Here is a 57,671-nt window from a genome sequence, read left to right as displayed (position 1 = left end):
ATATCTGTTTGGTTGGTACCTGTTGGTAATCAAACCTTAATCCGGGGGTAAATCTAAACTTATCGGTTACCTGTATCTCATCCTGTATATAGGTGCTATAAAAGTTCACATTGAATACCGCCCCAGGGTTGGCTAATATGTAATTCCGGCTGTTATTGGTATAATTATAGCTGCCTTGCACCCGCTCCGGGTCACTATTTAAAAAGTCATCTATACTCTGATAAGTCACCCTTCCGTTCCATGCATTCACAAAGCCGTAATTAATCTTGTAGAATTCATTATGCGTACCTACGGTAAGGGTATGCTTGCCCAAATTCCAAACCAGGTTATCCGTCAATTCAAAAGTACTTTGCTTCATATTGAAGATAGAGGCTTCACGATCTGTACCAAAGAAGATAGTGGCCCCCGGTGTATTACCCACGATCTGTACCTGCGGGAATGAAGGATCACTTGTTGGTGTGCGGTAATCATGAATATTAGTATAACCCACCACTGCACTGTTGGAAAAGTTATTGCTGAACCTGGTCTTCAGCTCGGCAACCGTAGAGTTTTGATTATTGTTTTGTTTGTAGGCGATGCTGCCGAAACGAAAGTCAAACTGATCTCTTTCCATGTTTAAGGCATCCGAAAGAATATAATTATTCCGGATTGTAAACTGGCTTTTATCATCAATATTCCAGTCCAGGCGATTGAAAAACTTGGTAGAGTTGGAATAAGTATTGAATTGCCCGGCCGTACCTGGATCGAAGTTGTAATTTTTGATGGAGTAATCAATGATCTTTTGCGCATCTGCTGCACTCAGGATACCAGCGGTTGCCGGGCTGCCTGCAACTTCCAGCACGGGATCCTGTCGCCTCGTGATCTCTTCATTGGTAAAAAAGAACAATTTATTTTTGATCAGCGGAAAACCCAAACGAAAACCGGTCTGGTAATTATAATAAGCCGAAGGCAGCTTGCTGTTCAGTTCAGTTCCGGTATTATCCGGGCCCACCAGCGCAGCAGCACTTCCAAAGCTATAAACCGAACCTTGCACCTCGTTGGTGCCCGAACGGGTTACAGCGTTGATACTTCCACCGGTAAAGTTGCCAATCTTTACATCATAGGGGGCGATATAAACCTGGATGTCCTGAATGGCATCCAGTGAAATAGGATTGGTGCGGGTAGAAGAACCCGGCATACCCGATGAACCTGTTTGGCCACCTGCCGATGGACTGAAACCAATTGCATCGTTGTTGATGGCGCCATCAATAGTTACGTTATTGTACCGGAAATTAGTACCGGCAAATGAATTATCCTTTGAGCCCTGCGGCACCATTTTGGTTATATCTGTTATGCTCCGGTTAATCGTAGGCTGGTTATTTATCTGATTATTGGAGATGTTTTGGCCGGTTCCGTAGTTGTTGGCCTTGGGACCGCTTTTTGAGCTTTTGACCACTACCTCGTTTAGAGTTTTTGTATTATCTGTGAGCACGAAGTTCAGCGTTAACGGCTCACCCAAACTGATCTGCTGGATCATTCTTGTTTCTGTGTTCATACTCAAGAACTTTACTTCTATAGTATAGGGTCCGCCTACCCTTAAACCCGGCAGGTTATAACGGCCATCGTTACCTGTCGCCGTAGCGTATTTGGTACCGGAAGCCGTGTGCACTGCCGTTACCGTTACCCCTGGTAATGGCTGGTTCGTGGCATCCAGCACCTGCCCGCGCAAGCCGCCACTTGTTTCCTGGGCGCTTGTTTTTTGGCCCGCAAAACAAATTATCAGGCAAAGGCCAGCCAGTATGAAGTATTTCATAGCGTATATCTTTTTCATCTCTATTTGGTTTTAGCAATATTGCTATCTGACTTTTTCTATTATTTTAACAACTTGTAAGCATTGATTAATTAAGTGTACTTCCTAATGGGATACGATTACCTGATCGACAATATGGATTACACCATTGGTCGCCACTATGTCCGGGTGTATAATATGAGTAAGTCCTACATTTCCAATGGCAAAAATTGAGAAACCATCAGCCTGTACATAATAGTTAGCTCCAGCAAGTGCATATCCACCAATAAAAGCTGAAGTAAAAACCTTACCGGGAATAATATAGGTGTCTATATAGTATTGCAAATTAGAGGGGGCATCTGCATAGATTGCCGCAATATCAGGGTAGCCGAATTTTTTGTAGGCTTCATTAGTAGGGGCAAAAAGTGTATAATAAAGTGCAGCATCACCGGTAATATAGGGATTGGGAGGTGGCGGTACCGAAAACATGGCATCATAACCAATATGCTTAAGAGCTGCTGCGAAAAAGGTAAGATCAGGCGACTTGTTGATCAGATCAAATATGTCAGTCGTCGGCGGGAACGGCATTCTTTTTAATTCATGTAAAGCACCATCACCCAAATCCATACTTGAACCGGCTACCAACGGGATACCATCAAAAAAGATCCCGTAATAGTTTTTAGTAATTCTTGGTTTAAACGTTGGGTTTTGGGATTGTACATCCTCCGCATAAAATCCTACCAAGCTGGCAGCGCTGATTTTGCCAAAAGTTATATCATATTTAAGCACCAATGCTAATGCCTGAGGATCATACTTATTGATGCTATCCAGTGTAAGGCCGGCATTGATAAATGCTGAATCCACCGGGGCAAATACCGTAAATGGGCCACCAGTACTAAACGTTTCCGCATTATACATTCCTGCTCTTTTTAGCGCTGCCTGATAAAGGCCTAGACTTTTACTGGTACTGATGTATTGAAAAACCGTTTGTTTTGCCTGATTAAATTGATTCGCATTTTCTTTCTTACAGGATATTAAGAAGAAAAGAGGCAGAAACAACGAAACAATGATGATACGGCATCGGTTGTTTATTTTCATTTTTTTTTGATATTTATATTTTGTTCCCATATAAAAAGCATTTAAGGAATAAGTACCTGGTTAATAATATGGATCACCCCGTTGCCACACGGAATATCAGCGTAATTAATAGTTCCATCATAAAATACTGGGGTAGGAATCTGAGATGGGATGCCATTATTACCACTCCCTAAAAAAGTGATAGCGTGAAAACCGCTTGGATATCCTCCGATAACTACCTTTCCCCCGTCCAGCATGACGATGCCTGTTGGATCTGCTTGCATATTCCGGTACAGATCACCTTCGAAATACCGACCCTTAATGATGTGATATTTTAAAAATGCGGTCAGCTTTACAGGATCAGCGGTAAGGATACTATCCAATGTGCTTATTCCCAAATCCTTGCCGAGTTGACCTGACTTATAAAAAGCTGTATTTGAAGGGGCCAGCAGTGTATACTCATCACTGCCGGATAATAGTGAAACATCAAGCTTGCAGCGCTGTAAAGCAGCGGAAAACATGGTGAGCGTTGTATCGTTATGGATATGATCAACCAGCTTCTGATATATTTCCGGGTTCATGACTTGTGGCAGCACCTGGATCAGCCCATTGGATGCCCGATTGTCTATACTGCTCAATATTAATCCATTAACGGTAACTATAGTATCGCTGCCATTCAAATATTTGGTAACATAAACATTTCCACCTCCATGTGTTAAAAAGGGTTTGTTTTGAACCAATGGAAGACTTTTAAACGAAATGTTTCCGTTCAGGATGCAGTAACGCATAATATTTTGAACACGACCCACGCTACCAAAATAGTAAAAGCCATACTGGGTAACACCCTCCATTAAAAAAGCATTATTATCAGAGGCCAGGAAAGTATATGGGCCGGGCTTGGCAAGCGTATCAATCAAACCGGCATATTGCAATCCGGCATACACAACATTTAAACTAAAGTTATCATTCAATACAAAATCTATCGTGCTTCCGCTTCCCGCATCCGGGGTTTTAACAATCTGATTATCTTTTTTGCAGCCGTTTATAGCCAAAATAAATAACACCGCGCAAATCCCCTGTTTAAAGAATTTACATCGATTATTGTTCCTATGTTTTATATTCATCATTAGTATGATTATTTCACTATGGGGTAAAAAAGTTTATCAATCTTATATAAAGCCCCGTTCGAGGCAATAAAATTATTCACAGGATGTAGCGCGGAGACATCAAGGGGCAATACAACAAGTGGTGATGCCGGGTCGCTGTTCCATTTAATATTTACCGCGCCGTTGCTGGCTGAAAAAGTTAAGGGCGTTGCATACCCCAAACCCGGCCCCAAGTAATTATTGTAAACACCATTGTTAATAGCAGGATCGAGCAGGTCATTATAAAATATCCTTATAATACCTACAAATGTGCTTGGATCGCCTTGAGCAACGTTATAGTTATAAAGGATATGATGTTTCAATACGCTATCTACCGGCGAAAAATTAAATGCTGGATAATCAGCACCGTAGCCTGTTTGTGAGCGCAGTGCAAACTGCCTGATATCATTTACCGTATAAAAGCCGGCATCGTTAAATGCCTTATTTGTAGGTGCCAGTACGGTTGGATAAAAGCTTGCATAATTATTTCCGTAAATCGAGAACTTTATTGGATTACTAAAAGTAGCTACATCGTCTAAAAAAGGGTCTGGAAAACCGGTCGCGACATCACGTATACTGTCAGCAATGATCAGGGCCTGGTTATATAAGGTTAAATCCGGGTCCGACTTAATAACATCATATAAGGTTCTTGATGGAATACCGGTAATCAGGCTATTGATCGGATATATATACCCGTTCGATGTCTGAATTGCAGGCTTGCTTTTTACAACGGCTATGCCATTTAAATACAATACCTTATCTTCTTTAATAAATAAGGGCGGCACAACTACCGACCCAAATCCGTGTATGTCGGATACGGTGTCTTGCTGTAAGGTTGTTACCTGTTTGCTGGTTATACTGCTTGTAAGCGCGTTATCATCATAAACCCCGTTTGCAATATGATACATGATCAGCTTACGCAGGGAATCTATAGGAAGCTTCGTAATACCCGCAGCATCTAGCCCTGCTGCCTTCATGGCTGAATCTGTAGGTGCAAATATGGTAAACCCGGTATTTGGCGTTATAACCGAAGCAAGCGCCAGCCTGTTAAATGCCTGGTAAAATAAGGTTAAAGAGCTTTCTCCAGCCAGCGTTTTCGCCATATTCTGTCCTTTAAAGGGGAGAGGGACAGCTTTTACAATTTCACCGTCTGATGGCTTTAAACACCCGCCGAGCAGCATGGAAAAGCTTAACCCGAAAATTGCAAGCAATATATTTGTTTGTAATAATTTCTTTTTCATAAAATCAGTTTGAATATTATCGATGAATTTTAGCGCTATCAGGCAAGACGGGTAAATCGCTTGTCCCGTGTACAACTCCATTTACAGCCAGATGGTCAGGGTCGCTGAAGCCTATTGGCGCATAGGTTGCGTCATAAAGATATGGGTCTCCATAATCAGGGGGGAAAGGATTAGCTTGAATAGCTATATAATTATATGGCACTACTCCATAGCTAACACCGTTATAACGGTCGGCGGTAAACAGCAGCAAAACGTCGGGAGTTACATAAGCAGGAAAAGTTGGCTGAAGGGGTGCATCAAAAAAATCGCTTAAAAAAAATAATTGCGGCGATAATATATCTGCACTGAATAAGAATTTTTTATAGGTAAGTGTATCTAAATTTGCAATTGCCGCCTGATCTATCCCATTCTGTATAAAATCATTGTTGGTAGGAGCCAATACAACAAAAGGCCCCGGCTTGTCAAGCATGTTAAACAGTCCGAATTGCTTGAGCGCCTGCACAAAATAGCTGTATTGTGGTGTGCTCTCCAAATACGCCTTTACAGATGCTGCGGGATAGTTTAATACCTTACTGAGATCCATGATATATCCATTGCTGGCTGCTATATCCAATTTATTAACCGTTACACCATTAATATGTAGAATTTGGTTGCCTACATATTGGGTTTGCTGAGGCCCAGGAATGGGTACTGAAAAATAAACCAGCTGACCGGCCAGGCTTTTATAAGCAAAGTCAATAGTTTGCGGAATGGACGCGTATGAGATACTTGCCGGTATAATATGATAACTGATTATTTTTTTTAATGTGGCAGTATCAATACGGGAAAGGCTGTCAGCATTAATCCCCGACAAAGTAAAGGCATCGTTGTCAGGTGCCAATACAGTAAACGGGCCTTTGCCCCCCAGTGTTTTATCCAATCCAGTACGTTCCAGCGCCGTATAAAACATACTGTAAGAGAAGTTATTCTTTAAAATGGTTAGCAGCGGCCGGCTGCCTGTTGCCTGTGATGATATGGCTTCTGGTTCTTTAACACAGGCCGCCTGCATACCTAATAATAATACGCCGGCAATTAATAAATAGCTATTTTTCATTGATCGTTTAATTTTTAGGTATCTCATTAAAGCCCCGTTGGACCTGCATCAGGTACACCCGGTCATAAACTATCTCCATAATATTCAATGTGCCGTATACATGGTAAGTGTTACCTGTATTTACAACCAGGTTAAGATTAGGCGTATAGTTTGTCACGGAAGAATTTCTCGTATCATAATTATTGATGGTATTCGGATCTGCACTACAGTCTAGTCGAAACGTTTCGACAGGAAATGTATTTGGATTAGAAACCGGGGAATCAGCATTACTCAGCGCGAAACTGAAATAGGGAAGCGAGCCCTGATAATTAGCTGGGTTATTTAAAGGAACGGGACTGTAGGTGCGAATCAGGGCCTGGTAAAAAAATGAACTTTCAGGTAGCAAAGGCAGGGTCAGGTATGGGATGTCAGTATCCATTTTAGTATTTAAAGTGGTATAATAATTATTATCGTATCCCAGATATGGGTTATATGAAAAATACGTGGCGTTGGAGATAGCATCATTTAAGATATTGTAAGAATAGTTGATGTTTATTTTATCCCAAAAGAAAAACCCTGAACCATATTGCCCCGCTATAGGTGTTTTGCCTGAAAGATTGGTAAAACCGACATAGACCTTATCAGCCTGAAATGACTGATGAATAAATTGTTCCTGACGGATGTATAAGCCGTATTTATTATTGTCCAGGTCCCGGGAAATTACTTCCAGTGTGTAAACTTCTCCTTTCTCAAAATTTACGGTGGTGTCCAATAAAATATTCCCTCGTTGGGCCGTTGAGAGATCTTTAAAACCAACAGCATTCTGGGGCCTTACCACAAACATGATACGGTGTTTACCGGATGGCGCTTGCGCCCATGCAGAAAGATCAAAACCATTTATAAACGAAGCGGAAAGTACCGGCGCATTGCCGGGATACTCATGATTTACGGGATATAACACCGGTGGCTCAAGGATATAGCTACCATTTACATACCCTATAAGCTGGCCGCCTGTAGAACTGTTAGCTTCATTTATGGGATACGATAAACTGAATAATTGCCTGGTGCCTAAAGCATCGCCAATAACGGCTGCATCATTGGGGATACCGGCGCCGTCGGTTTTTGGGTCCATTAAAAAAGTTAAGAACGGTGCCGCCTGCTGACTATGAAAAACATCAACCGGGTTATTTAAGTCATTAAATACCCGGATATACGCGGGGTCTTTTAATGAAGGAATTATAGCATACTTCTTGCATCCAGCGATAAAAGCCATAAAAGACAGTAAAAGAAAACTTAGTTTATATATTTTCATAAGATGCTTACTTATTATGTTTAATGACGATCAGTTTGGCTTTGTCAGTTGTTCCCGATGCATTGATCGCCCCTACCAGTGCCACCGTATAGATTCCCGTTTCTGCCGTTTTAAATTGGGGAGCTGTATACAAAGCAGGATTGGCTATAAAGGCCTGCAATACATTAATTGGCGCAACGGTAGTTAATAATAACCCTGGCACCTCCGGTTTATCCCCGGGTTTTGATTGATATACCCGGATTAATTGAGGGACTATGCCTTTTTCCGAATTGCCGAACGGGACACCGGTAGCAGCAGGTGAAACAAATGGTAATGAATATAAGATGGATGAATTATTGGGAGGCATGGCGCCGGGCGCCAGGTTTACATATGCACTGAAAAAACGGATCGTATCTCCCTGATATATCCCTGAAGTTGCTACAGCCGGTAAAAACAATTGATTATCATTGGTAAAGGTAGCATAGGGAAGATCAGGGTTTAGGTTAAGGAACCGGCTTTCTAAGGCATAATTATATTGCCCCCTGCGCAGGGTACCGTTGGTGCCATCGTCGGGTGCAACATATCCGCTCTGACTGGATTGGCTTAAATAAAGGGTACCCGTCATATCGTTCGCTTCAAATAACAGGGCGGGTTTGCCATCAGGCTGATCATAGGCCCAAATGGTATAATTGTCATAAGGAAAAAGCTGTATATCTTTCTCCGCCAACACATTGCCACTTTGATCTTTTGCCTGGATATGATGGGTTCCCTGTACATAGATCTGGTATGGAGCTTGTTGCGCGGTATTAGAGGCAACCGAACCGGCGTATGGAAGCGGCCCGCCCAAAGGCTGGCCATCTACATTGATGGTTAACTGTTTACCGGGTATTGCGTTAACCGCCTGCATTGCGGCATAAGTGCTGTTAACACCCGGGTCAAGTTCAGTAATTACCCGGTATGAATTTATAGGCATCCCTGAAGTAAATCTATTAACATCTCTGTACAAAGGCTGAATATTTTCAGATACAATGATGCTGTAAACCCCACCTGGTTTAAATGTGCGCACCCTTGGTATAAGGCCTTCCTGTGGCAGCGGCCCAAAATTGCCCGGTATGTAATAAGCCGAACTGGGAATTTCAGCTAACTGCCTGGTCACGTCTATTGCGCCGTTGGCAATAAACAGCTTAAACTGGTATGCCCTGTATGGCAATTCCACATAACCCGACGCTGCACCCTGGGCCACATTATTTAATGCCGGGCTAACCGGGCTGCCATCGGCATACGTGAGAGAAACAGGGCCCTTTATATTCAAGCCCGACGGGTCGCCATAAACGTTACTCCCTAGATTAATGACCCTTATTTTAAAGTTCTGGGAGTTGGTTGGGGGCACATTGTCGCGGTTAACAACTTTAAAATGGCCATTCGGCATCAAATAATAATCTTGCGGTTGCGCTGCATTATTCATGATTGTTGTGTCTATTGTTGATTGCTCACCTACAGAACCAGATGTAATAGTAGATTGAATCAGCATAGTAAAGTGAGCTTTCCCATCCTTATCTAACAAGCTGTTAGGCACAACGAAAGGACTTCCATCATCCCCGTTTGTCCAGATCCCGGTAGGGAAAATTGATAAGCCCAGTGCTGTACCTGTTGTAGGCGTATTAGGATTTGCATAAGCAGTAAGCGGGATGCTGTTTACGGTCACATCAGTGGGGTCATCAAAATTATATAACCGGATGGCAGATGCAGATTTATCGGCAACGTTCAATAATGGAATGGTGCCATATAGGTTCTCTTTTTTACAGCTATTTGTAAGTATGGTAAATAACAGCAACAAAAACATGCTGCAATAAGCTGGTTTATGAGTTAATGTTCTTTTCATATCTTTTTAGAATAATTTATAGGTAAGCCCCAGTGAAAATTCAGCGCCTTTATGGTACATGCTGTAGATATATTCATTGCCGTAATATTTGCCATCATTACCTGGGTTGGTATATACCTCCTTGTAGGGTGGGTCCAAAATATTTTTAGCAAAACCTTTCACTATCCATTTTTTGCCTAATTTCTGGCTGAACACCAGGTCAAGTGTAGGTGTTGGCCGGTCATAAAGATCAGGGGTCCCATCCAACTGTACCTGGATCAGTCTTGCGCCAACCATGTTAAAGCTTGTGGTTATATCCGTACCAGTGGCGGTGTTCGCATAATCCAGGTAAGCATTAATGGAATAAGGCGCTTGCTCAAATACGGGGCTTGTAGCTGGTGAGTGCCTGTCATTAATGCGCGAAGCAGCTAAACGTGCAGGATTTTTATCTATCGTACTCTCATCCAATAATAAATTAGAACCAATAAACAGATATTTAAGCGGGTCCCACGTTTTACCCAAATCCTTACGGGCTTCCAGCTCCACACCATATACCCTACCCACATTTGGATCATTTTCATAGATTATCAGCGGGAATTCAGGCGCTGTAGATTGATTACCCTGTGATGTATAGGTAAATACTTTTTCTAATGAATTATCAATGGTTTTAGTGAATGCTGATGCCGATAAAACTTCACCTGGCCCTGTAAACCATTCCCACCTGAAATCTGCACTTTTGGTTAGTTGGTTAACCAGATTAGGGTTACCACCAACAACAGCAAATTGGAAAGGATCAAATTCGTAAATATTGGTAAGTTCCCGTAATTCAGGCCGGGCCAGTGAAGTACTGTAGGCCAGCCTGAAATTCATGTCCTTTATTTTCGAGTAGGTTAAGTTTACTGAATAATAAGGCTTGTAATTTTGCACATAGCTGGTATTGGGCTGGCTGGTGCTGTATTTTACGGATTGATTGGGCAGCCCGCTGAGTGCATTTAAATTAGGTGGAACGTATACACCTGTTGTATCTACATGCGCTCTTATATCAGTGGACTCAAAACGCACGCCACCGGTAATTCGGAGCGTTTCAGTAATATGAGCATCCAGCATTCCATAAAAGGCACGCGTTTCATAAGAGCCGGTATAATTATTAGGCGACTTCTGTATCTGGTATAAAAAGCCACCAACTCTCGACTGTCCTGCATTATCATACTGTGACGGATCCTGTAAACCTATATTGCTTGGCGAAACCAATTGGTTAAGGTTGCCATTTGCGCTGTTTAGTAGCTGGGCACCACCTCCGCCTAAATTAGAACCGGGTAAACCCAGGATCTGTTCCGTATAATCCCTGCTTCTTTTTAAATAGTTGAAACCAAATTTAAACAGCTGGCTTAATTTCCCGATTTTAAATGGCTGGCTCAGATCGGCCTTGGCATTATAATTGGTTTCATCTAAATTTCGGTACTGACGACCGTTAGGATCGGCAACAATAATACTGCTATAATCATTTCCTACTCCATGCACTAAACCGCTGACAAAGCTGTAAGTATCTGACCCTATACCTACCCCGTTCGGGTCGACGAACCGCTGTGTACGATAATCGGCCAGATCGGTAGAGCGAAAGTCAGGGTCATTCTGGGTACTTTTTGAAGTACTTAAATTGTAGCTAAGTTTCGGCGACCAATCTTTATCCAAAAACTTGTGTTCTCCTTGTATATTGTAAGTATTAAATGTCCGGTAGGTAGTCCGAAGCTGATTAATGGTGTTATAGACCGGAAAGTTCAGGCCTGTATTTTGCCAGGAACCGTTAAGGTTGCTACCTTGTGATTCAGCACCGCGGCTGCCTAAAAACTGCGCCTGAATTTCATTGCGACTATTGAACTGATAAGTAAGACCGATCAAGCCTCCATAATTTATAGTTTCTGTTCCCGTATTTTCTTTATAGCTCAAGTAATTGTCCAAACGGGGAGCAGCTGGCGATATAAAGTTAGGAATGTGGAGTGGGTTAAATATTGTCGGCGAACCGGTAACCACTCCCTGAAACAGGCTGTACTGGTTTCGTTCTCCATTATAAATATCTGTTGTGCGCTGGTAATAATTGGCACTGACAATCACACCTAAGGTATGACCATGAAATATTTTGTAAGAGTTACCAAAAGATAGGGTATAAACCTGGTTTGGATCAGCTTGTTTATTCTGGGTCGTAAGTATAGGGTCAAAACTCTGCATGATCTTGCTGACCCTTAATGCTTCAATAGTTTGTTCCGGACTATTACGGCTTTGGATAAACAGGTTTTGGATTTCCGTTAATCCCCCCGGATATTGTTTTGCCAGGTTAATAAAATCAGGGCTAAGGTCATGCTTACTTACGTTTTGACCAAAAAAGCCAAGGTCGCTGTTGTAAAAGCTATTATAATTGCCACCTAATCCAACAGTAGAGTTAAAACCGGATTGCGCGGTAAATTCCAGCACCAATGATTCGGGTACCGATTTGGTTTTAAGCTCGATCATCCCTGCCGATGCGTCGGCGGGCCTATCAGGGCTCAATGTTTTATAAACGGTTATGTTATCCAATAATGCTGCCGGTACAAGATCGAGCGGTACTGCACTGCGTTCCGGGTTTGCAGATGATAAACGGGCACCATTCAATTCGGCAATTACACTACGGTCGCCCAGTCCCCTTATCGCCACATATTTATCATCCGTAATGGTAACACCGGTAACCCTTTGCAATGCCTGTGTGGTAGTGATACTAGCTGTTTTCTCAATATTCTGTGCCGATATCGCATCTGAAACAACAGCGGAGTTCTTACGGTCATTCAATAGTATAGTTTCATTGGCTGCTCTTCTTCTTGCCTCTACCCTCACCTCATTCAGTGAGGTGGCTGAAGCTTGTAAGAAGATGTCTAGTGTAGTTGTTGTTGATTGCTTTACCGTTACGTCAGGTATCTTTTTTGATTCATACCCGATATATCTTATTTCCAGGTCATACAATCCTGGTTGCAGGGATATTCTGTAATGCCCATTAACATCTGTCGGATAAGACCTGCCAGCTACAATAATCACCGCACTTATTAGGGTTTCCTTTGTTTTGGCATCATAGACGACCCCTTCTATGATGCCGGGCGGCGGGGGGATGGGCTTCGTTTCAATGACTATAAAATCATTTACTAACTTATATCTTAAGGTAGTGTTAGTCAAAATCTGTTTTACCGCCTCTTCTAATGAAATTTCATTAAAATCCACGTTAATCCTTTTAGGATTACTTTCTACAAGATTTTCACCAAATGAAAAACGGATGCCGCTTTTTTGTTGTAATGCTAAAAAGCTTTGTTTCAGATCGGCATTATCGAGGCGAAGCGTAATTTTGATTCTTGATATGTCCTGACTGCGGGCAGTTGTGGCATAGAGCATCCCTGTTAAGGTGAGTTGTACCATAAGCAGGATAAGGGATACTTTCATAATAAATCGAATACAAGAATGCAGGTGTAAACCTTTTTGCATATTTTTGGATGTTTAACGGTTGGTCCTCTTTCAGAGGAATTATTCTGTTAGCTGCCTGAATAATTTTATTCAGGTATTTTCCTTAAGCACACCGCGTCGAAAACTGTAGGCTTATTGGAACCAAATTTTAAGTTTCGCCCTGTTTCCGCAGGGCGTTTCTTTTTACTTGCTTTTTATACTTTTTTATTTCATTTATCTCCTTTTTATTGTAATCTGTTTACCTTGAATATTATAGTTGAAGTTTGCTGTGGCGCTTAATATCTGTAACACTTTGCCCACTGATTCATCCGCCTTAAAAGATGTATTAACCCGATATGCGTTTATTTCCTTACTTGAAATTTGTATGCTGACATCATAATACCGTTCAAGAACTGCGGCGACTTCATCCATCCTTTCCTTATTGAAAACCAAGTTACCCAACTTCCATTGCTGAAGATCATCTATTGAAACTGTGCTTGTACTTGCTTTATTCGTAACCGCATTATAGGTTACTTTCTGACCGGGTATAAGTACAGCAAGGGAATTAAGGTGCTTTGTTGGTAATGCAACGTTTTGATCAACCCTCACTTTGCCAGTTGCAACGCTTACGGTAAATAAATGCCCTTTGAATGCTTCTATTTTAAAGGATGTGCCTAAAACTTTGGTTTGAATGGAACCGGTATGAATAATAAAGGGATGTTTATGATCTTTCTTTACCTGGAAAAAAGCTTCACCCTCCAAGGCTATTTCCCTCGTATTTCCTGTAAAACTCTCAGGAAATTTAAGTTTACTGCCTGCGCCTAAGTAAACAATTGTGCTGTCCGGTAACGTAACAATAGAACGTTGTCCATTAGGGTTTTTACTTTCCAAAAACACCACTTTATTGGTCTGACTATTATGATTCCGCAATATTGAATAAGAGCCAAAACCAGTGGCTAATAAGAATATTGCCGCATATTTTAGCCAATGTTTCCTCCAAAGAGGGTTGATCTTTTTGGGGTTAAGTTTCTCATTCCGCTCGGCTAAAAAACGCAGGCGATAATTAGCAAGCTCTTTTTCATCCAATTTGGGCGTTTCAAATGTGGCCCATTCCTCATCAAGCACCTCTTGTATAATCTTTCCTGATTCCGGGTGGCTAAGAAAATAATTTACCTCTTCTAATTCTTCAGGAGAACAGGTATTTTGAAAATATCTTTTTAACAGTTCTTTATTCACCTTATGGCAAGCACTAAATGGCTTTCATAAGAGAATACGCAAAAATTGAAAAGCACCCTGAATAGAAAATGAAATATTTTAAAAAAAGTAAATAAGCGGAATAATTACTAAAAGAACATCAGTATAAATGTTCAAGCTTTTACGTAGATGGACCAGAGAGGCTGATATATGACTTTCAACTGTTTTAACAGATAGGTTTAGGTGTCTGGCAATTTCAGGATAGGTCATATTTTCATGACGGCTCATCTCAAACACCCGGCGTCGTTGCGGACTAAGTTTCTCTAAATTTGTGTGATAGATTTTGTGTAATTCCTCAAAAGCAAGGTTGTTTTCGGCCGAATTGCTCATCGATAGCTTTTCATGGGATTGTTCTAAAAGAACAGTTTTAAAGCCTTTTTTTCGATAATGATCAACAATTGCATTTTTCATGGACCTGAAAAGATAAGGCCCGATGGATACTTCAGTTGTAAAAGCTTCCTTTTTTTCCCAAAGTTTAACCATTATATCCATAACCATTTCTTCAGCTAAAGCGCGATCTTTTAGATATTTTAGAGAAAAGAAATGTAGCTTATTAAAATAGCGCTCAAATAGTATATCAAAGGCTTTGGCATTACCAATCCGGCATTCATGAATAAGAATATGGTCTGGTAAATTTTTAAATTCCATAAGGAATATCCTTTGCTGCAAAAGTAGGGGCGAGAAAACATAAATACATTAAGAGCGTATTAATCAATTGTTAACAACCCGATAATTTTGTTACAGACATTTAAAAAAGGCTCCTGCAAGTCTCCTTAATTTTTAACTATGAACTGATCTTATCTACTGAATAAAGAATGTTTTGCAAGTTCAATAAATAAGATGCAAATGTGCTTTGTTTAGATTAGTGTTAGATCAACCTATTATTACTTTATTTTACAGCTCGTTAATTTGGCATATTGGCTTATATATTTGTTAATCAATAACTTAGCGTTTTACCAATCATTAACTACTTATGGCAAAAATTACCGAGCAGGACATTGTTGAATTTTTAGAAGATAAAATTGAACAACTGAAAAAAGAACTTCGCAAAACCCAAATCGCGCTGGAAACCTTAAAAGGTATACATGAAATTGATGAGGTAAAGCTGAAAAAGAAGGAAAGGAAGATTATAAAATCAACAATTGCCCAAGCGGATAAAAAGGAAAAGACTTCCCGCAAGTCTGCCGGTAAATCTACTGCTAAGGCTAAAAAAACTGCACCCATTCAAGTCAGTTTGGAAGATAAGATCAATACTGCTTTGACGCAAGGGGCGGCCTTTCGTGAGGACATAGTAAAGAAAATATTGGAACAGGAACTTAATGCGGATGCTAAAAAGGTAGATAAAGCGGTAGCGAATAAATTGAGTGCATTGCTAAAAGATAAAAAGATACATGCTGTGAAAGAGGGCGCGAAATATAAGTATAATAAATAGCTTGCCCGCTGAAACGGGTAATAACTAACGGGCTATATTCATAAAATTGTCAGTTCAACTTTTTGTCGGAAATCGCCCCAGCCTAATTTTCCTTTTCTTTCTTAACTGGCTGATATACTTTAAAGCACTAAGCCTGTCCAGTTCTTCTTGGTATAATCTGCGTTCTTCGTCAGTTTGCGGGCTGTTATGCAATTTGAGCCGAATAGATGCCCGTGATATTTCTTCCTCCAATATCTCCGGTAGGCTGTTTTTGAAATGATTAAATGTGTTTATGGGAAACATATCACATTACCTCCTAAAGCACAAAAATGCTCTCGATAATCTATAACGGCCCCTTTCTTTACCTCACTCGAAACCTGATAATCGGCGTTTATTTAGATGAACTTAAACTGACGCTCGTGGATTAAATGCTGAAGGCATTTTATTAAAATCCTCTCGCGACATTATTTTTAACACATCTGAAATACATATTAAGGAATTAAAATGAAGCTATGGCGTATATTCCTAAATGGAAAAAAGAAAAGTTACCCCAGAAGAAGTGGTCGAACTAATGAAAAAAGATGGCGAAATCATTACTATCGAACAAGCACAAATAGTGCTCGATTTCATGTATAAGTTCGCTAGGATTACGCTGGATGTATTTTTTGATAAATCAAAAGATGAATAGTTGACAGAATGATTTAAACTTTGTATGTTTTAAAAATATATATTTTTTTTTGTTTTGTCATTTAACATTGAACCATTATAACCTCTCTCAACACACAGATATACAGCTATTTATATTGATAATTAATTTGATTCAAAATTCTTGCACCATTAAGTGGGGTTATGGGGCTCGAACCGAATAAAATATCTAAAACATTGATATATAAAGCTTTAGTAAATTTCAATAAAAATAACAAGTTGACTTACCTTGTTATAACTAAATTCTTAACCAACTGATTATCAGACAATAAAAAAGCCTCCCATAAAAATGGAAGGCTTTGGGGTAAATGATGGGGCTCGAACCCACGACCCTCGGTACCACAAACCGATGCTCTAACCAACTGAGCTACATCTACCGTTTTGGAGATTGCAAAAGTATAAATCTTCGGCTTAATTGCAAAGCATTTTTTAATATTACAATTAGCTTACCTGTTAAATTGATCCTGATAGGTAGATTTGTGGTATGGCAGAGCAACTGATAGAGCTGAATGTTAAGGGAATGCATTGCAATAATTGTGCAATATCCGTCCATAATTTATTAGAAAAAAAAGGGCTAAAAAATATTTTGGTCGATTTTGCGGGCGAAGAAGTGAAATTTTCGAACGATAAAGGGGCCAATGTTCCGGAAATTATCAAGGGCATTGAGCAGCTCGGCTTCAAAGTTGTTGACGATATTGCCACGCATCAGCCTAAATTTTATGAAAAAGTAGAAAATAAATTTTTCTTCTGCGCCATTTTCACCGCTCCCCTGTTACTACACATGATACTGCCTTGGCATTTTTTACATATGCCGATAGTACAATTGCTGTTATGCCTGCCGGTTTTTATAGTAGGCTGCCTTCATTTTGGTAAAAGCGCTTATGGTTCGGTAAGAAACGGCCTGCCGAACATGGATGTGCTGATATTTGTTGGATCGACCGCAGCGTTTGTATACAGCCTGATCGGTACCATTGAAAACATGGGCGAAAAATATGAATTTTATGAAACCTGCGCCACTATCATCACATTGGTTTTACTGGGTAATGTTTTCGAAAAACGTTCGGTTACACAAACCACATCAGCAGTAAAGGACCTGGTAAAAATTCAGCAGGTTACTGCCAACAGGATAATTAACGGCAGTATCGAAGTGATCAGCGCGAAGGATGTGTTAGCGGGTGACACTTTGCTCGTTAACCAGGGCGATAAAATACCTGTGGATGGTGATGTGTTATCAGGCAATGCTTCGGTTGATGAATCTATGCTTACCGGTGAAAGTCTGCCCGTTGAGAAAGGAAAATACGATAAGGTTATCGGCGGTACCATCATTCAGCATGGTAATATCCATATGATTGCCACCAAGGTAGGCACACATACAGTCCTGGCACAAATCATCGACCTGATGAGAAAGGCGCAGGCGGCAAAACCTCCCGTACAAAAACTGGGCGATAAGGTGGCATCTATATTTGTACCTGCTGTAATGCTTATCTCATTACTAACATTCGCTATAACTTATTTTGTGGGCCACGCGCCTGCGCAAACCGCGTTAATGAGTGCTATTGCCGTTTTGGTGATATCGTGCCCCTGCGCCATGGGTTTGGCCACGCCTACCGCTGTAATGGTAGGTTTAGGCAGGGCCGCGAAGAATGGGATATTAATTAAAGGGGGCGATACTATTGAAGCTGTGGCCAACACCAAATATGTGGTATTTGATAAAACAGGCACATTAACTACCGGTAAGTTCCGAATTAATGATATAAAGGCTGAGGTTGGTAATGATATAGAGAAAATCCGGGGTATAATTATGGCCATTGAGGAAAGATCAAACCACCCGATAGCTAAATCACTGGTTAGTGAATTAAAAACGTTGCCGCAACAAAAGGTGATATTGAGCAAAGCCATTGAAGAAAAAGGCCTGGGTATGCGTGCCGGAGATATTGAGGGCAATAATTATTTTTTAGGTACTGCAAAAGTTGAAGGCAGCAGTAATTTTAATCTATCACTTTATAAAAACCAAATATTACTCGCACAAATAGCTATTGACGATGAAATAAAACCTGATGCCGCCGCACTGATCGCTCAATTAAAAAAAATGGATATCATTCCGGTTTTATTAAGTGGCGACAAGAAAAGCAGGTGCCAAAGGGTTGCTAACGCGATAGGCATTACCGATATACACGCGGAAAAACTACCTGATGAAAAACTCGCTGTTATCGACATCTATAAGCAAAAAGGCAAAACCATTATGATTGGCGACGGCATTAATGATGCCCCTGCCCTAACGCAGGCCGACGTGGGCGTATCTATGAATGATGCCAGCCAGATAGCCATACAATCAGCAAGGGTAATATTATTGAATACTGATCTACAATCCGTTGTGAAATTCCTGCAGATCAGCAAGCATACTTTGCTTACCATTAAGCAAAACCTTTTTTGGGCATTTGCCTATAACATAGTAGCTATCCCGATTGCCGCTTTAGGCTTTTTAAACCCGATGGTAGGTGCATTTGCCATGGCATTTTCGGATGTGGTGGTGATCGGTAACTCCCTCCGCCTCAAGGCAAAACGCCTTAGTTGATAGTTCATGGATCATAGTTCATAGAGTTTTTCTATTTTTGGGGCTTTGATGACCATGAACCATCAACTAAGAACTATCAACTAAAATGATCGAAATTTTTACAGACGGTGCATCAAGCGGGAACCCGGGACCGGGTGGATATGGGGTAATATTACGCTCAGGGAAGCATTATAAGGAGCTTTCGGAAGGTTTTCGTAAAACTACCAACAACCGCATGGAGCTGATGGCTGTAATAAAAGGACTAGAAGCTATAAAAACCCTGAATCAGGATGTTATGATTTTCTCTGATTCCAAATATGTTATAGATTCCATTGAAAAGAAATGGGTGAATGGCTGGGTAAAAAAGGGGTTTGAAGGCAAAAAAAACAAAGATCTTTGGATGCGTTACCTGGACGTAAGCAAACGACATAATATAAAATTCAACTGGGTACGCGGCCATAACGGGCACCCCGAAAATGAGCGCTGCGACCAGCTGGCAGTAGCTGCCGGCAAACAGAAAGACCTGCTTATTGATTCCGTTTTTGAAATGGAAAATGCGAAGGTGAATTTGATGTAGGTTGATTTAAGTTAATTATGTTTAGGGCGTTGCCTCCGGCCGTGCTTTCCGCTCATACGGCACAAGGCCTTAGCCACGGGCCTGCACTGAGGCCCTCGAAGTGGCCGGTATCCGCTTCAATCACTAACGCAAACACCCGTTGTCATGCTGAGGTACGAAGAATCTATTATACAAGCGGACGATCTACGCGCGAAGATTGAACGCGAATAGGTTCTTCGCTATCGCTCAGTATGACAAGTGGGAAGAAAACAACTACTCACCTAATCAACTCAATCAACAACTCACTAACCTATACAGCCAATTCAATCACCTGCAGATCCTGTATCTTATCACCATCAATAGCAAACCGCATAAGCGTGCGTACTTTTTGCCAGCCCTGCTTACCGGCAGCGCCGGGATTAAGATGCAAGCAGTTGATCTTTTTATCGAACATCACCTTTAAAATATGCGAATGCCCGGTAATGAACAACTGAGGTGAGTTAGCAAAGATCTCGGGTCGTACTGCTTGAGCGTATTTGCCCGGGTAACCGCCAATGTGGGTCATCCATACATCCACATCCTCGCATTTAAAGCGCAAGTTTAAGGGATAGGCTCTACGTATGTCCTGCCCGTCGATATTGCCGTACACGCCTTTTAATGGCTTAAACGCGGCCAGTTTATCGGCGAGTTCTATATTACCAAAATCACCGGCATGCCAAATCTCGTCGCAGTTTTCAAAGTGTTTGAATACGGCCTCGTCAAGGAAGCTATGGGTATCGGAAATCAGGCCTATTCGGGTCATATTATATGATGAAGGAAAGGGATAATGAAATACACAATGACCATTATACCGCAAAGTGAAACATTCATTAAATATCTTTTTTTCCAATTGAAAAAAAGCGAAATAGCTACTGCAACCAGGTATACCAAGGCTATATTGATAAATGGTGCTTGAGACCTAATAAACATGCTGCTCTTAACCCCAAATGCACTTAATCCTAAATAATTGGCATGTATCAGTAGAATAGTATTTACTAATACTAAGGCTAATATTATCGTTAATATAATTGATACTATCTTCATTCTAAAAACTATAATCAGGCCTGTTTGGGTCATTTAAAACTAACTATAAAATTAATAAGTATAAGATGTAATGCTATTGCAATTGACATCAAAACAATATTGATGGTGTATTTCTTTTGTTTGATCAAAAGAAAAGAAACACATAGAAACAATAAAATTAAAGAACCAAGCCATATATAAGGCTTAGCAATACTCATCAAAATTGAGTGTTCAATTATAGGATTATTGTAAACGTAAAAGGTTTGAAATATCCCCAATAAACATCCTATAAAGAATATAGATAATACTACTGTTAAACAAGTTGATAAAATCTTCATATCAAAAAGCGATAAAGTAAGGATGTAGCAACTTTTTGTATTCTTCAGAATACTTATTTACTGCTTCATAAATTACCATTTTACTTTTTACTTCTGAAATTTCATTCAACCCAAAACGCACAACCTCCCTATGGGGCGCAGATTCTTCAAATGAATGTATCGCAATAACTTTCTGTAAATATAATCGATACTGTTGTACCAATGCTTTCACCAAAGCTGATGTTTCCAACGGCAAAACTAGCCAGCATAAGCCATTTTCAGTTAAATGTTCAGCTATATACTTTATCAGGATCTCAAAAAAATCTCCATCGGCATGTTTCGCTAGTGTTTTTTTAGCCTTTGGCGATTCCAGTGAATTGATATGAAACGGTGGGTTTGATATAATCAGATCATATTTCTTTTCGGGATGATCCTCAAAAAAGCTTTCAAAGCTAACCGGGAATACTGTTAAACGATCAGCAACAAAAGGTGAGTTTTTAAAGTTGTTCCCGGCAGTTTCCGCGGCTATTGCATCAATCTCAACCGCATCTATTTGGGCATCGGTAAATCGTTGGGCAAGCATTAATGCGATAACGCCTGTGCCGGTACCAATATCCAATATACTTTGAGGATTTTCAGCTTGAGCAAGCGCGCCGAGGAGCACACCATCGGTATTGATCTTCATGGCGCAGCCGCTCTGGTCAACGCCGAATTGTTTGAAGCGAAAGATATCCGCCATGGCTACTTTTCTACAAACTCAATCGGCAATCCATCCGGATCGGCGAAGAAAGTAAAGCGCTTGTCGGTAAATTCATCTATACGGATGGGTTCTACTTCAATACCGTATTCTTTAATATGAAATACAGCCTCATCAATATCATCAACCTCAAAAGCTAAATGGCGCAGGCCGGCTGATTCAGGTCGGGATGGGCGCGCGGGTGGGTTGGGAAATGAAAAAAGCTCAATCTGGTACAGTCCTGCAACTTCCAGATCGAGCTTATATGAATCTCTTTGTTCGCGGTAAACTTCGCGCACAACTTTTAAACCCAACACCTCTGTATAAAAGTACTTCGACTTTGCATAGTCGGTACAAATAATGGCAACGTGGTGTATGTGGTTCAGTTTAAGCATTAGGCGCCTAAAATGTTGTGCAATACGTTATCGTAAACCATTTTAATATCGGTGATATGGCCGAATGCTTCCTCATCTACATTAAGGAAACCGTTATTAACAGCACCCAGCAGACTAAATTCTACTTCGCTGGTTGCCATTATCTCTATAAAGCGCTCCTGGTCGGCAGGGGCAACACTTACCACTACCCTGCCCTGAGCCTCGCCAAACAAAAATGCGTCCTTACGGATAGCGCCATCGGTATCTATATCAAAACCTAAACCGTTCGGCAATGCCGATTCTGTTAAGGCAATATATAAACCACCATCAGCCACATCATGGGCCGACTGGATCACTTTATGTTTGATGAGTTGTTTTACAACCTGGTGCATATCATATTCCTTATTCATATCAAAATATGGCGCCGGGGCAGCCAGTACTTTATGCCATGAAGCCAGGTATTGTGACGATGCGATATCATTTACTGATTCACCGATCAAATAGATAAGGTCATCCGGTTGTTTAAAATCAGATGTCATGATATTGGTAATATCATCCATTACGCCCAACATGCCAATAGTTGGCGTTGGGAAAACAGAACCACCATCAGGCGATTGGTTGTAAAAACTCACGTTACCACCTGTTACCGGGGTTTCAAACTTGGTACAAGCGGCGCTCATACCTTTTATAGCACTCACAAACTGCCAGTAAACCTCCGGATTGTATGGGTTACCAAAGTTTAAGCAATTGGTTATAGCAACCGGCTCGCCGCCTGCGCAGGTAATGTTACGTGCTGCTTCAGCAACGGCAATCTCACAGCCTTTTTGCGGGTCGGCATATACATAACGTGAGTTACAATCAACGGTAATAACAATGGCCTTATCAGTACCCAAAACTGCAACAACAGCAGCGTCGCTTGGACGGTTGGTAGTCATGGTTTGTACACCTACCATTGAATCATACTGATCGGTTACCCAACGTTTTGACGCTATATTTGGATGTGATATTAAATGTTCGGCAACAGCTACCAGGTCGGCAGGTTCTTCTACATCTTCTGTTTTAAATTTTTGATTTTCTTTAAAGTAAGCAGGCTCTTTGTATTCGCGCTGATAAACCGGGGCACCTCCGCCTAAAACTAAATCGTCGGCAGGCACATCAGCAACTAATACTCCTTTAGCATAATATTCAAGGCGTTTGGTATCGGTTACTTCACCAATAATGGCGCAGTTCAGGTCCCATTTATCAAAAACAGCTTCAACTTCTGCTTCGCGGCCTTTGTGCACCACGATCAGCATACGTTCCTGAGATTCTGATAACAGGATCTCGAAAGGTTTCATATTTGCCTGGCGGGTTGGTACTTTATCCAAATCGATACGCATACCGTGCTCACCTTTTGCCGACATCTCGGAGTTTGAGCAGATGATACCTGCCGCGCCCATATCCTGCATACCTACAACCGCGCCTGTTTTTATAACTTCAAGCGTAGCTTCCAGCAATAATTTTTCCTGGAATGGGTCGCCCACCTGTACGGCTGGCAAATCATTCACAGAGTCTTTTGTTATATCTTTTGATGCGAATGCCGCACCGTGTATACCATCTTTACCGGTAGCTGAACCTACTATGTAAACCGGGTTACCCACACCATATGATGTTGCGGATACAGTTTCGCCAGCCTTAACAATACCTGCCGAGAATGCGTTAACCAGTGGGTTTACGTTATAACACTCATCAAAAAATAGCTCACCGCCAACGGTTGGAATACCGAAAGCATTACCATAATGACTAATACCTTTAACAACACCCTTAACCAACCATTTAGTACGATCGAGCGCCAGATCACCGAAACGCAGTGAGTTTAGCTGCGCGATAGGCCTTGCACCCATGGTAAATATGTCCCGGTTTATACCGCCCACACCTGTTGCTGCACCTTGATAAGGCTCTAAAGCTGATGGGTGATTATGTGATTCTATTTTAAACGCGCATCCTATGCCATCGCCCAGATCAACCAAACCGGCATTTTCTTCACCGGCTTTGGCCAGCATGCGCGGACCATCTTTTGGTAAAGTTTTTAGCCAGGTGATTGAGTTTTTATACGAACAATGCTCGCTCCACATTACCGAGAAGATTGATAGTTCGGTAAAATTGGGAACGCGCCCTAATATTTCATTTATGCGGTCAAATTCTTCGGGTAGTAAGCCTAAATCTTTGGCGGTTTCAACAGTGGTTAATTGCAGCTGCTCCAATGTGTTTTTATTTATTTTGAAAGGATGCGCAAAATTAGGAAAAAAGGGTGAAAGCTGAAAGCATAAAGCGAAAAGGTGAAAGGTTGAAAGCTAAAAGAGGAAAGCTAAAGGCTGAAAGGTAAAACTCGGTTTAAAACACAAAGGACAAAAATGAAAGATCGATACTCTTCCATTTTTGTCCCTCAGCAACAGCTTAATTACCTTTCTCCTTTATGCTTTCACCTTTAAGCTGTGGTTATATATTGTCCCGGTTGCTTAATTACCATCATCGCCCAACTGAAAATTGATGGGGATATTATATTTCACTCGTACCGGCTGGCCATTTTGCATACCTGGTTTCCATGCTGGTGCCAGTTTTAAAACGCGCAGGGCTTCTTCATCTAAGCCATAACCGGGGCCACGGTCAACCGTAATATTCGACAGATGGCCATCTCTTTCAATAATAAAACTTAACCAAACTTTACCTTGTATATGATCGTTCACAGCACCATCAGGGTATCTTAAATGCTTCTGCAAAAATTTCGACCATGCTGACGCTCCACCAAAGGGCTGAGGCATTACATCAAGGCCACCTACATTTACCGGTTCGTTACTAACAGTACCTGGGTCTATACCCGGGCCACCTTTCCCCGGCACGTCAACAGGGCCAGTAGTGGTAGTTGTACCCTTAACATCAACCGGGCCAATATTACCGGGCAGTGTACTCACTTTTGGCGGTTCGGTGATTGCCGGTTTGGGCGATACCACAAACGGAATATACGCCTTTGTTGGTACCGTTAATGCTCTCGGAGCAGCCGGTTGGTGTATATGCGTTATTGGTTTGGGCGGATGTACTACAGCCTGGTGTACATAATCCTTCAAGGTAACCGGGATTATTGTTTCTGTAGGTACAATAGCCTTAGCTACCGGCTTAATAAGCACACCAATTAAAAGCGCGATACCCGTAATTGTTAAAAAGGCAATCGCCATTGATTTTAACATGGTACGGGAGTAATGTTGCCTTAATTCGTAAGCACCATAAGCTTTGTTACGGTCGTCAAATACAAGTTCGAGCCACTCAGACTTGTACAAATCAAATTTTGAGATAAGCATGTTTAGTGAAATTTAATTTCACATATAACGTTTTTAAATTGCTCATGTTTCGTGCAAAGCACCAAACACATCCTATTTTAACATTATTTAACAATTGCAACGTTGTTGCAACTACTTTTTTAAAACTATCATTTTCAATAAATCTCATATTTGATTAACTTTATTAAAATTATACATCATTATTAATAAAATAATCACAACATTATTTTACAAAATCGATAATTTTCGTATTTTTAAATATGTTTAAAAATATTTTTAAACTTCCTGTAATAATCCTCTTATTCCTTAGCGGATATGTCATTTTTGCTAAGGCCAATCCACCAGTTTCCAATAATTCACACCCGCATAAACAAGCTTCATTTGCCAGGGCAATATGCCACAGTCCGGGGCAGGAATTTGCAAATATCAATAGTACTCCACTGCAGATCGCAAGTCTTCAGCGACACAAGACCGTTCACTCTATAAAATGTATCGACAGCCTGTTTAACGTAGCTGTTATACAGATCAAGTACATCCATTTTATTTGCGGAACCTACAGCAGTGAACTCTCACGCTTCCGCAAGCTCATCTTATTCCCTTTTCATGCATTCTGGTAATTAATAAAACAACATCAACCACTTGCTTTTAGTAAAGGCAAGCGGATTTATTGTTTATTAAATTTAATTTATGACACTGCCTGGTGTTTTTGATTGCTATACCAGGCAGTGTTATTTTGTTATATCCCTCCAACCCAAACTCATGAAAAAATTTATTCCATTTTCTGCGCTTATTATTATAGTAATACTGGCACTTGTTTTTCCCTCGGTTGAAACCGTAACCGTTGCCGATGGTAAAATTGATTCGGGCGATACTGCATGGTTATTGGTTAGTACCGCACTTGTTTTGATCATGACACCGGGCCTGGCATTTTTTTATGGCGGCATGGTGAGTAAAAAGAACGTATTATCAACCATGATGCAAAGCTTTGTTTGCATGGGTGTGATAACTATTATATGGGTCATCTTCGGATTCAGCCTTGCCTTTGGCGATTCAATAGGTGGTTTTATTGGCGACCCGCGAACATTTTTTATGATGAAAGGCATGCTGGGCAACGCTACCTGGAAGCTCGCCCCCACCATTCCACTGGTTTTATTTGCTATGTTCCAGCTAAAATTTGCAGTTATTACGCCTGCCCTTATTACCGGTGCATTTGCCGAGCGCATCCGCTTTAATTCGTATATCATTTTCCTTTGCCTGTTTATGATATTTATTTATGCCCCGTTGGCCCACTCTACCTGGCACCCGGATGGTTTCCTGCTTAAACTTGGCGTGCTTGATTTTGCCGGTGGAACAGTTGTACATATGTCGGCCGGATGGGCGGCTTTGGCTTCAGCAATATATTTAAAACAACGTCAGGATAAGGTACATTCATCTGCCCGCATCAGCTATGTATTATTAGGTACCGGCTTATTATGGTTTGGCTGGTTTGGTTTTAATGCAGGTTCAGCATTGGGTTCGGGCACATTAGCTGCAACGGCATTGGCTACCACTACTACAGCATCAGCGGCAGCTGCTATAAGCTGGATATTTTTTGATATGCTGCGAGGCAAAAAGCCATCGGTTATGGGCGCATGTATAGGTGCGGTTGTTGGCTTAGTGGCCATTACACCTGCTGCGGGTTTTGTCACTATCCCCCATTCATTAATTATTGGTATTGTTGCTGCCGTTATCAGTAACCTGTTGGTAATATGGCGCTCATCAACCAGTATTGATGATACGCTTGATGTATTCCCATGTCACGGTGTTGGCGGCATGGTTGGTATGCTGCTTACCGGCGTTTTTGCACATCAAAATGTAAATGGTGGCAATAGCACTGGCAATGGTTTATATTATGGCGAAACGCATTTATTTTTTATACACGTGCTCACATTGATAGGTGTATCAGCATTTGCATTCTTTGGTTCTTATATTTTACTAAAAGTTACCGATATGATCAGCACCTTACGTGTAACACAGGAGGAAGAACTTATCGGGCTTGACATTAGCCAGCATGATGAGGAATTATAATCTATAAGATCAACCTGTTTAACCACAAAACATAAAAAAGCTGCATTATACAATGCAGCTTTTTTATGATATAAAGTAAAGTTCGAAGCCTACCAGTCTTTTGTTGATATTACTTTATTCTTAGTTTCCTTTGGTAAAGCAGCTGGTTTAAGTATATAGTATTTCAGTTTTTCACCAAACGCCTTGCTATACGTTCCTATTTGATCAAGGTAACTATCAACTTGTTTTTTATCCAACTTTGTTGTTGCGCTCTCAAGCGGGATATCAATACCCACCTGCGGAACAGAATTTCCGTAACGATCAACTTTATATGGGGTAAACACAAAATCCGTTAGCCAATACCTGTATTTCTGATCCTTACATTCAATATAATAGGTATAACTTACTTCACCTTCAATATGCTTGGCCATAGTAAGCCCGCTAACGATCAGGAATTTGCCTGTGCCGGTATAGTTACCACTTGTTTCACCTTTTTTTACTGTATTTTTAGGATAAGCTTTTTCTAAAAAATACAGCGCCCTGTCTTTTAAAGTATCCGTAATTACGCCAGGCTGACTAACCACCTGGTAATACATATATTTATTTTGCTCGTTAAATGCCAGCAGATCCTTTTGTGCCGATGCAACTTTGACAAACAACACGCACATTAAAACAAAAAATACTTTTTTCATGCTATAAAGATAAAAAGCCGTCCCGAATTACGGGACGGCTTTCCAATAATAATATTGTCAAAAAATTGCTTAGAATCCGTAAACTACAGCTAACACAAATTGTGAAGCTGATTTAGTAGGATCGCCTGAGCTGTTTGTGAACGAAGAATACTGTTGTTTGTTAATGCCATCAAGCCTTACTTCCGGTATTAAAGTTAACGGACCTGCTTTAATATTAGCAGTTAAAGTTGAAGCAAGAACAGAACCACCAGGCATTGGACCAACCGGTGCGTAAGTTGATGCGGCTGTACCGTTATCAGATTTGAAATACTCTTCTCTCAAACCTAAAGTAACAACTTTTGAAACTGCCAACTGTGGATATAAAGCTACACCGCTAAAGCCAGCGCTATAATGTGTTGTGCTATAAGTTGCAGCGTTTAAGCCTAATTTAAATGCACCGGTTATTTGATAAGCTGTTGTTAAATCAAATTCAGTACCTGAAGATGGGCCTGTTGCTACGTTAAGATAAGCAGTCCAGTTTTTTACCGGTGTAATGGTTAACTGAGCGCCGAAAGTTGATACGTCATGTTGTGAAGTATAAACATTCCATTGATCGTTGAAAATACCAGCCATTAAGCTCACTTTATCAGAGAATGCATAAGTGAATTTTAAGCCTGCATTTTGGAACGGACCGTTAGTGAATAAATAAGAAGTTGAGTAGTTAAAGTTTCCTGTCGGAGAAATTACTTCATAACCGATAAAGGTTGACATGTAACCTGCTGTTGCACTGAATTTAGGTGAAAACGCATAAGAAACATATAAGTTTTGGATATGGTATCCTGAAGTTGGGATAGACTGATCATTACGCGGCCCGAATGACATCTCACCTACGAATGATGCGTTACCAACAGTTTTCTTTAAGCCCAGGTCAATCATACCGATCGATACTGAATTATTATCGCTTGCAAAACTGGTCGGAATATTTGCGTGGCCAGAGAAGTCGTCCTTGTAATAGGTATCAACCGATCCGTAAAGTACTAAAGGAGCATCAGCCGTTGTTTTTACAGTATCCTGCGCTTTTGAGGCGATACTATACGTTGATGCAGCTAAAAGTAAGAGTAAAAATTTCTTTTTCATGTTAAATAAATAGTTATAGGTTAAAAAATTATAAGGTTGCTTAAGAAAAACTTTAAAGTGCATTTATATGATTTTCATCATGATACACTAAATAAGGGTCATTATTATTAAACACCTTACAAGCAATTGCTTTTCAGGTATTTATAATAAATGAGGTAGTAAAATTATAACGCGAGTATCCTTGCACCTCTCATACTGACAGGTGGAATGATAAAAAAGGAATTGTGGTTCTTGTGATAAACCCTTGTGCGGTTAAGGTTGAATTAGGGCCGCACAAGGGGTTATTTATATGTGAGTATTATACTGACACTGTGCCTGATTTTTCAAACAAGCCAGTTAAAGTGATATCATCATCTTGTGCTGGATAAACTTCGATACCGTGATCGAATACATCCAGACCGCCTATGCCTAATTCACCATGTTCTTCAACACGCAGTTTCCAAGGATAAGGAAGCTTGTTGATGATAAACATCATTACAAAGGTAACTACAAATACTGCAATTGCTATTGTAAAGGTACCGATAGCCTGTGCTTTAAGTACGCTTGCATCACCACCGTAGAATATACCTTTAACAAGATTTGCAGCGCTGTTATCCGGGCCGGTAGGGCCGGTAATACCATATTCGCCAGTTGCAAATAAACCTAGTGATAATGTACCCCAGATACCGGCAAAACCGTGTACTGAAACAGCACCAACCGGATCGTCAATACGGAAGTACTCTAATAAATACATACCGCCAAATACTACAAAACCAGCTACACCACCTAATATCATAGCGCCAAGCGGGCTAACCCAGTAACAAGGACAGGTGATAGCAACAAGACCTGCAAGTGTGCCATTCAAGGTAAAGCCTAAATCGAATTTACCTTTAGTAGTACCCCACCATAAAGCGGCGCACATAGCTGTCATACCGCCACCGCAAGCTGCAAGTGTTGTATTGGTAGCAATACGGCCTATACCTTGAGCATCCATAGCTGAAAGTGAGCTTCCCGGGTTGAAACCGTACCAGCCGAACCATAGTATGAATGTACCAACCGCTGCCATCAACATGTTATGGCCTGCAGGCATACCGCCTTTTTCTTTATCATCTCGTGCAAATATTCTTCCTAAACGCGGGCCTAATACTATAGCGCCTGCCAATGAGGCGACCCCGCCAATAGTGTGTACTACGGTTGAACCTGCAAAGTCACGGAAACCTTGACCTAAAGCAGTGTAGAAGTGACCTGCTGTGCCCATTAATGCTAACCAGCCATCCGGCCCCCAAGCCCAGTGACCAATGATTGGGTAGATGAAACCAGTAATACCAATAGAGTAAAGGATATCGCCACGGAAACTTGTACGGCCTATCATCGCGCCTGAAACTACGGTTGAACAAGTATCAGCAAAAGCATATTGGAATATCCAGTGTGCAATTACAGGGATACCAGTTGTTTCATATGTAGCAGGTGCTCCCTGAAGGAAGAACCAATGATAACCGATAAATCCGTTACCCTCGCTAAACATAAATGAATAACCGATAGCGTAAAATAAGATACCGCAAAGGCAGGTATCAAACATACACTCCATCAAAACGTTAACAGTCTCGCGTTTACGTGCAAAACCAGCTTCAAGCATTACGAAACCAGCCTGCATACCAAATACCAGGAATGCAGCCACCAATGTCCATGCAGTGTTAATTGAATTCATCATTGATGTTTCCAGATCAGTTGGTTTTGGTGGAGCGGCCGCAGCAGCATGAGCCGAGGTGCCAAGTAGTCCGGGTAATGTTACCATTGCCACTAAAACCGCTAATAACCCGAGCATTTTTCCGGTAAAAATGGTAGCAGCAAGTGCCCATTTCTCTCGAGTCAGTTGCCTGAGCGAATCGATCAGGCTGTGCTTTGTAGAGTTTACTTTCATTGTTTGTTTAATTTAATTTAGTTTGATTTGATTGCTTTTTTTAAAAATTGGTCGATTTAATAAAAATTTTAATCTTTTAATTCAAAATCACATCGCGAGTATGAGTTTTTATTAATCAGATCAGTAAAAAACATCTTTTTATTAAAACTTTCCTAAAACTATGCATGTATTTTAACAAAAACAAATTTTAACCCCAAAAAAATTGAAAATAATTGAATATTTATCAAAATAATAAAAAACACACTAAAAATATAGCCCATTTTAATAATTTTTCAACCATAAATAAATAGTAATTATAATTTGGGTAATGATTTTTTCAATAATTGTGAAAATTTTAACCACACAACATTATTTTATCGATAAAAATCAAAATCAAAGCTTAAAACCATTCTCAAAATCAATATTTCGAAGAAAAAAACGACAAATACACCTATAAATTAGATTAAAACTAAAAAAATAAGACATTTTCTTTCTTCATTTACGCTATTAATTATATTTAATTTAAAACATATCCATATTTTAAATGATAATTATACTTTTGATGTAAACCTTTATTTAGAGCTAAAAAAATGTCCAATATTCGATTTCAAGCACTCCGGGCTGTACAAAGCAGAACAATACCGGAAGTAAAAATACCCTCTCCAAAAATCTCTGATTTTTTCGGAGCCAACGTTTTCGATAAAAAGAAAATGAAGGAGTATTTGTCAACAGATGCATATCAGGGAATTATTAATTCTATAGAGAAAGGCGAACCAATCCCACGTGATATGGCAGAGCAGGTTGCTTCGGCCATGAAATCGTGGGCCATAGGCAAAGGCGCTACACATTATACGCACTGGTTTCAGCCGCTTACCGGCACAACAGCCGAAAAGCATGATGCCTTTTTTGAACCTACTGAAGACGGCGGCGCTATAGAGAAATTCTCGGGCGATGCGCTGGCCCAGCAGGAGCCTGATGCGTCAAGCTTTCCGAGTGGCGGCATACGTAATACTTTTGAGGCCCGCGGCTATACCGCCTGGGATCCCTCATCCCCTGCCTTTATAATGGCACGCACCTTATGTATACCTACAGTATTTGTATCGTACACAGGCGAAGCATTAGATTATAAGGTACCATTATTAAAGGCATTAAGTGTATTAGATAAGGCTGCAGTTGATGTTTGCCATTATTTTGACAAAAGCATTGAAAAAGTTAATGCTTCATTAGGTATTGAACAGGAGTATTTTTTGGTTGACCTTGCCTTATTTAATGCAAGGCCCGATCTGCACTTAACCGGCAGAACGTTGTTTGGCCATATGTCGGCAAAAAACCAGCAATTAGAGGATCATTACTTTGGATCGATACCTGAGCGCGTTTATGCCTATATGCAGGATATGGAAACCGAAGCCTTATTATTAGGTATACCATTAAAAACACGCCATAATGAGGTTGCACCTTCACAATTTGAGTGCGCCCCCATATACGAAGAGATAAACCTGGCCATTGACCATAACCAGTTATTAATGGACGTAATGGACCGGGTGGCTAAACGCCACAACTTTAAGGTACTGTTACATGAGAAGCCTTATGCAGGCATTAATGGCTCAGGCAAGCACAACAACTGGTCGATGATTACCAATACCGGTAAAAACCTATTATCGCCCGGCAAAACGCCTAAAAACAACCTGATGTTCCTTACCTTTTTTGTAAATACTATAAAAGCGGTATACGAACATGCAGACCTTTTAAGGGCATCAATAGCATCAGTTAACAATGACCATCGCTTAGGCGCCAACGAGGCCCCTCCGGCAATCATATCTATATTCCTGGGCACACAGCTAAGCGATGTACTTGATGAGATAGAAACCTCAAGAATAAGCAAGATAATTAAGGATGATGCCTTACTATGGCAGGGCATACCCAAAATACCACAGATATTAAAGGATAACACCGACAGGAACCGTACTTCGCCATTCGCCTTTACGGGTAATAAGTTTGAGTTGCGCGCGGTAGGTTCATCAGCCAACTCTGCAAGCCCTATGACCATCCTTAACCTTATAGTAGCCGATCAACTTAAAAAATTCAAGGTTGATGTAGATAAACTGCTAAAAAAGGGTGAGAAAAAAGACGTTGCTATACTAACCGTTATTAAAAAGTATATAAAGGAGTCGAAAAAGATTCGTTTTGAGGGCAATGGTTATAGTGATGAGTGGGAAAAGGAAGCGGCAGAAAGAGGCTTGTCAAACATAAAAACCACACCAAAAGCACTTGATGTGTTTATTGCTGATAAATCAGAAGCCTTATTTTTAGAAACAGGCGTCTTTACCCGCCGCGAAGTACATGCCCGTCATGAGGTTTTACTGGATAGCTTTTATAAAAAACTGCAAATCGAGGCACGTGTAATGGGTGAGCTTGCCAATAACATTATTGTACCTGCGGCCATTACCTATCAAACTAAACTGGTTGAAAACGTGAAGGGGTTAAAGGATATTGGCTTAAGCCCTGAATTATATAAGGCCCAGATTGATATTATCACTAAAATATCGGAACATGTAAATGCCATAAGGTCTGATGTTGAAAGCATGATACAGGAACGTAAAAAAGCCAATACTATTGAAGACTTGCGTGATAAGGCCATCGCTTATGACGAAAAGGTAAAAGCCTATTTTCAACCGATCCGTTACAACGTTGATAAGCTGGAGCAATTGGTAGATGACTCGTTATGGCCGTTGCCTAAGTTTAGGGAGTTGCTGTTTATATAGTGAACCAGGATTTATTGAATTTAAAGGATTTTCAGGATGTTAATAACATCCTGAAAATCCTTTTTTAATTTTGAGAATCCTGGTTCTTTTAAATCTTCGCAAACAGGTCCGTTTCCTTATGCTGCTGTATGATTACCTCGCGGTATTGCGTTAGTAGGGTTGATTTTGAGATAAAGCCGATAAACTTTCCATCCTTAACTACCGGTAGTTGCCATACATCAAGGGCATCAAAAGTTTCCATAACGCTGCTTACCGGCTGATCATAATCAATAATAGTTGGCGGCGGCACCATAATTTCAGAAACAGTTTCATTAGCTATCTGCTGATCGAAAAGCTGTTTACGAACCTGATCCATCAATATAACACCTTCCAATAAACCTTCTTTATTTAAAACGGCAAAAATATTTGCATTGCTTTTTGATAACAGTTTATAAAAATCGGCAATGATGGTTTCTTTACTTACAGCCGTATAGGTTTTATTGATTATACTATCGAGGTCAATCGCGTCAAGCATACTATAATGCTGCTCGGGCCGTATATTTTGCTCGTGGATCAACTCTTTCCAATACATATTATAGGGGTTCGACAAGCGCGATATAATATAGGATATAGCCGAAACGATCATTAAGGGTATAAACAGCACATACCCACCCGTAATTTCAGCTATCAGGAATATAGCCGTTAAAGGAGCGTGCATAACACCACTTAAAGCACCGGCCATACCTACCGCTATAAAATTGCTTACACTTAAATGCACCCAGCCGGTTTGATTAACAGCAAATGCCACAAACAAGCCCAAAAAAGCACCGGTAAACATAGTAGGTGCGAATGTACCCCCATTACCGCCCGAACCAATGGTTATACCCGCTGCAACAATTTTCATCAATACCAGGCAGGCTATAAACAACAGCATAACCAGCGGCTGTACCAGCCATGAGCTAAAGAGTGTTTCGTTTTTTAGTGCATCTATATTACCATTTAATATATCCTGCAAATGCGTATAGCCCTCGCCAAATAAAGCTGGGAATATCATTATTATTATGCCTAATAATAGACCGCCAGCCAATGCTCTTACATAACGGTTATATTTTTTAAAGATTCCTTTTTCTAATATGCCGGCCATTTTGGAAATATAAACCGATATCCAACCGCTAAATAAACCCAGGATCACATAAAAAGGCAACGCGTTTAATACCCATCCAACAGTAACCAGATGAAATAGTTGACCTGAATACAATAATTTTGATACCACAACACCCGTTGCCGATGCTATTAATAAAGGTATAAATGTGGGTATGGTGATCTCCCCTATCAATATCTCAAGCGAAAACAGCACACCAGCAATAGGGCTGTTAAATACGGCTGCTATACCTGCTGATGCACCTGCTGCAATAAGCACCGTTTTTTCGTATGGACTTAAGTTAAAGAACTTGCCAGTATTAGAGCCTACCGCCGCACCTATACTAACAATAGGTGCTTCAAGGCCCGATGAACCACCAAAGCCTACAGTTAATGAGCTGGTAATTATCTGCGAGTACAGATTATTTATTTTAATATTTGAGCGGTTCTTTTTTATGTTGATGAGTATTTTACCAATGCCCTTTTCAATGTGATCGCGGTTGATAAGGTGCTGGTAGGCTACTGTAAGAAAAATACCGAGGGCAGGTAAAAATGCGTAGGCAATATGATAATAAAGGTGTGAAGCGATATTCTTGCTTAGCTCCTCCATTAAACCTACCACATACTTGAGTGTAACCGCTGCCAGGCCGCCTATAAGGCCTACTACAACACTACAATATATTAAGAAATTTCGTTGAAAATTGCGCCTTAACCGCCATTGATTTACTTTATCGGCAACGGACCTGAACAGCTTAATATATCCTATGTTTCGCAAAGTATTGAATTTGGATGTTAAAAAAAATAATAAGCAGTATATTTGCCCATGATTTCTTCGCAAAGATATGATCTGAGAGGCGTATCTGCATCAAAAGATGATGTACATAATGCAATTAAAAACATTGATAAAGGTATTTTCCCGAAAGCATTCTGTAAAATAATACCTGATATTTTAACCAACGACCCGGAACAGTGCAATATTATGCATGCTGACGGCGCGGGCACCAAATCATCCCTGGCTTACACCTATTGGAAGGAGACCGGCGATATATCTGTATGGCGGGGCATTGCGCAGGATGCTATTATCATGAATATTGATGACCTGCTTTGCGTGGGTGCTATTGATAATATCCTTTTATCATCAACCATCGGCAGAAATAAAAATGTTATACCGGGTGATGTTATAGCCGCCATCATAAATGGCACCGAAGAAATTTTAACCGAGCTGAGAGAAGCAGGCATAGGTATTTACTCAACAGGCGGTGAAACTGCCGATGTAGGTGACCTGGTACGTACTATTATAGTCGACTCCACAGTTACCTGCCGCATGAAGCGTGATGATGTAATCTCGAACCATCGTATTAAAGCAGGCGATGTAATTGTTGGCCTGGCATCTTACGGGCAGGCCAGCTATGAAAAAGAATATAACGGCGGTATGGGTTCAAATGGCTTAACATCAGCAAGGCACGATGTTTTCAATAAATCCATTGCTGAAAAATATCCTGAAAGCTACGATCAGGCCATACCTTATGAATTAATATTCTCGGGCAGTAAAAACCTTACCGATCTGATTGATATCGGCAACGGGCAATCGGTAACAGCTGGAAAACTGGTATTATCCCCTACGCGTACCTACGCTCCTATTATTAAGGCGATACTTGATGGCTACAGAAGCCAGATACACGGCATGGTACATTGCAGCGGAGGCGCGCAAACCAAAGTACTGCATTTTATTGACGACCTTCATATCATTAAAGATAACCTGTTCCCTGTGCCGCCGCTATTTAAGCTGATACAGGAAGAATCAGGAACCAGCTGGCAGGAAATGTATAAGGTATTTAATATGGGCCACCGTATGGAGCTATATGTACCGCAGGAGATCGCTCAACAGATCATACCTATATCAAAAAGCTTTAATGTTGACGCGCAAATCATAGGCCATGTTGAAGCTGCTGAAAAGAAACAGGTGACTATACGCTCGGAGTTTGGCGAATTTGTGTATGAATAGCTAATTAATAAACCTATGCTGCGTTTTCTTTCAACACAATCGCCATTTAATTTATGGGTGATTTTTTTGATCGAAAACTTTGCTGTAACTGGTTTATCATTATTATTCGGCTGGGTTATACTTAAAATATCCAAATCTCCCGTAAGACTCGCTACCGTAAAGGAATGGTTTATTTGTTGTGTAACTAATCTCATTAACACCGCAATAACTTATTTAGGTTTTTGGCTATGGTTGCACGGCAATATTATTTTCAGTTTTGACTTAAACTGGCGTATTGTTCCCGATTTCCTTATTCTATTTTTAGCGATGGATTTATGCATGTACGGATTTCATTACATCATACATAATTCAGGCATTTACAAAAGCATTCATAGTTTTCACCACACTTATGAAAACCCAACACCGATTGATCTTTTTGTATTACATCCACTTGAAACAGTAAGCTTTGGTTTGCTATGGCTTATCATTATCAGCCTATACAGTTTTAATTTTTATGCTGTATTCATTTACCTGGTAGTAAACGTTGGCTTTGGTATTATCGGGCATTTGGGCTTTGAGCCCTTTCCAGCAAACATAAGGAATAGTTTACCCTTAAAGTATCTGGGCACATCTACTTTTCATCATAAGCACCATTTGGATATAACACACAATTATGGCTTTTATACCAACATATGGGATAAGCTTTTCAAAACCTATAAAGTGTAAACATCAATTACCGTAATTAGATTTTTAATATAAATAAGAAAGGCCCTGACAATTCAGGGCCCTTCTTGTTTGATCAAGATGCTATTATTGTTGAGCAACCCATGCTGTACCACTCCATTGGAATAGCAATGAGGTAGGTACATCAGTACCACCTACATAAGCCAGGTACGTTACTTTATAATTTGTATTTATTTGTGGAGTTTGGAAATCCGCAGTTAACACTAAAATCATAGCCGCGTCAAGTTGAGCTGTTGTCCATGCGCTTTCAAAGTCGCCATATGAACCAAGATTTGACAATTGGCCTGATGGAGCTACAGTTGAAGCAGCGATAAGTTTAATATCAGCAGCTGTAAGCGTGTAAGGTATAACTGGTAATGGTTGAACATATTGCCATTGGCCAGATTTCTTAACAAAATTTAATGGACCTGCAACGTATGTTTTAGGAGCTACATAATTACTGCCATCATATTCTAATGGTATAACCCTTTGATAGGTTCCTTTGTCGCTTCCATAATAATTAAAGCTGATATATTCAATATCACCCGCTTTAACAGTATCCTGAATGGTAAGATCTGTTTTAAGCAATGCGCCTAACATTGCAGGCAAAGTAGCATCATTAGTTGAAGTGAATTGATTGTATTTACCCAACCCATACACTGCATATTGTGCAGGAGTAATAGTATAGATCTCACTCCACGCGCCATTAAGGTACAGGAATGAATACGGAGGTGTTAAGGTAGCCGGATAAGGTGTAAAAGTCAATAATGACAACTGGTTTACAACCGGGCTAGGGTATTTATATGGCAACCACTTTAATACTTGTGCTATAGAAAAATCGGTGTATTTATTACCAGGTAACAGCAAATAATCAGCCGGTGTAAGCGTGTAAGCAACATCAGCGTATACGCTATCAGTCAGTTTAAAGCTAAGTGCCGCCTGGGTATAAGTTACCGCAGCTGTTGAGTTATCTGCTGCTAACTTTGAAGGATACTTAGCATTTAATATGGTTGGGATATAAGTTTGTGCATCAGTAGCATTTTTAAAAGATAATGTTGTTGACGGATAAGCTGATGACGGAAGCAAAGCATAATCCGAAGATGCAAGCGTGAAGTTGTAAGCTTGAACTGACGCCACCGCCGGATACAACGGAACTATCGGCTGCTTTTGGCAGGCTGTAAATGCCATTGCAACAAAAGCCGTTAAATAATATATTTTTTTCATATCAATAATCTTTAAATGAATTTCCTTTTAAAACTTAATTTTCAACGTGGTCATGTAAAACCTTGGCGCGCCATAGTTTACACCAATTGTTGGTGGTACTGGTTGCGTACCTGTTGATGTGCCAGGGCTACCTGCTATACGCTGTAGGGGGGTAAGTCCGGGAGCAGGAGAGCTCTCATATGCATCGCTAATGTATTTAGTATTAAGCACATTATATACGTTACCGATAAACTCAGCATCAAAACCAGCCATTTTAAAGCGGAAGACAACATCCAGGTCCATTGTCCCAACATTAGGAATATCATATGGTTGGAATTCTCCCTGGCTAAAGCCATTTGCTGCACTTATTTTTGATGGATTATATGCCGCATAATAGTGGCTGTAATATAAATATTGAGCGCCTAAAGTCACATGTGATAATACCTTAACATCTAAAGTACCACCTGCTGTTGTTTGCGCGCTTCCAGCACTTGGGCCACCTGTAACACCACTACCCGTATCTCCTATTTTCAGTCCTTTCACCAATAAGGCAGGTTGAGTTGTAGTTTTACCATCTGCGCTTGTTACCTGAGCAGCACCTGTGTTACTAGTATAATAATAATCACCTATTGAAAGCATTCCGCCTAATACCACACCTTGTATCGGGCGATATTTAGCATCTGCTTCTATACCTTCATGCATTTCGTTCAATCCGCTTACATTTATATAGTAAGGGCTTGCAGGATCAACTGTATTTGGTGCACTAAATACTTGCGACCTGTCTCTGTAACTTGTTCTGTAGGCGTTAACATTGGCGGTAAATTGCGCGCTTGTATAGCCGTAGCCCAATTCGTAATCAAATAATTTTTCAGGAACAGCACCTGTGTTTATGCTATTGTTTTTATTTAGGAAAAGGCTACCTACCAGTGGTGCTCTTTGTATATAACCAATGTTAGCATAAATATTGTTATGCGCATCTAAGTTATAGTTAGCGCCACCTTTTGCCTGGTAACCTAAAAAGTTGATCCATTTGCTATCCTGGTTACCCGGGGTATAGTTAAAATAGTCGATCCTGCGGTTGCTGGTATTGCTGCCAGACAAGGTTAAGAATGCAGTAAGGTCATTTTTACTGTATTCAGCCTGCGCATAAGCACCTTCTGAAACTACATCATAAGTATAATCGTTGTTAAACTTTTGACCAAATGTAGCTTGATTGTTTGGGTTGTTGATGTTACCTTTTGATCCGGTATAAGTATCCTGTACATATGTTGAACCAAATAAGTTATCAACTTTTTGAAAATGCTCGCCTGTATAATCTCTCAGGTCAACACCTGCCAGGTACGTTATATCACCAACTGTTTTTTTAATGGTGCTTATAGCGCCATACTGCTGGTGGTTGTTTACCACATCCTGCATATAAGCAGTTGCGGCACCATTACCGTTTGCAGTGTTAGCTGCTATGTTTTTGTCTTCAATAGCATTAAAATCTATCGGAGAATAAGTTCCGCCTGTTCTTGGTACTTCATTGCTTGAACCCGGAAGAAGTGATCCGTACGTACCTGCCAGGTAATCAGCAGCACCTGTACCCCATGTACCATATAATATGGTTGACCATGAAGTGGTTTTGTTAATATTCCAGTTGTAATTAATTGAAGCTAATGGCTTGTTATAATAGTTTTGCTCAGCACTGTATTGCTGTCCATTATAATACCCCCAATCAGAGTTATACCTGCTGCCTTGCGGAGCATTCTGGAAAGTAGAAACATAGTTATAAGTGTACAACTGGCCATGCCTTTGTGAAGCGCCCATATAGTTGATAGACAAGGTTTGATTTTTGCCTATGATCTTTGATATGTTTGCGAAATAGTTATAACCAGTATAATATTCACCCTCAGCAGTTGGCGAATTACCTGTAGCTCTTGAAAGCAAGAACGATGCAGCCCAACCATCCGGACTTAAACCTGTTGCATAAGATATCAGCGTTTTTTGCGCGCCGTAGCTGCCGATAGATTGTGATATGGTACCACCTTCTTTAATATCGGTACTGCGGGTGCTGATATCAATAGTACCACCCATTGAAGGCACTGCTATGGTTGAAGCACCTAAACCACGCTGAACTTGCATTGAAGTAGTAACATCCTGTAAACCAGCCCAGTCGTTCCAGTAAATTTTACCAGCTTCAACGTCATTTACAGGTATACCGTTTATTAAAAGCGCAACGTTGTTGCTGGAAAATCCGCGGATGTTGATCCTTGAATCGCCGTAACCGCCGCCGCTGCGGCTAACTGTTACGCCCGGGGTCATTTTCATCAACTCCGGAAATTCAGCACCTGCGCCATGCTCATCAATGTAGATCTGACCCACAGATGAAGCTGCAACAGGTGTTTGCCTGTTAATTTTTAATGATGGGTTGGCGTTAACCACTACTTCTTTCATCGAAGCTGAGTTAGGGTTGACCAAAACTGTACCGATGTTGGCATCAGTTACCTCAATTTCTTTTGATACATAACCTACATAGGAAATTACCAATGTTGTACCGCTTAAAGAAGAAACGCTAAGTTTAAAAGAACCATCAAGAGCAGCTGACGTTGCTTTTGTTGTTCCTTTAACTAAAACAGTAGCGCCAATCAATGGCTCTTTGGTTTGTGCGTCAAGTAATTTGCCCGTTATGTGTACCTGGGCCGTTGCCACCTGTGCATACGCCAAACACATTGTAAAAACGGAAATGAATAAAGAGAGTAAATACTTCCTCATGCTTTGCTTGTTTTAAATGTAATAATGAAATCCTGTTAATTGCGAAGACAAAGATAATTGAATGCGATATTGGCAATGTTAATTTCCTGTTAACATTTTTTATGATTTTATCAACATTTAAGGCACACTTAATGCAATTACTTAAAAAACACCTCTTTTATATACAAAATTTACAACACTTATCACATAGTTAATATAAGATAAATTGCTGAGTAACAGATTTTTTACAATTGATTTATACTAAAAACAGAATTTCTACAACATGGCTAATTTGTGTAAGCACTACATCTCTGATCATAGATTTATGATACTATAAATTAATAAGTTATACCTTTAAAAAACATTATAAAACTAGTCCGCATCTAACAATTAAACCAGGAACTATTAGCCACATATAAATTTGTTGATCAGATGCCATGTGTTGTTTAAAAACTCCCGCCATATTAATTAAACAATAAGACAATATTTGCTTTATGATAACCGGAATGGATTGGCCGGCTATCTGTAATCAATCCCGCTAAATTTTCCAAGCTGATTTCTGGCCAACTGCAGTTTGTCTGCCTATTCTAATCATTTCAATATGCCAATCAGCTAATTTTCTCATATCGCCCCTTTTGTTTAGCTTTGCCATAAAATCATAAAAGACTATATATAAAAATATGAACTACGATGTAATTGTTATAGGGAGTGGCCCGGGTGGTTATGTAGCTGCCATTCGTGCTTCCCAACTAGGTTTAAAAACCGCAGTAGTTGAAAAAGAATCGTTAGGTGGTATATGCCTTAACTGGGGCTGTATCCCAACAAAAGCATTACTAAAAAGCGCACAGGTATTTGAATATTTAAATCACGCGGCCGATTATGGTGTTACAGTTGAAGGCGGCGATGTAAATTTTGAAGCCATGGTAAAAAGGAGCCGCGGCGTTGCCGATGGCATGAGCAAAGGTGTTCAGTTCCTGATGAAAAAAAATAAGATTGATGTATTAACAGGCTTTGGCTCGCTTAAAGGCAAAGGCACAGTTGAAGTTAAAGGTGCTGACGGCACAACGCAGCTATACACTGCAAAACACATCATACTGGCAACAGGTGGCCGCTCACGCGAACTACCTAATATAAAACAGGATTACAAGAAAGTTATAGGTTATCGCCAGGCCATGATATTGCCTAAGAAACCAAAATCAATGATAGTGGTTGGCTCGGGCGCTATAGGTATTGAGTTTGCTTACTTCTACAACTCTATCGGCACTGCTGTTACTGTTGTTGAGTATTTAGATAACATTGTACCGCTGGAAGATGAAGAAGTATCAAGAACCTTAGGCCGTATACTTAGAAAATCAGGCATTAATATACTTACCGGCTCAACTGTTGAATCGGTTGACAGCAGCGGCGACTTATGCAAAGTAAGCGTAAAAACTGCTACCGGAACTGAAGTATTAGAGGCTGAGATCGTATTATCAGCCGTAGGTATCTCAACCAATATTGAAGGCATTGGCCTTGAAGAGGCGGGGGTTAAAACCGATAAAGGCAAGGTACTTGTTGATGATTTTTACAAAACCAATATTGAAGGTGTTTATGCCATAGGCGATATTGTTAAAGGACAAGCCTTAGCCCACGTGGCATCTGCCGAAGGCATTATCTGCGTTGAAAAAATTGCAGGCCACAATCCTGAGCCGTTAAATTATAACAACATACCGGGCTGTACTTATTGCTCGCCTGAAGTTGCTTCAGTAGGTTATACCGAAAAAGCAGCTAAAGAAGCCGGTTATGAGTTGAAAGTGGGCAAATTTCCATTCTCAGCATCGGGTAAAGCGAGTGCAGCAGGTGCAAAGGATGGTTTTGTTAAACTGATATTCGATGCCAAATACGGCGAAATTTTAGGCGCCCACATGGTAGGCCATAACGTTACCGAAATGATTGCCGAAATAGTTACAGCCCGCAAGCTGGAAGCTACCGGTCACGAGATCATTAAATCGGTACACCCTCACCCAACCATGAGCGAAGCAGTAATGGAAGCTGCCGCTGAAGCATACGGAGAGTGCATACACTTGTAAGTTAAGTCAAAATTCAAAAATAAAAAGTCAAAAAGACCGATGGTTAATAACTATCGGTCTTTTTATTTGTTCTTGAATTAGCTTTTCATTTTTGAATTTTTACTTTTGACTTTCTATGAAACTGCACACAATAAATACCGGTTTTTTTAAGCTAGATGGCGGCGCTATGTTTGGCGTTGTACCTAAAGCTATCTGGAACAAAACCAACCCTGCCGATGAAAACAACCTGTGTACCTGGGCCATGCGCTGTTTGTTGGTTGAGGATGGCGATAGATTGATATTGATTGATACAGGCATAGGCAATAAGCAGGATCAAAAATTCTTTAGTTATTATTATTTGCATGGTGATGCCAGTATGGATAGCTCACTGGCTGCTAAAGGATTTCATCGTGATGATATAACAGATGTATTTTTAACCCACCTGCACTTTGACCATGTTGGCGGCGCTGTTATAAGAGAGGGTGATAAATTGATACCCGCCTTTAAAAATGCTACCTATTGGAGTAATAAGGATCATTGGGAATGGGCCGTAAATCCTAATGACCGCGAGAAGGCATCGTTCCTGAAAGAAAACATTTTACCGATACAGGAAAGCGGCCAATTGAAGTTTATTACAGGTCAGGATAATGTAAGTTTTACCAGTAATATTAATGTAAAATTTGCATACGGGCATACCGAAGCCATGATGCTGCCGCTGATAAACTATAATGACAAACAAATATTATACATGGCCGATCTGCTGCCATCCGTAGGCCATTTGCCCATGCCCTATGTTATGGCTTATGACATGTTCCCACTAAAAACTTTAACTGAAAAGAAGATAGTATTAACAGAAGCACTGGAAAAAGAATACATTCTGTACCTGGAACATGACCCCATAAACGAGTGCTGCACCCTGCAACAAACTGAAAAAGGAATAAGATTAGGCAATACCTTTAAGCTAGGTGAACTGTAGTTTAAATATTAACAAGTGTTTTATAAATCGTCAGGATAAATTACTTAACAAACTCAAGGATATCACCCGGCTGGCAATCCAGGGCTTTACAAATAGCTTCAAGGGTTTCAATGCGTATGGCCTTTGCCTTACCCGTTTTTAGTATAGATAAATTAGAAATGGTGATGCCTACTTTATCGCTCAATTCATTTAGCGACATCTTTCTTTTGGCCATCATTACATCCAGGTTAATAATAATCGGCATAATTATATAGTTAACTCCTGTTCTTCTTTTAATTGTGCGCCTTGTTTAAAGGCTTCGGCAACTATCAGTACTAATAATCCGCAAATCAGCACTTCAAAATCATAAGCTGATGCATTTAAAATGGTTACAGGTGAATTTATAAGGCTTTTGCTAATGTAAAAAGCCGCCTGCTGAAAGCCATAATCCACTATAGTATAAACAATCAATAATAACCCTATCCGCCTAATCATTTCCAGGTGCTTGCTTTCAAAAATTGAGCCCTCATAAATACTATAAATAACCTTGTTAATAATATAAGCAATACTAGCAAGTATACTAAAACCAACAAAAGTCAAAATAATACTTAATGCAAAAAGCCACGACGACGTATTAATAAATTTAGCGTTAACCCTTACATTTGCATTAATGCTAATATCCTCAAGTGAATAATTATTGTTCACTTGCATATTTTCATCCCTGGTACCGGGTATCAAACGCGGATCAATAGCAGCACCAGGAAGAACCGAGGTAACAACGCCGGTCTCGTCCGTATCACCGCGAATACTATCCATAAGACCCTGGTAAAGCCCAGGCGCAGCATTCTGAAAAAACAACGCTGCAAATACTATATATACGGCTACTTGTAACAATCTAACTCTTTTCATTATAAATTATTTGATGATGCAAATCAAAGCTTAATTTATTACAATTCAAAATATATTTATCGAATTACAATAAATATTAATCACAATTCAACCCCATCAATATAACAGATGTTTATATAACTGGGCTTGTGGAAAAACTTTTACAGGTTGGGCTTATGTAAAAACAATATATTTTGTATCTTGAACACGTCCTGTAAATAAGGATTGCTGTGCTACTGCGGCAAACAAAAAAGACATCGGGATAAATGAAACTTTAAACCTAAATTATATATAAAACCGAGGCAATTTCACACCACAAAAACCGTGCAATAAATAGCATGTAATCAATATAATACACCTCTTTTATTAATATAAATTTTAGTGAAAATTTTTCATAACAATTTCGTACCTTTGCACGTTCAATTCTAAAAGTAAGAATCGAGGTTATAAAATAGATGAGACAACTCAAAATAACACAATCCATAACCAATCGTGAGTCACAATCTCTTGACAAATACTTGCACGAAATTGGTAAAGTTGACCTGATAACAGCCGAAGAAGAAGTAATATTAGCCCAAAAAATACGCGAAGGCGACCAGGCTGCATTAGAGCGCCTTACAAAAACCAACCTTCGCTTTGTGGTGTCTGTTGCTAAACAATATCAGAATCAGGGCTTAACCCTGGGCGACTTAATAAATGAGGGTAACTTAGGCCTTATTAAAGCTGCCAAGCGTTTTGATGAAACAAAAGGTTTCAAATTTATATCATACGCCGTTTGGTGGATCCGTCAATCAATTTTGCAGGCTATTGCCGAGCAATCACGTATTGTACGTTTGCCTTTGAACCAGGTAGGTTCATTAAGTAAAATAAGTAAAGCCTTCTCAAAACTGGAGCAGGAATACGAACGGGAGCCTTCACCTGAAGAACTTGCCGATATTCTGGAAACAACCGTTGATAAAATATCTGACACGCTGAGCAATTCAGGTCGTCATGTATCAATGGATGCGCCATTTGTACAGGGTGAAGAAAATACATTATTGGATGTACTGGAAAACCAGGAGCCAAATACCGATTCAATTTTAATTAATGAGTCGTTGTCAGAAGAAATAAAACGTTCATTATCTACACTTACCGAGCGTGAGCGCGAGATCATCGTATTATTCTTTGGCTTAGGCACTAACCATCCGCTTTCACTGGAAGAAATAGGTGAGAAATTTAACCTGACCCGTGAGCGTGTACGACAAATCAAAGACAAAGCGCTGCAACGCCTGCGCCATACTTCAAGAAGTAAGATATTAAAGTCATATTTGGGTTAATAAACGCAAATATTGTGTCTGTATGTGGATACGGATGAAAGAGTCCCGCTTTAATCAGCGGGACCTTTTTGTTTTATAGCTTTTCTTAATAAAACGGTCATGCTGAACTTGTTTCAGCACCTCACTGGACTGGTCAACAGCATGCAGGATACTTGGCACGTGGGATCCCGAAACAAGTTCGGGATGACGGGTTTTATAAATCCATCTAATTTACATCCCCTTCAAAACCCCAACAGCATACTCCACCTGTTCCGGATGTACATCCAAATGCAATACAAAACGTATGCGGTGAGTATCAGTTGGCAAGGCTTTTATCCCATGTTCAGCAAGCTTTGCTAAAACAATAGTAGCGGGTTCAATGGTATCAAACAAAACAATGTTGGTTTCAGCAGGCAAAACATTGCTTACCCATAGGCATTGGGTTAATGCTTCGCTCAATATCTGCGCATGAGCATGATCGATCTTCACCCTATCCACATGATGATCAAGCGCGTAGATACCAGCCGCGGCCAAAAAACCCGCCTGGCGCATGCCACCACCAAAAACCTTACGTATGCGGCGCGCATATTTAATGGTAGCCTTATCAGCCAAAAGAACTGAACCTACCGGCGCGCCCAACCCTTTTGATAAACAAACAGATATGCCATCGAAATATTGCCCGTAATCAGCGGCTTTATCACCAGTATGTGCAAGCGCATTGAAGATACGTGCACCATCCAGGTGCAGTTTTAGGTCTTTATTCCGGCATAACTCTGCAATAGGTTTTATCTGCGCCAGCGTATAACAACTACCACCACCTTTATTAACTGTATTTTCCAACGCCACCAAACTGGTATGCGGATAATGTATATTTTCCGCGTTTATCTCCGGCCCTATCATCTCGGCAGTTATAATACCGCGGTAACCATTCAGCAAACGGGTTGATACCGCCGAATTAAACGCTATGCCCCCACCCTCGTAACGGTAAATATGTGCGGTTTGGTCGGCAATAAGTTCATCAAGCGGCTGGGTGAAGCATTTTATGGCTATCTGGTTGGTCATGGTACCTGAAGGGCAAAAGATACCAGCCTCCATACCAAACATGGCGGCAGTCTTCTCTTCAAGCGCGTTTACAGTTTCATCTTCGCCAAAAACATCGTCACCAACACTGGCATTCATCATGGCATCCAACATTCCGGGTGTTGGCTTTGTAATAGTGTCGCTACGGAGGTCAACGGTCATATTATTTCCTTTAAAATTACGTTCTTTGTATTTTACATTATATGCGCCCAATTTTAATCATTTTATTTTTTATGTTGATAGGTATATCAGCAAAATCACAAAGCTGGGAACCCGGCTATTTTTACGATGTTAAAGGCAACAAAGAAATTGGCCTGATAAGATACAAAGGCACCGGAAACGGCCCAATTAAAGATGAAGGCTTTATTGAATTTAAAGCAGACAAAAAGGCTAATACTTTAACACTCAGCGCAAGCGACCTTAGTTCATTTGTTATGGGCAGGGATAGTTTTATAGTTGCCGCCGCGCCACGTACCGGAGCATGGTCAAAAAACGAAATTGATTTTGTGCTGGTGGCAGTGGATGCTGACAAGGAAGACCCCAAACTCTATATGTTCGAGGGTAAAGTTGGTGGCGGAGGTGGCGTACAGTCAAGCGTTGGCCTGGGTATAGGTGGCGGCTTTGGCGGCGGAGGTGGCGGCTTCGGCGGTGGTATAGGCGGAGGGATCTCAATACCTTTAGGCGGTGGCGGGCATAAGGCAACCAGCTATTTCTACGGTCGTAACACAGCTGAAATGAAAGAATTAACTCCGGCAAATTTTGTAGATGTAATGAGCAACATTATGGGCGATGAACCTGAAATAGTTGATGAGCTGCATCAAAACAGATACAGTTTAGGCAATATTGGTAAACTGATAGACAGGTTTTATAAGCTGCAGGCCGAGCACGGAGCACAGTAGTAGAATTAAGATGTAAGAGTCAAGAATCAGGAAAGAAAAATGCAGTTTCTTGATTCCTGACTCTTTCCTCAAATGCAGCTTCCTGGCTCTTGCATCTTGACTCCTGACTCTTTCCCCTTAAATGCTCTGCGCTATAACAAACCCGCTGGCCCAGGCCCATTGAAAGTTGTAGCCGCCCAGCCAGCCGGTGACATCCACACATTCGCCGCCATAGTACAGGCCGGGTACTTTTTTAACTTCAAGGGTTTTGGAGGATAGCTCGTCGGTTGATACACCGCCGCGCATAACTTCGGCTTTATCATAGCCCTTGTCCCCGGCTGGTTTTACTTTAAACTCGTGAATCAGGCTGCTGATATTCTCAATATCGGCTTTGGTTAATGAAGCCAGGTTCTTTTCAACAGGCAGTTTATCACTCAACGCCTCGGCAAATTTGCGGGTGTAAAGACCCGCCAAATAAGCCAGCAGCATCTTTTTACCATTCACTTCTTTTTCCTGCTGTATCAATTCCACAATATCCTGATTGGGTAACAGATCGATATAAATAAACTCACCCGGTTTCCAATAGGATGAAATTTGCAATATAGCAGGTCCGCTCAATCCCCAATGGGTGAATAAAATATTTTCATCAAAACTGATCCTGTCGTTCCACACCCTGCAAAAAATACTGTTTCCTGATAACTGTTCATACCATGGCTGATCTTTTCCGGTGATGGTTAACGGCACTAAGGCAGGTGCGGTATCGATAATTTTAAGGTCAAATTTGCGTGCTATGCTCAGGCCAAAATCTGTTGCACCTATTTTAGGGATCGGTAAACCGCCCGATGCAATTACTACTTTGGGCGCTTCAATGGTGTGCTCTTTCCCGTTTTTTTCATAGCTGATATGAAAACCGCTATCTATTTGTTTGATGTTTTTAACCGTAGTATCACACTGAATTTCCTGCCCTAATTCATAGCAAAGATTAGTGAAAACCTTAACCACATCACGGGCATTATTACTTGTGGGAAATAGCTGGCCCAATGTTTTCTCCTGGCCCTCAATGCCATAGGTTTCAAAAAAGCTGACAGTATCATCCACAGTCCACTGCGCGAAGGCCGACTTAGCGAAATGCACGTTAGCCGATATAAATTGCTGTGTCGATGAATACAAGTTGGTATAATTACACCGGCCTCCCCCACTGATCAGTATCTTTGCGCCTACCTTATCGTTCCGCTCCAGTATGAGTGTGCGCTTACCTAAAAAACCTGCCTGTACTGCGCACATTAGTCCGCATGCACCTCCGCCAATAATTATAGCGTCAAAATCTGTTTGTTTTATTAAATTTGTTGCCATGGACGATGTTGTGCAAATATCAGAATTTGGAAAGATACTTATCTTTTTAATAACAGGAATAATACTGGTATGCCTTATATTTTTTGTAAACCGGTTAATGTCGCCAAATCACCCTAATGCTGAGAAATTAAGCTCATACGAATGCGGTGAAGAACCAACAGGCAGCGCATGGCTGCCCTTCAATTCCCGTTTTTATGTTATCGCACTGGTTTTCCTGCTTTTTGAGGTAGAGATGGTGTTCGTTTTCCCCTGGGCTACTGTATTTGGCAGTCACGAGATCAATAATTTTGATCCGCGCTGGGGTATGTTATCGCTGATCGAGATGTTCGTGTTTTTAGGTGTGTTAATATTAGGTCTGGTATACGTTTGGTGCAAAGGCGACCTGGATTGGATAAAACCAAAGCCCATCACCCCAACAACCGATGTAAGGATCCCTATATCGCTGTACGATCAGCTGAATACCGAACAAAGCACATACGTTGTAAAGCAATTCAGCATGCAACAACCTGTTGCGGTCGCTGCTGTTGAAACTCCTACTGCGCCTGTTGCACAACCTATCAGGAAACCCATGTTTAAACCAACTTTTAAAAAGGCAAGCGATGAATGATATAACCAGCGAAAGTGGCGGCATGATGATTACCAAAATGAACGACCTGCTTAACTGGGCACGTTTATCATCCTTATGGCCATTGAGCTTTGGGATAGCCTGCTGCGCCATTGAAATGATGGGCTCATTCGCTTCAACCTACGACCTCGACCGCTTTGGTGTATTCCCGCGACCATCAGCACGCCAGGCAGATGTGATCATCATAGCCGGAACCGTTACCTTTAAAATGGCCGAGCGCATTAAACGCCTTTATGAGCAAATGCCCGAACCAAAATATGTGATCTCCATGGGCTCATGCTCCAACTGTGGCGGCCCCTACTGGCAGCATGGCTACCATGTGGTAAAAGGTGTAGACAGGGTGATACCTGTTGATGTGTATGTACAAGGCTGCCCGCCACGCCCCGAAGCGCTGATAGGCGCTATTTTGGAGTTGCAGAAGAAGATTGAAGGGGAAACGCTGGCGGGAAATACGGCAATTGTTTAGTAGCGTTACAAACGCTAACCAATATTAAGCACTCGTCGCAGACGAGCGCAATAACACAAATAATAAAAAAATAAAAAAACTAATTGCACTCGTTTATAACGAGCGCTTAAAATGGTCTTGCGTTTGCAACGCAAGATTTATATTTTAGTGAAAACTAAAACCGATGTCACATCAATACCGTGTCAGAAATCCTGAAGAAATATATTTTGTAACATTTACAGTAATTGATTGGGTTGATGTATTTACGAGGCCTGCTTACAAACAATTAATCACCGAATCTTTAACCTACTGTCAACAAAATAAAGGACTTGAAGTGCATGCTTTTTGCCTGATGACAAATCATATTCATTTACTTATTTCTGCGAATGCTCCTGCTAAATTGCCTGATATTATCAGGGATTTTAAAAAGCATACCAGTAAACAAATCATCAATTTAGTTGAACAGGAAAATGAAAGTCGCAGGGATTGGATGTTATATAGGTTTCAATATCGTCTAAATACAACAACCGCATAGAAAATTACAAAGTATGGCAGGATGGATATCATGGCATTGCCTGTGATACTGCTAAAATTCTTGTTCAAAAAATAGACTATATTCATAATAACCCTGTTAGAGCAGGAATAGTTGAAAATCCGGAACACTATATTTATAGTTCAGCCGCTAATTATTGGAGCGAAAAAGGGATAATGGATATTACGCCATTGGATGTTGCATATTATATTTCAAATATTTGAAGTCGCGTTGCAAACGCTAATCCATGTTAAGCACTCGTCACAGACGAGCGCAATAATATATATTAACGCGCTCCGTTGACTCACCCCGACTACGCTTCGCTGGTCGACCCTCTCTGTCGCAAGCGACAAAGAGGGTAAAAAAGTCCATTTTCTAAGCATTTTTATCACATTCTGGTCATCCTTTAAATCCTCTAAATCCCGGTTCTAAAATTCCTCTCAAAATCGTATCTTTGCGCCAAATGATAGCTATAAATAACCTTACGTTTGAGATTGGTGCAAGAGCCTTATATGATGAAGCTAACTGGCATATTAAACCTGGAGAAAAGATAGGCCTTATTGGCGCTAACGGAACCGGCAAAACCACGCTGCTTAAAATGATTGTAGGCGAGTACAAACCAACATCGGGCACTATATCAATGGCTAAGGACCTGACCATGGGTTACCTGAACCAGGATTTGCTATCGTATTCTTCTGATAAAACCATCTTACACGTGGCAATGGAGGCTTTTGAGCGCCAGAACCAATTGCATGATGAAATAGAAGTCCTGCTTAAAAAGCTGGAAACCGACTATACCGAAGATTTATTGCATAAGCTAAGCGACAAACAACATGAGTTTGAAGTGCTCGACGGTTACAGCATTGAATATAAAGCGCACGAAATTTTAGCCGGTCTGGGTTTTAGCGATGCTGAAACACAACGCAAGCTGAGCACCTTTTCGGGTGGATGGCGCATGCGTGTAATGCTGGCCAAGATACTTTTACAGGCACCGGATATCCTTTTACTGGATGAGCCTACCAACCACCTTGACTTACCATCTATCCAATGGCTTGAGGATTACCTGAAAGCTTTTGACGGCGCGGTGATCATCGTATCGCACGATAGGTGGTTTTTGGATAAGGTTATTAACCGTACTGTTGAATCGCGTAAAGGTAAGCTGACAGTTTACGCCGGTAACTACTCTTTCTATTTAGAGGAAAAAGCGCAACGTGAAGAAATTCAGCGTGGTGAGTTTAAGAACCAGCAATCAAAAATAAAACAGGAGGAACGTTTGATCGAACGCTTCCGTGCTAAGGCATCCAAGGCAAAAATGGCGCAATCGCGTATCAAGGCTCTGGATAAACTGGAGCGTGTGGATGATGTGGATGATGATAACCCATCGGTAAACTTCAGCTTCCGTTTCTCTAAACAATCTGGCAGGCATGTGGTAACTTTAGAGAATATCACTAAAAAATACCCTGCTATTGATATTTTAGACCATACCGAGGCAATTATTGAAAAGGGCGATAAAATAGCCTTGATCGGTGCCAACGGTAAAGGTAAATCAACCCTGTTACGTATTGTAGCCAGTGCCGATAAGGATTTTACCGGCAAGTTTGAAACCGGTCATAACGTTACGCAAACATTCTTCGCGCAGCACCAGTTAGAATCGCTGCACCTGGAAAGCCAGATCTTACAGGAACTACAAGCATTTGCGCCTAAACATAATGAAACAGAGCTGCGTTCTATATTAGGTTCGTTCCTGTTTACCGGTGATGATGTTTTCAAGAAGATAAAGGTACTTTCGGGTGGTGAAAAATCACGTGTAGCTTTGGCTAAGGCCTTAACCGCTGATGCTAACTTCCTGATACTGGATGAGCCCACCAATCACCTTGACATAGCGTCGGTTAATATATTGATACAGGCTTTAAAGCAGTTTGAAGGCACGCTGATCGTAGTATCGCACGATAGGTATTTCCTGGATAATGTGGCCAACAAAATATGGTTTATTGAGGATCAGAAAATAAAGATCTACCCAGGTACTTATGCCGAATACGATGAGTGGCAGGCAAAACGTAAGCTTGAACTAAAAGGCGCGCCCGCACCTAAGGTTGAAAAGAAAGAAGAAAAAAAACCTGAGCCTGTTAAAGAACAGAAACCACAATCAGAAAATAAATTCCAGCAATTAAAAAAACTGAACCAGGATCTTTCAAAAATGGAAGAGCAAATGAGCGAGCTTGAGCGTGCGGTTAAGCAGTTTGAAGCACAGCTGGCTGATGAAAAGCTGTATAGCGATGCTAACAAATCCAAAGAAGTAACCCGTAACTACGAGGCGAAAAAACTGGAATTAGGTGCCATACAACTCCGCTGGGAGGCTTTGGCTGAACAGATCATGGAATTAGAGGCATAAATATTCTTATATTGCCGTTCAAAACTTTGTGTCTCTTTGTGAATTTTTCTTTGTGCTCTCTGTGGTAGAAATTAACCACAAAGGTCACAAAGGTTTGCACAAAGAGCACAAAGGAAGAGTATTTTTTCTCATTCCATTATGAACAGGTACCTAAAAGTATTTTTGCTACTGCTTATTTCTGCAAAGGCATTCCCTCAAACTGCACAATACGATAACAACGTTTTTAACCCGGTTATAAAAAGCGTTGAGTTTTATAATACCAAAAAGAACCCATCATTTCCCATCATCAAGCTAAACTCCGGCGAACAAGTTGAACTTGAATTTGATGACATGCGCGGTGGATTGCACTACTACTATTATACCCTTGAACATTGCGATGGCGACTGGAACTCCTCCAACTTATCGCCTACCGAGTACTTGAAAAGCTTTAATGATGATAAGATACTGGATTATAGCTATTCATCAGCTACCTTTCAAAAATATACACACTACAGCATCAAATTCCCAAATGATAACATAGCACCCAAAATATCGGGCAACTATATTCTAAAGGTTTATGAGGACGACGATCAAACTAAAATGATACTTACCCGCAAGTTTTATGTGGTGAATGATCAGATATCCGTTACAGCTAATATTGTTCCCTCAGGCGATATCGATAGCAGGCAAACCAACCAGAAAATCAATTTTCAGCTTAATTACGGTGCATTAAGAGTACAAAATCCTAATACAGATATCCGCACCTGGGTGATGCAAAATGGCCGCGATGAAACCGGGCAGTTTACTACACAGGTGCAATATATACGTGGCTCACAGTTGATTTACGAAGATTTGGCTACTAATGATTTCCCCGGCAGAAATGAATTTCGCCATTTCGATTTTCGCAGCCTGAAATTAAATTCCGAAAGAGTAGCGCATATCTATAAAGATACCGCCAATACGGTTGTTATGCTAACCGACCAAAGCCGCAACCAGCCTAATTACACTTTTTTATATGATAATGATGGCAAGTTTTATATCATAAACCAGGAAGGTACCAACCCTACTGTTGATGCCGATTACGCGCATCTTTTTTTCAGCTTTAACACCACAAAAACAGATGCTGATGGCTCCCTATACCTCGTAGGTAAGTTTAATGACTACAAGCTTGATGAACATAGCAAACTGGATTATGATTCAAGAGGCAAATTTTACACCCACCTATTTCTAAAGCAGGGCGTATATGATTACATATATGTTTGGGTTGATAAGGCCACGAAAAAGCCTGATGATATCATTTTCGAGGGTTCTTACTTTGAAACGGAGAATAATTACCAGCTACTGGTTTATTACCATCCGCCTACAGCGAGATGGGAGGAATTGGTAGGGTATAGCACTTTAAATACAACTAAGAAGTAGTTCTTGAAGTGCGCTGGGTGTCATACTGAGCGCTAGTCGAAGTATGTGCGTGGGGACTCGCGTTGTATTTTTGAAGATAAAAATAGTAAATGAAACAATATTTTGTCTATATACTTCTTTGCGGCGATAACTCCTATTATACCGGAGTTACCAACGATTTAGAAAGACGAATATATGAACATGAAAATGGTCTAAACCCCGGATCATATACCTCTACAAGGAGACCTATAAAATTAGTTTTTCACGAAAGGTTTCCTGACGTTATACAAGCAATAGCTTTTGAAAAGCAAGTTAAAGGATGGAAAAGGACTAAAAAGGAAGCTATAATTAATGGCGATTGGCATTTGTTACCTGAAATATTCAAGGTTAAAAAGGCATAGCGTATAATCCCAACGCACATACTTCGACTACGCTCAGTATGACACCCTACCCACAAAATATGTTCAAGCCACTTGCGAAACACAAGTGGCTTGAATAATTGTCCTAAAAATCTATCGAATCCGTTAAATACAGGTTCCCTTATTTAGCATTCAAATTCGGCAGATCAGTGTTACCTTTTAAATATCTTTCTAAATAATAAAAGCTAACCTCGTTTATTAACAACCTGCTTTGCGGGTTATACCCTGCACCATGTGCGCCCGGTGGGTAAATACGCAGATCGGCATCTTTACCGGCATTGGTTAAAGCTGTTAACAATTGCATGGTATTGGCAGGGTGCACATTATCGTCGCTTAAGGAATGGATCAGTAACAAATGATCCTGCAAGCCTGATGCATGGGTCATGTTCGAGCTATTTTTGTAACCTTCTGCATTATCCTCTACTGTGCCCATATAGCGCTCGGTATAAATATCATCATACAAACGCCAGTCGGTAACCGGGGAGTTGGCTATACCCACCTTAAACACACCCGGATGGGTAAGCAATGTGTACGCAGTAATATAACCACCATAACTACCGCCCATAATGGCCATATTTTTGCCATCTACAAAAGGCTGTGTAGCCATGTATCTTGCTGTAGCAGCAAAGTCATAGCTTTCGTATTTGCCCAATTGTTTGTAAACAACTTTCATAAAGGCGCTGCCATAATTGGCAATTCCACGGTTATTTACGTTTACAACTATATAGCCATTCTGTGCCAGCCATTGTTCTGAAGTGGCATCAGAAAATCTATTAAATACCCCATGTGATTCAGGGCCACCATAAATAGATAATACTACAGGGTATTTTTTAGTTGGATCGAAATTAAATGGTTTTATCATGGAACCATCCAGTTCGGTACCATCTTCCGCCTTAAAGTGAAAAAGCTCCAGTGGTGAGTAAGCGTGTGTAGCTAAAAAGTCGCTTACACCCTTGTTTACTTCCAGTAATTGCAGGGTTTTGCCTTTATCGTTACATAAAGCAACTTGGGTTGGTGTGGTGGTATTGCTATACTTATCTATATAATATTTTGTATTGGGCGACATATCAATATCATGAAAGCCCGGTACAGGGTTCAATCTTTTCTTATCGCTGCCATCATATTTTATAGAGTAGAACTGCTGCTCAAGCGGCGATGCCTCTGCTGATAAATAATAGATAGTTTTATTATCAGGGTTAATACCACTTACTTTTATCATATCCCAATTACCTTTGGTTACCTGGTTTATCAGCTTGCCATCATAATTGTAACGGTAGATATGATAAAAACCTGAACGATCAGACACCCAGAAAAACTCTTTTGTTTTCTCAGGGAAATACAGCATATCATTTACATTGGTGTAAAAGTTTGAGATAGCTACCCAGGTAGTATTTTTTTCTTCTAAAACTACGTGATGATCACCTGTTTTCACATTGAAGAAATACAGTTTCATGTCGTTTTGCGCACGGTTTAAGGTAACCATGGCTAAAATATCAGGATCGCTTGTCCAGTACAAACGCGGAATGTAGAAATCACCTGTTTCATCCGGCGACAGCCAAACCTTTTTGCCTGAATTTACATCAATAACCCCTACCCTTACTTTAGGGTTCGGGTCACCTACCTGCGGTATGGCTATGTGTATGTTATTAGGATGTTGGCCCTCAAAATTAGTCATCTGGAAATCAGGCACCTTGCTATCATCAAATTGCCAGAAAGCCATGTATTTATTATCAGGCGACCAGTTCCAGGCCTGACTAACTTCCAGTTCTTCTTCATAAACCCAATCACCATGACCGTTAAAAATGCCGTTCTCGCTGGTACTGTCGTGGGTTAACTGTTGCTCCTGTCCGGTAGCGAAACTGTAAACGAACATATTGCCATCGCGCTCAATACCAACCTTTGTTCCGTCAGGCGATAACTCTGCCGAACG

The 57,671-nt window shown here is 40.6% G+C and carries 45 protein-coding genes and 1 tRNA gene (2 of these 46 only partly in view); 19 read left to right on the top strand and 27 right to left on the bottom strand.

The genetic code is table 11. The features are described 5' to 3' along the window. From BLU33_RS07730 to BLU33_RS07685, 10 genes are all read right to left on the bottom strand, one after another. Positions 1 to 1,810 carry the 5' portion of a TonB-dependent receptor gene (locus BLU33_RS07730; protein ID WP_091370947.1) on the bottom strand. The gene continues 1,490 nt to the left of window position 1, outside the view, so 1,810 of the gene's 3,300 nt are visible here — the first part of the coding sequence; it begins with the start codon at positions 1,808 to 1,810; its stop codon lies off the left edge, out of view. An 84-nt stretch (positions 1,811 to 1,894) separates the two neighbouring features. Beyond that, a complete protein-coding gene (locus tag BLU33_RS07725; protein WP_172829225.1) occupies positions 1,895 to 2,866 on the bottom strand; it encodes a fasciclin domain-containing protein in 972 nt (323 codons plus the stop codon). 41 nt (positions 2,867 to 2,907) lie between these two features. Next, positions 2,908 to 3,972 (bottom strand): fasciclin domain-containing protein, encoded by a 1,065-nt coding sequence (locus BLU33_RS07720; protein ID WP_091370943.1) that lies wholly within the window; start codon positions 3,970 to 3,972, stop codon positions 2,908 to 2,910. Positions 3,973 to 3,980: 8 nt separating this feature from the next. Further along, on the bottom strand, positions 3,981 to 5,231 hold the full coding sequence (locus BLU33_RS07715) for a fasciclin domain-containing protein (RefSeq protein WP_157682074.1): 1,251 nt from the start codon (positions 5,229 to 5,231) through the stop codon (positions 3,981 to 3,983). A 16-nt stretch (positions 5,232 to 5,247) separates the two neighbouring features. Beyond that, positions 5,248 to 6,324, bottom strand: a complete 1,077-nt coding sequence (locus tag BLU33_RS07710; RefSeq protein WP_157682073.1) for a fasciclin domain-containing protein — start codon at positions 6,322 to 6,324, stop codon at positions 5,248 to 5,250. Positions 6,325 to 6,331: 7 nt separating this feature from the next. Beyond that, complete coding sequence (locus BLU33_RS07705; RefSeq protein WP_091370937.1) at positions 6,332 to 7,576, bottom strand: hypothetical protein; 1,245 nt, start codon at positions 7,574 to 7,576, stop codon at positions 6,332 to 6,334. A 46-nt stretch (positions 7,577 to 7,622) separates the two neighbouring features. Continuing rightward, the gene (locus BLU33_RS07700) at positions 7,623 to 9,476 is read right to left on the bottom strand and encodes a hypothetical protein (protein ID WP_157682071.1); all 1,854 of its coding nucleotides are present in this window, start codon (positions 9,474 to 9,476) and stop codon (positions 7,623 to 7,625) included. A gap of 6 nt (positions 9,477 to 9,482) precedes the next feature. Beyond that, positions 9,483 to 12,914: a TonB-dependent receptor domain-containing protein gene (locus BLU33_RS07695; protein WP_232009416.1), complete on the bottom strand. Its 3,432-nt coding sequence runs from the start codon at positions 12,912 to 12,914 to the stop codon at positions 9,483 to 9,485. A 234-nt stretch (positions 12,915 to 13,148) separates the two neighbouring features. Continuing rightward, on the bottom strand, positions 13,149 to 14,150 hold the full coding sequence (locus BLU33_RS07690; RefSeq protein WP_091370931.1) for a FecR family protein: 1,002 nt from the start codon (positions 14,148 to 14,150) through the stop codon (positions 13,149 to 13,151). A gap of 78 nt (positions 14,151 to 14,228) precedes the next feature. Continuing rightward, entirely contained in the window at positions 14,229 to 14,816 is a 588-nt protein-coding gene (locus BLU33_RS07685; protein ID WP_091370929.1) for an RNA polymerase sigma-70 factor, read from the bottom strand. Positions 14,817 to 15,141: 325 nt separating this feature from the next. Here BLU33_RS07685 and BLU33_RS07680 point away from each other — a divergent pair, with 325 nt between their 5' ends. Both BLU33_RS07680 and BLU33_RS25290 read left to right on the top strand, forming a co-directional pair. Then, positions 15,142 to 15,600, top strand: coding sequence for a hypothetical protein (locus tag BLU33_RS07680; protein ID WP_091370926.1), 459 nt, complete (start codon positions 15,142 to 15,144; stop codon positions 15,598 to 15,600). A 508-nt stretch (positions 15,601 to 16,108) separates the two neighbouring features. Beyond that, a complete protein-coding gene (locus BLU33_RS25290; protein ID WP_172829224.1) occupies positions 16,109 to 16,267 on the top strand; it encodes a hypothetical protein in 159 nt (52 codons plus the stop codon). A gap of 317 nt (positions 16,268 to 16,584) precedes the next feature. On the opposite strand, the gene BLU33_RS07670 is transcribed toward BLU33_RS25290, so the two are convergent. Further along, positions 16,585 to 16,661, bottom strand: a tRNA-His gene (locus BLU33_RS07670). 107 nt (positions 16,662 to 16,768) lie between these two features. Between BLU33_RS07670 and BLU33_RS07665 the strand changes: the two genes are divergently transcribed. Next, positions 16,769 to 18,859 carry a heavy metal translocating P-type ATPase gene (locus BLU33_RS07665; RefSeq protein WP_091370921.1) on the top strand — a complete coding sequence of 697 codons (2,091 nt, stop codon included), beginning with the start codon at positions 16,769 to 16,771 and terminating at the stop codon, positions 18,857 to 18,859. Between the two features lie 85 nt (positions 18,860 to 18,944). Next, the gene (gene rnhA / locus BLU33_RS07660) at positions 18,945 to 19,415 is read left to right on the top strand and encodes a ribonuclease HI (RefSeq protein ID WP_091370919.1); all 471 of its coding nucleotides are present in this window, start codon (positions 18,945 to 18,947) and stop codon (positions 19,413 to 19,415) included. A 289-nt stretch (positions 19,416 to 19,704) separates the two neighbouring features. On the opposite strand, the gene BLU33_RS07655 is transcribed toward rnhA, so the two are convergent. The 5 genes from BLU33_RS07655 to BLU33_RS07625 form a co-directional block, all read right to left on the bottom strand. Continuing rightward, the gene (locus BLU33_RS07655; protein WP_091370916.1) at positions 19,705 to 20,196 is read right to left on the bottom strand and encodes a metallophosphoesterase family protein; all 492 of its coding nucleotides are present in this window, start codon (positions 20,194 to 20,196) and stop codon (positions 19,705 to 19,707) included. A 599-nt stretch (positions 20,197 to 20,795) separates the two neighbouring features. Continuing rightward, positions 20,796 to 21,512: a tRNA1(Val) (adenine(37)-N6)-methyltransferase gene (locus BLU33_RS07640; RefSeq protein ID WP_091370909.1), complete on the bottom strand. Its 717-nt coding sequence runs from the start codon at positions 21,510 to 21,512 to the stop codon at positions 20,796 to 20,798. A gap of 2 nt (positions 21,513 to 21,514) precedes the next feature. Beyond that, on the bottom strand, positions 21,515 to 21,904 hold the full coding sequence (gloA2, locus tag BLU33_RS07635) for an SMU1112c/YaeR family gloxylase I-like metalloprotein (protein ID WP_091370907.1): 390 nt from the start codon (positions 21,902 to 21,904) through the stop codon (positions 21,515 to 21,517). Beyond that, positions 21,904 to 24,126 carry a phosphoribosylformylglycinamidine synthase subunit PurL gene (purL, locus tag BLU33_RS07630; RefSeq protein ID WP_091370905.1) on the bottom strand — a complete coding sequence of 741 codons (2,223 nt, stop codon included), beginning with the start codon at positions 24,124 to 24,126 and terminating at the stop codon, positions 21,904 to 21,906. The genes gloA2 and purL overlap by 1 nt, the downstream gene beginning before the upstream one ends. Positions 24,127 to 24,381: 255 nt before the next feature. Beyond that, positions 24,382 to 25,218 carry an energy transducer TonB gene (locus BLU33_RS07625; protein WP_091370903.1) on the bottom strand — a complete coding sequence of 279 codons (837 nt, stop codon included), beginning with the start codon at positions 25,216 to 25,218 and terminating at the stop codon, positions 24,382 to 24,384. Positions 25,219 to 25,457: 239 nt separating this feature from the next. Between BLU33_RS07625 and BLU33_RS07620 the strand changes: the two genes are divergently transcribed. Together BLU33_RS07620 and BLU33_RS07615 are read left to right on the top strand one after the other, a co-directional pair. Beyond that, positions 25,458 to 25,814 (top strand): hypothetical protein, encoded by a 357-nt coding sequence (locus BLU33_RS07620; protein ID WP_091370901.1) that lies wholly within the window; start codon positions 25,458 to 25,460, stop codon positions 25,812 to 25,814. A gap of 142 nt (positions 25,815 to 25,956) precedes the next feature. Further along, positions 25,957 to 27,264, top strand: a complete 1,308-nt coding sequence (locus tag BLU33_RS07615) for an ammonium transporter (protein WP_091380318.1) — start codon at positions 25,957 to 25,959, stop codon at positions 27,262 to 27,264. Between the two features lie 89 nt (positions 27,265 to 27,353). On the opposite strand, the gene BLU33_RS07610 is transcribed toward BLU33_RS07615, so the two are convergent. From BLU33_RS07610 to BLU33_RS07600, 3 genes are all read right to left on the bottom strand, one after another. Further along, a complete protein-coding gene (locus BLU33_RS07610; protein WP_091370898.1) occupies positions 27,354 to 27,935 on the bottom strand; it encodes a DUF4468 domain-containing protein in 582 nt (193 codons plus the stop codon). Between the two features lie 69 nt (positions 27,936 to 28,004). Beyond that, the gene (locus tag BLU33_RS07605; RefSeq protein ID WP_091380315.1) at positions 28,005 to 29,051 is read right to left on the bottom strand and encodes a porin; all 1,047 of its coding nucleotides are present in this window, start codon (positions 29,049 to 29,051) and stop codon (positions 28,005 to 28,007) included. 298 nt (positions 29,052 to 29,349) lie between these two features. After that, entirely contained in the window at positions 29,350 to 30,951 is a 1,602-nt protein-coding gene (locus BLU33_RS07600) for an ammonium transporter (RefSeq protein WP_091370896.1), read from the bottom strand. Between the two features lie 569 nt (positions 30,952 to 31,520). Between BLU33_RS07600 and BLU33_RS07595 the strand changes: the two genes are divergently transcribed. Beyond that, the gene (locus BLU33_RS07595; protein WP_091370895.1) at positions 31,521 to 33,692 is read left to right on the top strand and encodes a glutamine synthetase III family protein; all 2,172 of its coding nucleotides are present in this window, start codon (positions 31,521 to 31,523) and stop codon (positions 33,690 to 33,692) included. A gap of 88 nt (positions 33,693 to 33,780) precedes the next feature. Here the strand turns inward: BLU33_RS07595 and BLU33_RS07590 are convergent, their stop codons facing one another. Next, positions 33,781 to 35,586: a chloride channel protein gene (locus tag BLU33_RS07590; RefSeq protein WP_091370893.1), complete on the bottom strand. Its 1,806-nt coding sequence runs from the start codon at positions 35,584 to 35,586 to the stop codon at positions 33,781 to 33,783. A 48-nt stretch (positions 35,587 to 35,634) separates the two neighbouring features. Here BLU33_RS07590 and BLU33_RS07585 point away from each other — a divergent pair, with 48 nt between their 5' ends. Together BLU33_RS07585 and BLU33_RS07580 are read left to right on the top strand one after the other, a co-directional pair. Then, positions 35,635 to 36,816 carry an AIR synthase related protein gene (locus BLU33_RS07585; RefSeq protein WP_197684581.1) on the top strand — a complete coding sequence of 394 codons (1,182 nt, stop codon included), beginning with the start codon at positions 35,635 to 35,637 and terminating at the stop codon, positions 36,814 to 36,816. Positions 36,817 to 36,831: 15 nt separating this feature from the next. Then, positions 36,832 to 37,521, top strand: coding sequence for a sterol desaturase family protein (locus BLU33_RS07580; protein ID WP_091370891.1), 690 nt, complete (start codon positions 36,832 to 36,834; stop codon positions 37,519 to 37,521). Positions 37,522 to 37,605: 84 nt separating this feature from the next. On the opposite strand, the gene BLU33_RS07575 is transcribed toward BLU33_RS07580, so the two are convergent. Both BLU33_RS07575 and BLU33_RS07570 read right to left on the bottom strand, forming a co-directional pair. Further along, positions 37,606 to 38,742, bottom strand: a complete 1,137-nt coding sequence (locus BLU33_RS07575; protein ID WP_091370889.1) for a hypothetical protein — start codon at positions 38,740 to 38,742, stop codon at positions 37,606 to 37,608. Between the two features lie 27 nt (positions 38,743 to 38,769). Further along, the gene (locus BLU33_RS07570) at positions 38,770 to 41,475 is read right to left on the bottom strand and encodes a TonB-dependent receptor (RefSeq protein WP_091370887.1); all 2,706 of its coding nucleotides are present in this window, start codon (positions 41,473 to 41,475) and stop codon (positions 38,770 to 38,772) included. 659 nt (positions 41,476 to 42,134) lie between these two features. Here BLU33_RS07570 and lpdA point away from each other — a divergent pair. After that, entirely contained in the window at positions 42,135 to 43,523 is a 1,389-nt protein-coding gene (gene lpdA / locus BLU33_RS07565; protein ID WP_091370885.1) for a dihydrolipoyl dehydrogenase, read from the top strand. Between the two features lie 115 nt (positions 43,524 to 43,638). After that, on the top strand, positions 43,639 to 44,478 hold the full coding sequence (locus tag BLU33_RS07560) for an MBL fold metallo-hydrolase (RefSeq protein WP_091370883.1): 840 nt from the start codon (positions 43,639 to 43,641) through the stop codon (positions 44,476 to 44,478). 40 nt (positions 44,479 to 44,518) lie between these two features. Here BLU33_RS07560 and BLU33_RS07555 read toward each other — a convergent pair whose 3' ends face one another. Next, on the bottom strand, positions 44,519 to 44,722 hold the full coding sequence (locus tag BLU33_RS07555; RefSeq protein ID WP_091370882.1) for a helix-turn-helix domain-containing protein: 204 nt from the start codon (positions 44,720 to 44,722) through the stop codon (positions 44,519 to 44,521). A 2-nt stretch (positions 44,723 to 44,724) separates the two neighbouring features. Continuing rightward, positions 44,725 to 45,366, bottom strand: coding sequence for a DUF2975 domain-containing protein (locus BLU33_RS07550; RefSeq protein ID WP_091370880.1), 642 nt, complete (start codon positions 45,364 to 45,366; stop codon positions 44,725 to 44,727). A gap of 434 nt (positions 45,367 to 45,800) precedes the next feature. Here BLU33_RS07550 and BLU33_RS07545 point away from each other — a divergent pair, with 434 nt between their 5' ends. Next, a complete protein-coding gene (locus tag BLU33_RS07545) occupies positions 45,801 to 46,661 on the top strand; it encodes a sigma-70 family RNA polymerase sigma factor (RefSeq protein ID WP_090466905.1) in 861 nt (286 codons plus the stop codon). 210 nt (positions 46,662 to 46,871) lie between these two features. Here BLU33_RS07545 and BLU33_RS07540 read toward each other — a convergent pair whose 3' ends face one another. Then, the gene (locus BLU33_RS07540; RefSeq protein WP_091380310.1) at positions 46,872 to 47,882 is read right to left on the bottom strand and encodes a threonine aldolase family protein; all 1,011 of its coding nucleotides are present in this window, start codon (positions 47,880 to 47,882) and stop codon (positions 46,872 to 46,874) included. A gap of 41 nt (positions 47,883 to 47,923) precedes the next feature. Between BLU33_RS07540 and BLU33_RS25365 the strand changes: the two genes are divergently transcribed. Then, on the top strand, positions 47,924 to 48,619 hold the full coding sequence (locus BLU33_RS25365; protein WP_091370878.1) for a hypothetical protein: 696 nt from the start codon (positions 47,924 to 47,926) through the stop codon (positions 48,617 to 48,619). Between the two features lie 117 nt (positions 48,620 to 48,736). Here BLU33_RS25365 and BLU33_RS07530 read toward each other — a convergent pair whose 3' ends face one another. After that, complete coding sequence (locus tag BLU33_RS07530; protein WP_091370876.1) at positions 48,737 to 49,951, bottom strand: BaiN/RdsA family NAD(P)/FAD-dependent oxidoreductase; 1,215 nt, start codon at positions 49,949 to 49,951, stop codon at positions 48,737 to 48,739. Here BLU33_RS07530 and BLU33_RS07525 point away from each other — a divergent pair. From BLU33_RS07525 to BLU33_RS07500, 6 genes are all read left to right on the top strand, one after another. Next, the gene (locus tag BLU33_RS07525) at positions 49,950 to 50,558 is read left to right on the top strand and encodes an NADH-quinone oxidoreductase subunit A (protein ID WP_091370874.1); all 609 of its coding nucleotides are present in this window, start codon (positions 49,950 to 49,952) and stop codon (positions 50,556 to 50,558) included. The two genes, BLU33_RS07530 and BLU33_RS07525, sit on opposite strands and share 2 nt — an antisense overlap. Then, positions 50,551 to 51,042, top strand: coding sequence for an NADH-quinone oxidoreductase subunit B (locus BLU33_RS07520; RefSeq protein WP_091370872.1), 492 nt, complete (start codon positions 50,551 to 50,553; stop codon positions 51,040 to 51,042). Before BLU33_RS07525 ends, BLU33_RS07520 begins: the two co-directional genes overlap by 8 nt. A gap of 163 nt (positions 51,043 to 51,205) precedes the next feature. Then, entirely contained in the window at positions 51,206 to 51,556 is a 351-nt protein-coding gene (locus BLU33_RS25360) for a transposase (RefSeq protein ID WP_197684580.1), read from the top strand. Between the two features lie 460 nt (positions 51,557 to 52,016). Further along, positions 52,017 to 53,945, top strand: a complete 1,929-nt coding sequence (locus BLU33_RS07510) for an ABC-F family ATP-binding cassette domain-containing protein (RefSeq protein WP_091370871.1) — start codon at positions 52,017 to 52,019, stop codon at positions 53,943 to 53,945. Positions 53,946 to 54,083: 138 nt separating this feature from the next. Further along, positions 54,084 to 55,343 carry a type IX secretion system plug protein gene (locus tag BLU33_RS07505; protein ID WP_091370869.1) on the top strand — a complete coding sequence of 420 codons (1,260 nt, stop codon included), beginning with the start codon at positions 54,084 to 54,086 and terminating at the stop codon, positions 55,341 to 55,343. 89 nt (positions 55,344 to 55,432) lie between these two features. Next, positions 55,433 to 55,723: a GIY-YIG nuclease family protein gene (locus BLU33_RS07500; protein WP_091370867.1), complete on the top strand. Its 291-nt coding sequence runs from the start codon at positions 55,433 to 55,435 to the stop codon at positions 55,721 to 55,723. 139 nt (positions 55,724 to 55,862) lie between these two features. Here BLU33_RS07500 and BLU33_RS07495 read toward each other — a convergent pair whose 3' ends face one another. Further along, a protein-coding gene (locus tag BLU33_RS07495) for a S9 family peptidase (RefSeq protein ID WP_197684579.1) crosses the window boundary here: on the bottom strand, positions 55,863 to 57,671 show its 3' portion. The gene runs 444 nt beyond the window's last position; the window shows 1,809 of its 2,253 coding nt (coding positions 445–2,253); its start codon lies beyond the right edge, outside the window — the gene reads right to left on this strand; the stop codon is at positions 55,863 to 55,865.

This window comes from Mucilaginibacter mallensis (assembly GCF_900105165.1).
In the GTDB taxonomy this organism is placed as follows: domain Bacteria; phylum Bacteroidota; class Bacteroidia; order Sphingobacteriales; family Sphingobacteriaceae; genus Mucilaginibacter; species Mucilaginibacter mallensis.
Note: the sequence above shows the minus strand (reverse complement) of the source record. Positions and strands in the feature narration are given on the sequence as shown.

Bases quoted from the DNA above. Each gene is read 5' to 3' on its own strand.
- BLU33_RS07500 (WP_091370867.1), top strand. From the start codon at position 55,433: ATGAAACAATATTTTGTCTATATACTTCTTTGCGGCGATAACTCCTAT.
- BLU33_RS25365 (WP_091370878.1), top strand. From the start codon at position 47,924: ATGCGCCCAATTTTAATCATTTTATTTTTTATGTTGATAGGTATATCA.
- BLU33_RS07520 (WP_091370872.1), top strand. From the start codon at position 50,551: ATGAATGATATAACCAGCGAAAGTGGCGGCATGATGATTACCAAAATG.
- BLU33_RS07715 (WP_157682074.1), bottom strand. From the start codon at position 5,231: ATGAAAAAGAAATTATTACAAACAAATATATTGCTTGCAATTTTCGGG.
- BLU33_RS07595 (WP_091370895.1), top strand. From the start codon at position 31,521: ATGTCCAATATTCGATTTCAAGCACTCCGGGCTGTACAAAGCAGAACA.
- BLU33_RS07510 (WP_091370871.1), top strand. From the start codon at position 52,017: ATGATAGCTATAAATAACCTTACGTTTGAGATTGGTGCAAGAGCCTTA.
- BLU33_RS07655 (WP_091370916.1), bottom strand. From the start codon at position 20,196: ATGACCCGAATAGGCCTGATTTCCGATACCCATAGCTTCCTTGACGAG.
- BLU33_RS07570 (WP_091370887.1), bottom strand. From the start codon at position 41,475: ATGAGGAAGTATTTACTCTCTTTATTCATTTCCGTTTTTACAATGTGT.
- BLU33_RS07540 (WP_091380310.1), bottom strand. From the start codon at position 47,882: ATGACCGTTGACCTCCGTAGCGACACTATTACAAAGCCAACACCCGGA.
- BLU33_RS07680 (WP_091370926.1), top strand. From the start codon at position 15,142: ATGGCAAAAATTACCGAGCAGGACATTGTTGAATTTTTAGAAGATAAA.
- lpdA (WP_091370885.1), top strand. From the start codon at position 42,135: ATGAACTACGATGTAATTGTTATAGGGAGTGGCCCGGGTGGTTATGTA.
- BLU33_RS07620 (WP_091370901.1), top strand. From the start codon at position 25,458: ATGTTTAAAAATATTTTTAAACTTCCTGTAATAATCCTCTTATTCCTT.
- BLU33_RS07560 (WP_091370883.1), top strand. From the start codon at position 43,639: ATGAAACTGCACACAATAAATACCGGTTTTTTTAAGCTAGATGGCGGC.
- BLU33_RS07530 (WP_091370876.1), bottom strand. From the start codon at position 49,951: ATGGCAACAAATTTAATAAAACAAACAGATTTTGACGCTATAATTATT.
- gloA2 (WP_091370907.1), bottom strand. From the start codon at position 21,904: ATGCTTAAACTGAACCACATACACCACGTTGCCATTATTTGTACCGAC.
- BLU33_RS07710 (WP_157682073.1), bottom strand. From the start codon at position 6,324: ATGAAAAATAGCTATTTATTAATTGCCGGCGTATTATTATTAGGTATG.
- BLU33_RS07550 (WP_091370880.1), bottom strand. From the start codon at position 45,366: ATGAAAAGAGTTAGATTGTTACAAGTAGCCGTATATATAGTATTTGCA.
- BLU33_RS07685 (WP_091370929.1), bottom strand. From the start codon at position 14,816: ATGGAATTTAAAAATTTACCAGACCATATTCTTATTCATGAATGCCGG.
- BLU33_RS07505 (WP_091370869.1), top strand. From the start codon at position 54,084: ATGAACAGGTACCTAAAAGTATTTTTGCTACTGCTTATTTCTGCAAAG.
- BLU33_RS07640 (WP_091370909.1), bottom strand. From the start codon at position 21,512: ATGGCGGATATCTTTCGCTTCAAACAATTCGGCGTTGACCAGAGCGGC.
- BLU33_RS07700 (WP_157682071.1), bottom strand. From the start codon at position 9,476: ATGAAAAGAACATTAACTCATAAACCAGCTTATTGCAGCATGTTTTTG.
- BLU33_RS07615 (WP_091380318.1), top strand. From the start codon at position 25,957: ATGAAAAAATTTATTCCATTTTCTGCGCTTATTATTATAGTAATACTG.
- BLU33_RS07525 (WP_091370874.1), top strand. From the start codon at position 49,950: ATGGACGATGTTGTGCAAATATCAGAATTTGGAAAGATACTTATCTTT.
- BLU33_RS07580 (WP_091370891.1), top strand. From the start codon at position 36,832: ATGCTGCGTTTTCTTTCAACACAATCGCCATTTAATTTATGGGTGATT.
- BLU33_RS25290 (WP_172829224.1), top strand. From the start codon at position 16,109: ATGGAAAAAAGAAAAGTTACCCCAGAAGAAGTGGTCGAACTAATGAAA.
- BLU33_RS25360 (WP_197684580.1), top strand. From the start codon at position 51,206: ATGTCACATCAATACCGTGTCAGAAATCCTGAAGAAATATATTTTGTA.
- BLU33_RS07725 (WP_172829225.1), bottom strand. From the start codon at position 2,866: ATGAAAATAAACAACCGATGCCGTATCATCATTGTTTCGTTGTTTCTG.
- BLU33_RS07610 (WP_091370898.1), bottom strand. From the start codon at position 27,935: ATGAAAAAAGTATTTTTTGTTTTAATGTGCGTGTTGTTTGTCAAAGTT.
- BLU33_RS07720 (WP_091370943.1), bottom strand. From the start codon at position 3,972: ATGATGAATATAAAACATAGGAACAATAATCGATGTAAATTCTTTAAA.
- BLU33_RS07605 (WP_091380315.1), bottom strand. From the start codon at position 29,051: ATGAAAAAGAAATTTTTACTCTTACTTTTAGCTGCATCAACGTATAGT.
- BLU33_RS07625 (WP_091370903.1), bottom strand. From the start codon at position 25,218: ATGCTTATCTCAAAATTTGATTTGTACAAGTCTGAGTGGCTCGAACTT.
- BLU33_RS07665 (WP_091370921.1), top strand. From the start codon at position 16,769: ATGGCAGAGCAACTGATAGAGCTGAATGTTAAGGGAATGCATTGCAAT.
- BLU33_RS07575 (WP_091370889.1), bottom strand. From the start codon at position 38,742: ATGAAAAAAATATATTATTTAACGGCTTTTGTTGCAATGGCATTTACA.
- BLU33_RS07585 (WP_197684581.1), top strand. From the start codon at position 35,635: ATGATTTCTTCGCAAAGATATGATCTGAGAGGCGTATCTGCATCAAAA.
- BLU33_RS07600 (WP_091370896.1), bottom strand. From the start codon at position 30,951: ATGAAAGTAAACTCTACAAAGCACAGCCTGATCGATTCGCTCAGGCAA.
- rnhA (WP_091370919.1), top strand. From the start codon at position 18,945: ATGATCGAAATTTTTACAGACGGTGCATCAAGCGGGAACCCGGGACCG.
- BLU33_RS07545 (WP_090466905.1), top strand. From the start codon at position 45,801: ATGAGACAACTCAAAATAACACAATCCATAACCAATCGTGAGTCACAA.
- BLU33_RS07705 (WP_091370937.1), bottom strand. From the start codon at position 7,576: ATGGCTTTTATCGCTGGATGCAAGAAGTATGCTATAATTCCTTCATTA.
- BLU33_RS07555 (WP_091370882.1), bottom strand. From the start codon at position 44,722: ATGCCGATTATTATTAACCTGGATGTAATGATGGCCAAAAGAAAGATG.
- BLU33_RS07695 (WP_232009416.1), bottom strand. From the start codon at position 12,914: ATGAAAGTATCCCTTATCCTGCTTATGGTACAACTCACCTTAACAGGG.